Here is a 57,479-nt window from a genome sequence, read left to right as displayed (position 1 = left end):
CCGGCGCCCCCGCGGAGCCCCGCGCCTGGACCGCCGTGCCGGCCTTCGCGTGAACGACGCCCCGACGACCCCCTCGACGCTGCGCGCACGGCGGGTGCTGATCGGTGACACCGTCCGGCCGGCCACCGTGCGCATCGCCGCTGGCCGGATCGCGGCGATCGAGCCCTACGACGGCGACCTCCCCCCGGACGTGCCGGACACCGCCTACCTGCTGCCCGGCGCGGTAGACACGCACGTGCACGTCAACGAGCCGGGCCGGACGCACTGGGAGGGGTTCGCCACCGCCACGCTGGCCGCCGCGCTCGGTGGCGTCACGACGCTGGTCGACATGCCGCTGAACTCGATCCCGCCGACGACCACCGTCGAGCACCTCCGGCGCAAGCAGGACGCGGCGCGCAGCCGCCTCGCGATCGACGTGGCGTTCTGGGGCGGCGCGGTGCCGGGCAACGAGCGCGACCTCGAACCGCTCTGGGACGCGGGCGTGGTCGGCTTCAAGTGCTTCCTCTCCCCCAGCGGCGTCGACGAGTTCCCGCCACTGGGCCCCGCCGGCTTCCGCCGCGCGCTGCGGACCGTCGCGGGGTTCGGCGGGCTGGTCGTCGTCCACGCCGAGGACCCCGCCGTCCTGGAAGCCGCCCCTGCCCGCCCGAGCCGGGCGTACGCCGACTTCCTGCTCAGCCGGCCCGACGAGGCGGAGACCGCGGCGATCCGGCAGGTGCTCGACGGCGCCCGGGAGACCGGCGCCCGGGTGCACGTGCTGCACCTCTCCAGTGCCCGGGCGCTCCCCCTGCTGCGGGAGGCCCGCGACGAGGGCCTACCGGTCACCGTCGAGACCTGCCCGCACTACCTCGTCCTCAGCGCCGAGGCGATCCCGGACGCCGCGCCCGAGTTCAAGTGCTGCCCGCCGATCCGCGACGCCGGCAACCGCGAGGAGCTGTGGGCGGCGCTGGCCGAAGGGGTCGTGGACTGCGTCGTCAGCGACCACTCCCCGGCGACGGCCGAGGAGAAGACCCGGGGGGACGGCGACCTCCAGCAGGCATGGGGCGGGGTCTCCGGGCTGCAGGTGGGGTTCACCGCCGTCGCCGCCGAGGCCGCCCGGCGCGGCATCGACGTGGCGACGGTGAGCCGCTGGATGTCCCGGAACACCGCCGACCTCGTCGGGTTCGACACCAAGGGCCGGATCGCGGTCGGGGCCGATGCCGACCTGGTGGTCTACGACACCGCGCAGGAGACCGCCGTCGCCGCCGAGCGGCTGGCGCACCGCAACCCCGTCTCGGCCTACGACGGGCTCACCTTCCCCGGCCGCGTCACCCGCACCCTCGTGCGCGGTTCCGCGCTCGATCCCGACCTGCCCGACCACGGGCGGGGCCAGCAGCTCAGGAGGAGCGCCTGATGGACGCCACCGCCGGTCTCGACGTCCCGCCACGGCTGCTCATGGGCCCGGGGCCGATCACCGTCGACCCCCGGGTCCTGCGCGCGATGTCGGCCCAGCTGGTCGGCCAGTTCGACCCGTTCATGACCGCCACCATGAACGAGACGATGGCGCTCTACCGGCAGGTGTTCCGCACCGCCAACGAGCAGACCTTCCTCGTCGACGGCACCTCCCGCGCCGGGATCGAGGCGGCGCTGGTCTCGCTGCTCGAGCCCGGCGACCGGGTGCTCGTGCCGGTCTTCGGGCGGTTCGGCGCGCTGCTGCGCGAGATCGCCGAGCGCTGCGGCGCCGAGGTGCACGTCGTCGAGGTGCCCTGGGGCCAGGTGGTCCCGCCGGAGGTCGTCGAGGAGGCCGTGCTGCGGCTCCGGCCGAAGCTCGTCGCCGTCGTCCACGGCGACACCTCGACCACGATGTGCCAGCCCCTGGCCGACATCGGGGAGATCTGCCGCCGGCAGGGGGTCCTCCTCTACTGCGACGCCACCGCCTCGCTCGGCGGCAACCCCTTCGAGGCCGACGCCTGGGGGGTGGACGTCGCCACCGCCGGTCTGCAGAAGTGCCTCGGCGGCCCGCCGGGCAGCGCGCCGATCACCCTCTCCCCGCGTGCCGTGGAGCTGATCGAGGCCCGCACGCACGTGGAGGCCGGCATCCGCGACGACGACGACACCGACCGCGGCACCCGCATCGCCAGCAACTACCTCGACCTCGCCCAGGTGATGGCGTACTGGGGGCCGCGCCGGCTCAACCACCACACCGAGGCCAGCTCGATGCTCTACGCCGCGCGCGAGTGCGCCCGGCTGCTGGTCGAGGAGGGTCCCGACGCCGCGATCGCCCGGCACGAGCTGCACGGGCGGGCGATGCTCGCCGGCGTCCGCGGCCTGGGCCTGGAGGTCTTCGGCGACCCGGACCGCAAGATGTCCAACGTCGTCGCGGTGCACGTGCCCGACGGCGTCGCCGCGGACACCGTGCGCGCCGCCCTGCTGGAGGACTTCGGCATCGAGATCGGCACCTCGTTCGGCCCCCTGCACGGCCGGGTCTGGCGCATCGGCACCATGGGGTACAACGCCCGTCGCGATGCCGTCCTCACCACGTTGGCCGCGCTCGAGCAGGTGCTGCGCGGCTGCGGCGCGGCCGTGCCCGCCGGCGGTGGCGTCGGCGCCGCGCGCGAGGTGTACGCCGGATGACCACCGCCGCCGGCGTCCTGGCCCGCTGCGCCGAACTGGACCGCCTCTCCGCCCGCCCCGACCGCCTCGACCGCCTCCACCTCACGCCGCAGCACGCCGCGGCCAACGAGCTGGCCGCCTCGTGGATGGCGACGGCCGGGCTGGCCCCGTGGCAGGACGCGGCGGGCAACCAGTGGGGCCGTCGCGAGGGCCGCGCACCGGGGCTGCCGGCCCTCGTGCTGGGCTCGCACCTGGACACCGTGCCGGACGCCGGCAGCTACGACGGGATGCTGGGCGTGGTGATGGCCGTGGCCGTGGCCGAGCGGCTCCGCGACGCCGACCTCCCGTTCGCCCTGGAGGTGGTGGGCTTCGCGGACGAGGAGGGTGCCCGCTTCGGCACGGCGCTGCTCGGCAGCTGCGCGGTCGCCGGCACCTGGGACCCGGCGTGGTGGGAGCTGCGCGACGCCGAGGGGGTGTCGCTGCACCAGGCCTTCGTCGACTTCGGGCTCGACCCGGCGCGGGTGGGCGAGGCCGCCCGGGCGCCGGAGGAGCTCGTCGGCTACCTGGAGGCGCACATCGAGCAGGGCCCCTGCCTGGAGGCGGCCGACCGGTCGCTCGGCTACGTCACCACGATCGCCGGTGCGCGCCGGTTCCGCCTCTCGGTGCTGGGCGAGGCGCGGCACGCCGGGGGGACCCCGTACGAACGCCGCCGCGACGCGCTGGTCGGCGCCGGTGAGGCCGTCGTCGCCGTCGAGCGGCTGGCGCGTGCCTCCGGCTGCATCGCCACCGTCGGCCAGCTGGAGGTGCAGCCGGGCGCGGTCAACGTCGTCCCCGGCCGGGCCGAGCTCAGCCTCGACCTGCGGGCCGCGACCGACGCCGAGCGCGACGGCATGTGGGACGTGCTGCGCGCTGAGATCGAGGGCATCTGCGCGCGCCGGGGCCTCCGGTTGGAGGTCGTGGAGAACCACCGCGCCCCCGCCGTGCCCTGCGCCCCGTGGCTGCAGCAGGCGGTGGTCGAGGGCATCGGCGCGACCGACGACCGCGGTGCGGACCAGCCGATGGGGCTGTGGAGCCGGGCCGGGCACGACGCGATGGCGATGGCGGCGGTCACCGAGGTCGGCATGCTGTTCCTCCGCTGCGCGGACGGGATCAGCCACGCCCCCGACGAGGACGTCCGTGAGATCGACGTCGCGCGCGGGCTGGACGCGCTCGAGGCGGCGGTGCTCCGGGTGGCCGCCGCGGTCGAGGGGCGGACGTGAACGGGCTCCGGATCGACGAGCGGATCGCTCGCTGCCACCCGGCGCTGACCTTCCAGGAGCGGCGGGCCGCCGAGACCCTCCTGGAGCACCTGGACGACCTGGCCACCTACCGCGCCGCCGAGTTGGCCGCCCTGGCCGGGGTCTCCAAGGCGACGATGAGCCGGCTGTTCCGGTCACTGGGGTTCAGCGACTTCGACGAGGTCCGTGACCACCTCCGGTCGCTGCGCACCGCCGGCGAGCCGCGGCGGGTCGGCGGGCCCCCCGACCTGGCCGCACACGCCTCGTGCGAGGCCACCGCCGTCGCCACCGCGGTGCTGGAGCCGGCGGTGGCCGAGGCCGTGGCGGTGCTCGCCGACGCCCGCCAGGTGCTGGTCGTCGGCTGGCGCAACAGCCACCCGGTCGCCCTGCACCTGCGCGAGCAGCTCGTGCAGGCCCGGCCCCGGGTGCACCTGGCGCCCGTGCCGGGTCAGGTGCTCGGCGAGGAACTGGCCGACCTCGGCCGCGGCGACGCCGTGGTGGCCGTCGGCTTCCGCCGCCGGCCGGCCGGCTTCGCCGGTTTCCTCGCCACGGCCGCGGCGACCGGCGCCGACGTCGTCCTCCTCGGCGATCCGACGGCCGCCGCACACTCCGGTGCCGCGCGGGTGTGGTTGCCCTGCCCGGTGCAGGGGACGCTCGCCTACGACTCCTACGCCGCCGCGATGAGCGTGGTCGCCGTCCTCGCCGACGGCGTCCTGGCCCGCACCGGCCGCGCCGGCCGCGACCGGATCTCGGCGATCAGCGACACCTACTCCCGGCTGGGCGAGGTGGAGTGATGGACCTGACCCGCGTGGACACCTACCGCGTCGCGCACGACCGGGAGGACCTGCGGCTGCGCCCGGGTGAGCGGTTGCTCGCCGGCGGGACGTGGCTGTTCTCCGACCCGCAGCCGGAGGTCACCGGCCTGGTCGACCTCACCGCGATGGGCTGGGAGCCCTGGGAGCGGCTGCCCGACGGCGGGCTGCGGCTCGCCGCCACCTGCACCGTGCAGCAGGCCCGCTCGGCGCCGTGGCCCTTCCCCGCGCTGCCCGAGCGGTGCGCCGACGCGCTGCTCATGTCGTTCAAGGTGCAGTCGGCCGCGACCGTGGGCGGCAACCTGTGCCTCGGCCTGCCGGCCGGCGCCATGATCGCGTTGACCGCCGCGCTGGCCGGCGAGGTCGTCGTGTGGACGCCCCATGGCGGAGAGCGGCGTGCGCCGGTGGCGGAGTTCGTGCGGGACGCCGGCGTCGTCGACCTGCGGCCCGGGGAGGTGCTCCGCTCGGTGGAGCTGCCCGGGCCCGCCCTGCGGCAGGCCACCGCCTTGCGCAGGGCCGCGCTGACCACCTACGGCCGCAGCGCCGCCCTGGTGATCGGACGGCGGAGCGTTGACTCGGTCGTCCTCACCGTGACCGCCTCGGTGCCGCGGCCGGTCGTGCTCGCGGTACCGGCCACCGCCTCCGGGACGGCGGTGGCCCGCGCGGTGGCCGGCGCGTGCGACGCGGTGGGCTGGTTCGCCGATCCGCACGGCGCCGTCGACTGGCGGGCCGCGCAGACCGTGCGGCTCGCGGCCGAGCTGCACGCCGAACTGTCGGAGGGAGCCGCATGATCCTCGACGGCGCCGAGGTGCCCGGCGCGCCGGCGCCCGGGCAGTGCCTGCGCACCTGGATCCGCGCCTGCGGCGGGACGGCGGTGAAGAAGGGCTGCGACTCCGGGGACTGCGGCACGTGCACCGTCCTGCTGGACGGCGTGCCGGTGCACTCCTGCATCACCCCGGCGGCCCGCGCCGCCGGCCGGGCGGTGACGACGGCGGCGGGGCTGGGGACCCCCGACGAGCTCTCGCCGGTGCAGCGCCGCTTCGTCGGGGCCGGCGCGTTCCAGTGCGGCTTCTGCACGCCGGGCTGGGTGGTGACCGCGACCGCGCTGGCCGACGACGACGGCATCGTGCGGGTGGCTGAGCCGGAGCGCGCCTTCAAGGGCAACCTGTGCCGCTGCACCGGCTACCGCTCCATCCGGGACGCGCTCGAGGGGAAGGTCAACGTGACGGCCGGCGGCGGGGTCGGCTGCTCGGTCGCCGCGCCGGCCGGGCCGCGGGTGGTCACCGGCCGCGAGGCATTCACCCTCGACCTGCCGGACGCCGGGGTGCTGCACGTGGCGCTGGTCCGTTCCCCGCACGCGCACGCCCGCGTCGTCTCGGTCGACCGCGGTGCCGCGGAGGCGGTGCCCGGCGTCGTGCTGGTGCTGACGCCGGCCGACTCCCCGGACGTCCTGTACTCGACCGCCCGGCACGAGAGCCGGCTGGACGACCCGGACGACACCCGGTTGCTGGACGACGTCGTGCGGTTCCGCGGGCAACGGGTCGCGGCGGTCGTGGCCGAGTCGGCTGCCGTCGCGGAGCGTGCCGCAGCGCTGGTCGACGTGGTCTACGAGCCGCTGCCGGCGGTGTTCGACCCCGAGGCGGCACGCTCGCCCGGCGCGCCGCTCCTGCACGCCGACAAGGACGCCGTCGTCTCCCGGATCGCCGACCCGGCGCGCAACCTGGTGGCCGCCACGCACGGTGAGGTCGGCGATGTCGCGGCCGGACTCCGCTCCGCCGCGCACACCGTCCGCGGCACCTGGACCAGCGGCCGGGTCGCGCACGCCGCACTGGAGACGCACGGCGCCCGGGCCTGGGTCGACGACGACGGCGCCCTCGTCGTCCGCACCAGCACCCAGGTGCCGTTCCTCGTCCGCGACGAGCTGGCCCGGGTGCTCGGTCGCGCACCGGACCGGGTGCGGGTGGTCGCGGCCCGGGTGGGGGGCGGCTTCGGCGGGAAGCAGGAGCTGCTGGTCGAGGACGTCGTGGCGCTGGCGGCGCTGCGGCTCGCCGAGCGGGGCGACCGGCGGCCGGTGCAGCTGGAGATGACCCGCGAGGAGCAGTTCACCGCGATCCCGCTGCGCCACCCGATGCGGGTGACCGTGGAGCTCGGGGCCGACGCGGAGGGACGGCTCACCGCGATGCGGGTCGAGGTGCTCAGCGACACCGGGGCGTACGGCAACCACGGGCCCGGCGTCATGTTCCACGGCGTGCACGAGTCGGTGGCCGTCTACCGCTGCCCCGCCAAGCGGGTCGACGCCGAGGCCGTCTACACGAACAACCCGCCGAGCGGCGCCTTCCGCGGCTACGGGCTGGGCCAGGTGGTCTTCGCGATCGAGTCGGCGCTGGACGAGCTGGCCCGCGAGGTCGGCACCTCCCCGTTCGACCTGCGCCGCCGCAATGTCGTGGTGCCCGGCGACCCGCTGGTCGTCAACGGTCCGCCCTCGGCCGACCTGGAGTTCGGCAGCTACGGCCTGGACCAGTGCCTGGACCTCGCCGAGGCGGCGCTGGCCGGAACCCGCCCGGCCGGGCCGCCCGCCGAGGGCTGGGCGATCGGCGAGGGGATGGCGCTGGCCATGATCGCCACCATCCCGCCGCGCGGGCACCACTCGCACGCGCGGATCGCCCTCTCCCCCGACGGCACCGCGACCGTCTCGGTCGGCACGGCCGAGTTCGGCAACGGCACGGCGACCGTGCACACCCAGCTGGTCGCCGAGGCCCTGGGGCTGGCCCCCGACCGCGTCCGGCTGATCGCCTCGGACACCGCCGCCTCCGGCTACGACTCCGGCGCCTTCGGGTCCACCGGGTCGGTGGTCGCGGGGCTGGCCGTGCAGCGCGCCGCGGCCGAGGTGCGCCGCCGGCTGGACGCCCTGGGCGGGCTCCCCGCCCTGTGCGGGACGGAGGGCCCGCTGGTGGCCACCGGCACCTGCGACGGCGGCCGGCGGTCGGTGGCCTTCAACGTGCACGCGGTCCGGGTCGCGGTGCACCCGGCCAGCGGCGAGGTGCGCGTCCTGGACTCGGTGCAGGGCGTGGACGCCGGGGTGGTGCTCAACCCCGAGCAGCTGCGCGGCCAGGTGGAGGGCGGGGTGGCACAGGCGGTCGGTTCCGCGCTGCAGGAGGAGGTCGTCGTCGTGGACGGCGAGGTGCGCACCCGCGGTTTCCGCACCTACCGCACCCCGCAGCTGGGCGACGTGCCGATGACGCGGGTCCTGGTCGCGGACACCGTCGACGCCCTGGGCCCGCACGGCGCGAAGTCGATGAGCGAGGCCCCGTACAACCCGGTCGCACCCGCGATCGCCAACGCCGTGCGCGACGCCGTCGGCGTCCGCCCCCACGACCTGCCGATGAGCAGGGACCGGATCTGGCGCCTGACCCGAGGAGGCACCCCATGACGTCCGCTGCCGACGAGACGTGGCTGCAGCAGGCGGTCGACCTCGCCACGGCCAACGTGGCCGTCGGCGGCGGCCCGTTCGGGGCGGTCGTGGTCCGCGGCGACGAGGTCGTCGCGACGGGCGTCAACCGGGTGACCCGCGACCTGGACCCCACCGCGCACGCCGAGGTCAGCGCGATCCGCGCGGCGTGCCGGGAGCTCGGCGTCTTCTCGCTCGCCGGCTGCACGCTCTACACCTCGTGCGAGCCGTGCCCGATGTGCGCCACCTCGGCGCTGTGGGCGCGGCTGGACCGGGTGGTCTTCGCCGCCAACCGCCACGACGCGGCCGACGGCGGCTTCGACGACCGGGCCTTCTACGACCTGCTCGCCGCCGCCCCGCCCTCGTGGCCGACCGCCGTGCACGAGCTGCGGCTGGGCACCGCGGTCACGCCGTTCGCGGCCTGGCGGGACAACCCGCTGCGCGTCGACTACTGAGACCGGCGACGCAACGGGCCCGGCGGCGACGCGGCGAGTGCGCAGGTGCGGTCGGCGACACGCGTCACCACGCCGAGCACCGCGACAGCAACTGCGCTCTCGGCAGCGGGCGTGGCGTGGCAGCCCCCGAGCTGGGCGGCGCAACGGGCGTTCCAGGCTGGGATGGGAGTTTCTTTTACGCCGCCGAAACGCTCGCCCACCTGGGCCGAAACCCGCCGCTCCTAGCGTCCCGCACGGACGACGACGGGGCCGGGGAACCGCTCCGCCGTCGAGGAGAGCCCGCCCCTTCCCGACCAGGAGAAGCCCCATGAACAAGCGCGTCCTGCGCACCGCCGCCGCGCTCACCGGCGCCGTCCTCGCTCTCACTGCGTGCGGCGGCTCGGATGAGACCGACACCGCCGCCGGCGAGGGCGGGGACCTCGGCCCGCTGACCCTGCAGCTGTCCTGGATCAAGAATGCCGAGTTCGCCGGCGAGTACTTCGCCGACACCAACGGCCACTACACCGCGGTCGGCTTCTCCGACGTGACGATGGACCCCGGTCCGGGGCCGATCGAGACCCTCGTGGCCAGCGGGGAGGCCGACTTCGGCCTGAGCAACGCCGTGGCCACCGCCCAGGTGATCGCCGAGGAGGACGCGCCGCTCAAGATCGTCGGCACCAAGTTCCAGAAGAACCCGTTCACCATCCTGTCCCTGGCCGACGGCGGGAACATCGCCACCCCCCAGGACCTCGTGGGCAAGCGGATCGGCGTCCAGGCCGGCGGCAACGAGACGCTGTTCGACGCGCTGCTCGAGGTCAACGGCATCGACCCCGGCTCGGTGGAGAAGGTGCCGGTCGAGTACGACCCGGCGCCGCTGATCGATGGCGAGGTCGACGGCTTCCTGGCCTACCTGACCAACGAGTCGATCACCGTGCAGGCCGCCGGCTACGAGGTGACCAACCTGCCCTTCGCCGACAACGGCCTGCCCTTCGTCGCCGAGAGCATCATCACGACCGACGAGATGATCGCCGAACGCCCCGAGGCCGTGAAGGCGTTCCTCGAGGCCGAGATCCTGGGTTGGCAGGACTACCTGCGCGACCCGGAGGAGGGCGCTCGCCTCGCGGTCGAGGAGTACGGGGCCGACCTGGACCTGGACATGGCCAAGGAGGTCGAGCAGGCGGAGGTGCAGAGCACGCTGATCGTCACGCCCGACGTCGAGTCCAACGGGCTGCTGACCATCTCCGACGAGCTGATCGACCAGAACCTGGCCACCCTGGCCGCCGCCGGCATCGACATCTCCGACGCCGACGACCTCTTCGACCTCTCCCTCCTCGAGGAGTTGCTCGAGGAGAAGCCGGAGCTCGTCGAGGTGCCCAGCGCGGCCTGACCGCCCCGACCCGGACAGGAACCCCCACGTGACCTCGCTCTCCGAGGCCGAGGTCCCCCGGTCGGCCGCCTTGCGGCCGGCCGGGGGCACCGGCATCCACCTCCAGGGCCTGACCAAGACCTTCGGCTCCGGCCGCAAGCAGGTGCAGGCCCTCACGGACGCCACCCTGCACACCGCGCAGGGCAGCTTCTCCTCGTTGCTGGGCCCCTCGGGCTGCGGCAAGTCCACGATCCTGCGGATCCTCGCCGGCCTCGAGCAGCCGACCGGCGGCACCGCGCTGGTCGACGGCACGACCCCGGCCGAGCTGCGCCGGGCGCACGCCCTGGGCATCGCCTTCCAGGACTCCGCGCTGCTGCCCTGGCGCTCGGTGGAGGCCAACGTCCGGCTGCCCTTCGAGGTCGCCGGCACCCGGCCCGACGCCGCGCTGGTCCGCGAGCTGATCGAGCTCGTCGGCCTCACCGGGTTCGAGAAGGCGAAGCCGGCCCAGCTCTCCGGCGGCATGCGGCAGCGCGTGTCCATCGCCCGTGCGCTGGTCGTGAAGCCGTCGGTGCTGCTGCTCGACGAGCCGTTCGGTGCCCTGGACGACATGACCCGGCAGCGGCTGAACGTAGAGCTGCTGCGGATCTGGACCGAGAAGCCGGCGACCACGCTGATGGTCACGCACGGGATCTCGGAGGCGATCTTCCTCTCGGACCAGGTCGCGGTGATGAGCGCGCGGCCGGGCCGGATCGTGGAGGTCATCGACGTGGACCTCCCCCGCCCCCGGCACCCGGAGATCATGCGGACGCCGGAGTTCCACGCCCTGCACGACCACGCCTCCGAGCTGCTGTTCGGCAGCGGGACGGCGGCGGGGTGAGCGGCCTGATGTCCCGGGAGCCGGTGCGCGCGGCCGGCTTCGGGGCGCTGGGTCTGCTGGGCGTGGTGGCCGTGTGGTGGGTGCTGGTGCTCACCGTGCTCGCCGACGCCCGCATCCCCTCCCCGGCCGGGGTCGTGGGCGCGGCGGCCGACCGGGGGTGGGGTTTCTACGCCACCCACTTCGGGATCACGCTGCAGGAGGCCGCGGTCGGCTTCGGCTACGGCACCGTCGCGGCGGTCGCGCTGGCCGCCGTCACGCTGCTGGTGCCGGCGCTGGAGCAGCTCGTCATGCAGATTGCGGTCATCACCTACTGCGTGCCGCTGGTCGCGATCGCACCGGTGCTGTTCATCGTCATCGGCAACCCCGACGAGGGGCAGCGGGCGGGCACCGCGACCGCCCTGGCGGCGCTGTCGGTCTTCTTCACCACCGTCGTCGGCACGGTGCTCGGCCTCCGGTCGGCGGATCCGGCCAGCCTGGAGGTCGTCCGGGTCTTCGGCGGCGGGCCGGTGCGGCAGCTGACCAAGGTGCGGCTGGTGGCCGCGCTCCCCTCCGTGCTGGCCGCGCTCCGCGTGGCCGCGCCGCTCGCCTTCCTCGGGGCCATCCTGGGCGAGTACGTCGGCGGCGTGCAGCGCGGCGTGGCGGTCACGCTCAAGATCGCGCAGCAGAACGTCGACGTCGACGGCGCCTGGGCCATCGGCCTGGGCTGCGCGCTGGTCGCGGGCACCTTCTACGGGTTGTTCGCCCTGCTCGGACGGGTCGTCACCCCGTGGTCTCGGGGTGCCGCGTGAGCGCCGGCCTGGTGGTGCCCCGCCCGATCGGGGGCCCGGGCCGGGGTCGGCACCCGCTGCTGATGGCCACGCTGCGGACCGTCGGCACGATGGCGCTGGTCCTTGCCGTCGTCGTGGCCCTGTGGGTGGGGGGCCTGTGGGCCTTCGACGTCTCCAGCTACGTCGGCAAGGGTCCGCTGGACGTCGTCGACATCCTGTTCGTCGACGAGGACGCCCCCGCGCTGCGGGCCGAGATCGCCGGGCTGCTCGGCCGGACCCTCCTCGACGCGGGCATCGGCTTCACCGCCGGCATGCTCGTCGCGGTGGCACTGGCCGCCGTCGTCGTCCGGTTCCGTGCCGCGGAGAGCGCCGTCATGCCGGTCGCGCTCATCCTGCAGACCGTTCCGCTGATCGCACTGGCGCCGATGCTCATCCTGCTCGTGGGCCGCGGCTACGTGATCGTCGCCGTCATGAGCGCGGTGGTGGTGCTCTTCCCGGCGCTGGTGACCATCGTCGTCGGGCTGCGGTCGGTGAGCCCGCAGATGCGGGACCTGGTGCTGGTCTACGGCGGCACCCCGATGACGGTGCTCCGGAAGGTGGGCTTCCCCTCGGCACTGCCGGCGTTCTTCGCCTCGGTCCGCATCGCCGTGCCGGGGTCGATGACCGGCGCGCTGCTGGCCGAGTGGCTGGCCACCGGCCAGGGCGTCGGCTACGCGGTGGTATCGGCGGCGGCCCGGTCGCAGATCGGCAAGGTGTGGGCGCTCGTCGTCGTCATCACCCTGGTGTCGCTGCTGCTCTACCTCGTCGCCCAGCTGGTCGAGGCGGCGGTGCTCAGCCGCTTCGGGCAGGCGGACCGCGCATGACCGCGCCCGCGCGCCGCCCGCCCGGCTACCCACCGCACTCCCGGCCCGTGCCCACCGACCCGGCCGTCGACGCCATGGTGGCGGCCCTGCCCAAGGTGAGCCTGCACTGCCACCTGATCGGCACGGTGGCGCCCGGGACCGTCGTCGAGCTCGCCGCCAAGCACGGGGTACCGCTCGGGCGCGGCGTCGAGGACCTCTACGACCACGACAGCTACGAGAACCTCGGCGAGTTCCTCCGGGTGCTCGACGTCGTGGGCTCGGTCATCCGCGACGTCGACGACTTCCACCGGGTGACCTACGAGTCGCTGACCGCGGGTGGCGCAGACCACAACGTCCTCTACCGCGAGATCCAGCTCAGCCCGCCGGGCCACCTCGGCGTGCCCTACCCGCGCATCCTCGAGGGCGTCATCGCAGGCCTGCGCGACGCCCGCACCGACACCGGCATCGACGCCCGCCTGGTGGTCGGCATCAACCGCGAGCGCAGCGGCGCCGAGGCGGTCGAGCTGGTCCAGCAGGTGATCGAGCATCGCGTCGACGAGGTGGTCGGCATCGGGCTGGACTACGCCGAGGTCAACGGCCCACCCGGGCGGTTCGTCGGCGCCTACCGGCTGGCCGGCCGGGCGGGCCTGGGACGCACGGCGCACTCGGAGACCGGCCCGCCCCGGCACGTGCTCACCTTGCTGGACGAACTCGGCTGCAGCCGGATCGACCACGGCTACCACGTCATCGACGACCCGGGGATCACCGCGCGCTGCGTCGAGGAGCGGGTCCCGTTCACCTGCACGCCCGTGAGCTCCGACATCGGCCGCTACTCCGGCAGCGGCGACGGCACGCACACCCGGATCCGTCAGATGGTCGACGCCGGGCTGTGCGTGACGATCGACTCCGACGACCCGCCGATGTTCGGCACCGACCCCACCCACGACTTCCGGGTGCTCGCGCACGCCCTCGGCTACCGCCGCGAGCAGCTGGCCGCCTTCACCGCCAACGCCATCGACGCCTGCTGGCTCGACGAGACCGGCAAGGCCGACCTGCGCCACCGCGCCGCGGCGATGGTGGCCGCCACCCCCGACGCCCCTCCCCCAGACCTCTTGCACCCTCTCGAGGAGACCCCGTGAACGAGTTCACCGTGCCCGTCGTCGACATCTCCGCCTACGTCGACCCGGCCGGCACCGCCGAGGCGCGGGCCGCCGTGGCGCGCGCCTTCGACGACGCCGCCCGCACCGTCGGCTTCGTCCAGGTGCTCGGTCACGGCATCCCGACCGCGGTCACCGACGCCTTCGCCACCGCGCTGGACTCCTTCTTCGACATGCCCCTGGAGGCCAAGAAGGCCTACCGGACGCCGCCGGAGATCAACCGCGGGTACAGCGCACCGAAGACCGAGTCGCTGAGCCTCAGCCTGGGGCTGGCCCCCTCCAACCGGATGCACGACTTCTTCGAGGCCTTCAACGTCGGGGCCGCCCGCAGCGACTACCCGGGCGTCGACCTGCCCGCCGTCGACTACGCGGAGAACGTCTGGCCCGAGGAGGCCGAGGGGTTCCGCGAGGCGGTCGCGGCCTACTTCGACGAGGCCGGCCGGGTGGCCCGCACCCTCACCAGGATGTTCGCCGACGCCCTCGCCCTCCCCGCCGGCTTCTTCGAGCAGTTCACCGACCACAGCCTCGACGTGCTGCGGATGAACAACTACGCGCTGCCGCCGGGCGAGGTGACCCTCGACGGCGACCTCACCGGCATGGGCGAACACACCGACTACGGCATCGTCACCGTGCTGTGGGCCGACCAGGTCCGCGGCCTCCAGGTGCTCGGCCGCGACGGCTCCTGGAACGACGTCATGCCCGTCGACGGCGCGCTGCTGATCAACCTCGGCGACCTCATGGCGCGGTGGACGAACGAGCGGTGGATGTCCACCCTGCACCGTGTCAAGCCGCCGATCGTGGACGGCCGGATCGAGCGCCGGCGCTCCGCGGCCTTCTTCCACGACGGCAACATCGATGCCGTCATCGAGACGCTGACCACGTGCCTGGACGCCGGCGGGAAGTCTGCGTACCCGCCGATCACCGTGGGTGAGCACATCCGGGCCAAGCTGGCCGGCTCGCGCGCCGGCGTCGCCAACACGGAGGCGGAGCGGGAAGCGGCACGGGTGCTGGCGGCGCGGTCGGCATGACGGCCGCGGTGGTCGTGGTCTCGTCGGCACGGGGCTAGCGACCGGAGGTGCCCCAGGCCCCCCACCGAGCGTTCCGCCGCTCCCTCGACGAAGCGGAACGGGGCCTGCACCGGGAGGACTGGAGGATGGCCCTGCCCGGCCCGTGCGAGTACTCGTCGGCGGCCGACCCACCAGGCCGCAGGTGGCGCTGACCCCGGGAATGGGCTCGGTGGGGCACCCGGAGCAGGTCCTCCACGCGTGCGGTGGCCGCGCCCGGAACTCCCTGCCGGGCCTCCCCGGGTTCGGTCGGCGCCGTGCGGCGGCGTGCAGATGGTGCACGGTCACCCACCGGCCGAGACCCAGCCCGGTTGGGACGGCGCTCGCGCCGGGTACCCGACGGCAGTGCCCGACACCAGAGACGCCCTGCAGCAGGTTGCCGCCGACACGTTCGGCTGGCCGGAGCTGCACCCCGAGCAGCTCGAGGCGATGGATCAGGTGATGGCCGGCCGGGACGTCCTCGCCGTCCTGCCCACCGGTGCCGGGAAGTCCGCCATCTACCAGGTGCCCGCGCTCCTGAAGGACGGCCCCACGTTGGTCGTGTCACCGCTGCTGGCGCTGCAGCGCGACCAGATGGAGGGCATCGACGACACGGCCGCCCCCGAGGCCGTGGCGGTCAACTCGGCCCAGCGGGCCGGGCAGACCCGGCACGCCTGGGACGCGGTCCGGGAGGGCGACGCCGAGTACCTGTTCCTCTCCCCCGAGCAGCTGGCCAAGGACGACGTCCTCGACGAGCTCGCCGGGCTCGGCATCAGCCTCTTCGTCGTCGACGAGGCGCACTGCGTCTCCGCCTGGGGCCACGACTTCCGCCCCGACTACCTGCGACTGGGGACGGCGATCGAGCGGCTCGGGCACCCGCCGGTGCTGGCGCTGACCGCGACCGCGGCCCTCCCGGTGCGCCGGGACATCGTGGAGCGGCTCGGCCTGCGCGACGCGGCCGAGGTCGTCGCGAGCTTCGACCGGCCCAACCTGCGGCTGGCCGTGGAACGCCAGAGCGACGACCGGCGGAAACGGTCCGCCGTGATCGTGCGGGTCAGCGGGCTGATGTCCGACCCCTCCACCCGTGGCGGGCTGGTCTACGTCGCCAGCCGCAAGGACGCCGGGTACTACGCCGACGAGCTCGCCCAGCTGGGTCACCGCGTCGCGGCCTATCACGCGGGCATGAAGGCGGCCGACCGCGAGCGGGTGCACGAGCAGTTCCTCGACGGCGAGGTGGACGTGGTGGTGGCCACCTCCGCGTTCGGCATGGGCATCGACAAGCCGGACGTCCGCTTCGTCGTACACGCCTCGGCACCGGAGTCACTGGACTCCTACTACCAGCAGATCGGCCGCGCCGGACGCGACGACGAGCCGGCGGAGATCTGTCTCTTCTACCGGGCCGAGGACCTGCACCTGCAGACGTTCCTCACCGCCAGCCACGCCCCGCACGAGGCCCTCGAGGACGTCGCGGAGGCGCTCGAGGAGCACGACGAGCCGGTACGGGCGCGTGAGCTCGCCGAGGAGGTCGACGTGTCGCCCGCCAGGCGCACCCGTGCGGTCAACCTCCTCGAGCAGGCGGGGGCGGGGGGCACCACCGAGGACGGCCGCCTGGAGTTCCTGGACGACGATCAGGCGCCCGCTGAGGCCGTGCACCAGGCGGTCGAGGTCGCCGACACCCACCAGCGGCTAATCCGGTCCCGGATCGAGATGATGCGCGGCTACGCCGAGACCACCGGCTGCCGGCGCCAGTTCCTCCTCGGCTACTTCGGCGAGCAACTCCCGCAGCCCTGCGGGAACTGCGACACCTGCGAGGCCGGCACCGCCCGGGAGCACGCGGTCGGCGACGCCCCGTTCCCGGTCAACAGCGCCGTCCGGCACGCCGAGTGGGGGCACGGTGTGGTCATGTCCGTCGAGCCCGACCGCCTCACGGTCCTCTTCGACCAGGAGGGCTACAAGACGCTCGCCACGGCCGCCGTGGAGTCCCACCACCTGCTCGAAGCAGCTGGGTGAGCATCGTCGTCACGCCGGGCTGCGACGTGGCGGCGGACCGAAGCTGCAGGTCCACGACCTTCCTGGTCGACGCCGCGGAACCGGGCGCGCCTTCGTCGGCTCGGGATCCGTCCGGCACGGGGTGAGGAGCCGGCCACCGCCCAGGAGGTCGCCCGCTGCACGGTGACATCGGCATCCGGCTGTCCGCCATGACGGATCTCGAGGTGGTGCCCGACGCGCTGACCGCCGTCCGCGGGCTGCGCGCGAGAGGATGTCTCCCACCCAGCCGCCGCCTGGCCGGGATCACGCCCCGGTGTTCTCCGACCGGGGCGCTAGGTTCCGACGATGAGCACGAGGCCGCGCGCACCACGCTTCTCCCCCACCGGGGATGTCGCTGGTGGGACGACCCGCGCGTCAGGGTGTCCCACTCCCCCTCGGACTCCGGCTGCGATGTCCCGGGACACCTCCAGCACGATCCGACCGACTGAGCTCGCGACGGGATGAACGCCGTGCCCATGACACCGGGAGCGCAGCGCGCGGCGATCGCGGCGGTCCAGGTGCTCGGCCTGGCCGTGTGGTTCTCCGTCTCCGCGGTCGTTCCCAGCCTGCAGGCGGATTGGCGGATCTCCAGCGCTTCGGCGGTCTGGCTCACCGGGACCGTCCAGCTGGGCTTCGTCACCGGGGCGCTGGTCTCCACGGCGCTCAACCTCGCCGACCGGTTCCCGCCCCAGGTCCTGATGGCCACCAGCGCCGCGCTCGCCGCCCTGGCCACCCTCGGGCTGGCCGTCCTCGCCGACGGACTCCCCCTTGCCTTGGTCCTGCGGTTCCTGACCGGGGTGTTCCTCGCCGGCGTCTACCCGGTGGGCATGAAGCTGATGGCCTCCTGGGCGGCCAGCAGTCACCGCGGTCTCGCCATGGGGTTGCTCATCGGAGCGCTGACTCTCGGCTCGGCGCTTCCGCACCTGATCGGCGGGCTGGTGACGCTGCCCTGGCGTGGGGTGCTGCTGGCCACGGCCGGGACGGGTCTGCTCGGTGCCGGGTTGGCCCTGACCGCGGTCCGCCCGGGACCGCACCTGTCCACCGGCCCCACCAGCCTGCACCCCCGGTACGCACTGCAGATGTTCGCCCGGCCGGGGCCGCGGCTGGTCAATCTCGGCTACTTCGGGCACATGTGGGAGCTGTACGCGCTGTGGACCTGGCTCCCGCTCTTCGTGCTCCACGCTGCGTCGTCGGCCGAGTTCGGCTCGTACTCCCAGATCCTGGTCTTCGTCACCATGGGTCTCTTCGGCCTGGCCGGCTGCCTGCTCGGAGGATGGGCGGCCGACCGGTTCGGGCGCTCCGCGGCGGCCGTGACCGCTCTGACCGTCAGCGGTGCCTGCTGCCTGCTCTCGCCGCTGGCGTTCCTGGCCCCGGCACCCGTGCTGGCCCTGTTCTGCGCGATCTGGGGCGCCTCGGTGATCGCCGACTCCGGCGTGTTCTCCACCGCGCTGTCCGAGGTCGCCGACCGCCGCTTCGTCGGCACCGCCCTCAGCGCGCAGACCGCCATCGGGTTCGCCCTGACCGTGCTCAGCATCCAGCTGGTCCCGCTTCTGGCCGAGAGCGCCGGCTGGCAGTACGCGTTCCTGCTCCTCGCCCCCGGCCCCTTCCTCGGCGCACTCGCCATGCGCCGCGTCAGCACTCTCGCGCCCGCGCGAGGGGTGTGACCGCCGGCCGGCACGTGCACCACCGCTGCCGACGGCGTGCGTCCCGCCTGCCGAGGTGCCACGATCACGGGTCCCCGACCGGCGCGCTGGGCTCCGAGCACCTGCAGGAGGCCGCGTGCACCGCGCCCATCCCCGCGCTGGGGACGCAGGTGGAGCGGCTCCCCCTCGCGGTCCCCGCGCGGCCGCGGAGCTCGGGCCGGCTGCCGAGCGGCTGCGAGCGGTGACCCCAGCGTCGAGGAGCGTCCCGTCCGACACCGACAGCCCGGCCCGGCGAGTCCCGCGCTCAGGCGAGCAGGCGGAGGACGAGCTCCGGTCGCCGATTGGCCTGTGCCAGCATCGCCGCCCCGGCCTGGGCGAGGATCTGGCTGCGGCTGAGCGAGATCGTCTCCACGGCCATGTCCGCGTCCCGGATGCGTGACTCCGCGGCCGCGGCGTTCTCACCCGCCACGCTCAGCGCTCGGACGGTGTGCTCGAGCCGGTTCTCGTAGGCCCCGAGCTCGGCGCGGATCTCGGAGACCCGCCCGATGGCGCCGTCGACGGCTCGGATGACGGCGGCCATCCCGCCGTACACGTAGTACCGGGGGCTGAGCTCCTCCGCGTCGCCGACGGTCGAGCCGGGGCCGGGCGTGGCACCGGTGCTCGTCAGCCCCGTCGGTGTGGCGGTGAAGGCCCCGAAGTCCGGTCCGAGGGCCGCCTGCGCCGCGGCGTTGAGGGCGTCGAGGTACTCCTGCGCCGTCTCCGCACCGGTGTAGTCGACCGAGGAGAGCGAGAACGCCTGCCCGTCGTACCTCACCACGCCGGTCAGCGCGCGGAAGCTGGCCTGGTACTCCCCGGTGGCGTACTCGCCACCGACCAGCGTGAGCCTGCCGGCCGCCGGCGTCCCCTCCTCGTCCGAGACGGCCGGGGTGCCGGTCGACTGGACGCCGACCCAACCGTTCCCCCACTCGCCGGTCTCCGGATGCTGGTAGCGGGTGACGTGGGCCGTCGACAGACCCAGGTCGGTGGCGTCCATCCCTTGGCCCGGGGCCCCGAAGGTGATCCGCAGGGTGTCGCCCGGGGATGCGCCGACCTGCAGAAGGTGGTCGTAGTCGCCGTCGAGCAGCACCGTGCCGTTGAACGCGGTGGTGCGCGCGATGCGGTCGATGCCGGCCTTCAGCTGTTCGAACTCCGCCCCGATCGCCCGCGTCGGGAGCTCGCCCATGACTGCCGTGCTGGCCCCCTGCACCGCCAGGTCGCGCATGCGCTGCAACATCGCCGAGACCTCGGTCAGGGCGCCTTCTGCCGTCCGCACCACGCTGATGCCGTCCTGCGCGTTGCGCACCGCGTGCGCCGTACCGCGGGACTGGGCGCGCAGCCCCTCTGAGATGCCCAAGCCGGCCGCGTCGTCCGCGGCGCTGGTGATGCGCAGTCCGGAGGACAGCCGGCGGAGGCTCGTCGTCACGCCGTCGTCGGCCTGCCGGAGCAACCGGGATGCGTTGAGCGCGGCCACGTTCGTGGAGATCCGCATGGCTGCCCACCCCCTCCCGACGCGTCCCTCCGCGACGACGACGGAGCGGACGCAGTGATCATCGGCGGGGCGCGCGGGGTGTTGATCCGAACCAACGTTCCATCGCGACCACCGACGGGCCCGTAGTGCTCTCGTGCCCGGGTCCGGCTACGCCGCCGCGCGGGCACGCTCGACCGCGGCCCGGCGTCGTCGGGCACGAGGTCAGCGTTGACGTCCCGCGCCCCGTGCCGTGCGCCGGTGCTGGGCAGACGGACGTCGCCGCGACCCCGACGTCCGCCTGCACGGCGACCAGGACGGGGTGCCGCGCCCCGCAGGCACACGGCGATCTGCCGAACGGCACTGTGGCCAGCGCATTCTCCCCTCGCGCACGACGCGGCAACTGGTTGACGGCCCCGGGGCACCCTGCCAAGTTCGGCGCCACTCGCCGGGTCGTACCGGCGGCCGAGCTCCTCGACTCGCTAGGGGAAAAGATGAAACGTCTCGCGTGTGCAGCGGTCACCGCCGGTCTGGCGACCACGACGCTGATGATCAGTCCCGCCGCTGCCGCTCCGCCGGGCACGGCGCCGGTTCCGGTGGCGCGGCACCTGGACAACCCCCGACAGCTGGACATGACGGAGAACGGGATCCTCGTCATCGCGGAGTCCGGAACCGGCGGCGACGACTGTGCCGTCGTGGACGGGGACGAGGTGTGCGTCGGCACCACCGGGGCGGTCAGCATCGTGCGGCACCCGGGCAAGGCCGTCGGGGTCACCGCGGAGCGTGTGGTGACCGGGCTGCTGTCCGAGGCCGGTCCGTCCGGGATCGCCGCGACCGGTAACGACGCGGCGAGCGCGCGCTCCCTCGGCCAGATCTACATCGCCAAGGACGTCGATGTCCCGGACGGCATCACCGGGCTGCCGGAGGAGCAGGAGGGCAAGCTGCTGCGCGCGACGGCGGGCCGGCCGGCCTCGGTCGTCGCCGACATCCGTGCCTTCGAGGCGGCGCACGACCCGGACGGCCAGGGGGTCGAGTCGAACCCGTACGCGGTGCTCGACATCGGCGACCGGGTGCTGGTGGCCGACGCCGCCGGCAACGACATCCTCGCCGTGGACAGGCGCGGCAGGATCAGCGTGTTCGCCGTCCTGCCCAACATCACCGGTGGCGCCTGTGACACCCGGCCCAACCAGGACGGCAGCTTCTCCTGCGACCCGGTTCCGACATCGCTCACCTTCAGCCGGGACGGGGACATCATCGTGGGGGGCCTCGGGTCGCTGGTTCCGGAGGCCGGCCGGGTCTGGGAGCTGGACCGGCGGACCGGGTCGATCCAGCAGACCTGGACCGGCTTCACCGGCGTCACCGGTGCCGCACAGGACCCGGCAGGCAACCTGTACGTCAGCGAGCTGCGCGGCGGCGATGCCGGGACCGGCCAGGTGGTCCTGGTGCCGAGGACCGGCGCACGGGCCACGCTGCCCGCGCCGTCGCCGGCGGGCGTGGTCGCCGACCGGCTCGGGAACGTGTTCGTGGCGGTGAACTCGCTCTCCCCCGGCACGGGAACCGGTGCCCCGGACAGCGACGGGCAGGTCTGGCGGCTGACCAAGCGGTCGTTCTAGCGAACCCGGCCGAAGACGTCGATCCAGGCGTGTGACGGCACGGATCGACTGATCCTGTTCGGCGAGGACCTCCGGACGTGGACCGGAGCCGGCGACGGCATCCACCCACGACCGGAGGTCCTCGTGTCCCACGCCACCGACCGAGACGCGGCTGGGCGCTCGTCGACGTCGTCGGCCCGGACCGGCACGGCCACCTGCTGGCGGCCCTCGAGTCTCGTCGATCGGCCCCCCTCGTCCGCAGGCCGGCACGCCAGCCCACGAGCGAGCCCGGCGGTTGCGCCGGCGACCGCCCTCTCCCCCCGGCCCGGTCCGGCTGCGATGCTGGTGCCGACGGCCCGGCCGGTGTACCTGTCGCCCCGACGGGTAAGCGCGCCGGACGAGGGTGGCGCATGAGGACGGCGGCCGCCCGCCGCACCTCACGAGTGGACCTGATGAACGGCAACGCCACACACCGATTCAGCAACACCGCGATCCTCACCGTGCAGACGGTGGACGCGACCCAGATCGTCACGTCGGCCGAGTTCGACGAACGGCTGGGTGACACCTACCAGCGCGTCGGGCTGCGCCCCGGGCTGCTGCAGCGGCTCGCGGGCATCGAGGAGCGCCGCTGGTGGGCCGACGGGGTGTCGTTCGTCGACGGCGCCGCCACCGCGGGCGCCAAGGCGATCAGCGAGAGCGGGGTCGACCCCGCGCACATCGGCTTGATGGTCAACACGTCGGTCAGCCGCAAGCACCTCGAACCGTCGACGGCCGTCGCCGTGCACGACGCCCTCGGTCTGCCGAGCTCCTGCCAGAACTTCGACGTCACCAACGCCTGCCTGGGCTTCATCAACGGCATGGAGCTGGCCGCGGCGATGATCGACGTCGGGATGGTCGAGTACGCGCTCGTCGTCAACGGCGAGGACGCACGACCCGTGCAGGAGCGCACCATCGATCTGCTCAACCGGCCGGACACCGTGGCCAAGGACGTGATGGGCCACTTCGCGACCCTCACCCTCGGCTCCGGCGCCGTGGCCATGGTGCTCGGCCGGGCCGACCGGCACCCCGAGGGCCACCGGCTCGTCGGCTCGGTGAGCCGGGCCGGGACCGAGCACCACCAGCTGTGCACCGGCGACAACGACGGCATGCAGACCGACCTCAAGGGCCTCCTCGCCGCCGGCCTCGAACTCTCCGGTGAACTGTGGGCGGACGCGGCGGACGAGTTCGACTGGGCCCGGGGCATGGACCGCTACGTCATCCACCAGGTCTCCAAGGTGCACACCGGGGCCCTGTGCGACCGGTTCGGCATCGACCGGGCACGCGTGCCCACGACCTTCCCCACCCGCGGCAACCTGGGCCCCGCGTCGGTGCCGTTCACGCTGGCGGGGCAGTCCGACACCCTGGCCGACGGCGACCGCGTGCTGCTGATGGGGATCGGCTCGGGCCTGAACGCCTGCTGCCTGGAGATCGCCTGGTGACAGCCGGTGCGACGGTCCAGCTGCCGGGCCTGGACCCGTCCTGGTCGCGGTGGGTCGCCGTTCCCGGTGCGGACGGCGAGAAGCACCTGTGGCACGTGCTCGACAACGGTGTGCCCGACCCGGTCGGCACCCTGCTCTGCGTGCACGGCAACCCCACCTGGTCCTACCTCTGGCGCCGGATGGTCGCCGCCGCTCCGCCGGGGTGGCGAGTCGTGGCCCCCGACCAGCTGGGCATGGGCTGGTCCGAGCGGCCGGCCGCGCCGCGGACCCTGACCCAGCGGGTGGCCGATCTCGGGGACCTCACCGCCGCGCTGGGCGTCACCGGCCCGGTCGTCACGGTGGCCCACGACTGGGGCGGCATCATCTCCCTCGGCTGGGCGCTCGAGCACCGGCAGGACGTGCGCGGCGTGGTCCTCACCAACACCGCCGTCGCCATGCCGGAGGGCGACCTGGGGCCCGCGCTGATCCGGCTGGCGCACGCGCCGGGCCTGCGCGCCGCCGTCACCGTCGGCAGCTCGGTGTTCGTCCGCGGGGCGACGGCGCTGTCGTGGCCGCCGCTGCCCCGGGAGATCCGCCGGGCCTACGCGCAGCCCTACCCGACGGCCGCGCGGCGCCGGGCCGTGGGCGAGTTCGTCGCCGACATCCCCTTCCGCACGGGACACCCCTCCCGTGCGGCGCAGGAGGCGATCGCCGAGGGCATCCGGACCCTCGACGTCCCCGCGCTCCTCCTGTGGGGTCCTCGTGACCCGGTCTTCGGCGAGAAGTACCTGGCCGACCTGCGCGAGCGCCTGCCCCGGGCGGCGGTGCACCGCTACGAGGGCGCCTCCCACCTCCTCCCCGAGGACGCGCCCCAGTACGCCCAGGCGGTGGCCACCTGGGTGACCGACACCTTCGCCGCACCGGACACCGCGGCCGTGGGCAGCCGCGGCACGGCGGTGGAGCCGGCCCGGCCCTGGGCGGCCCTGGCCGCCCGCGCCGAGGACGACTCCCCGGCCGTCGTGGAGACCGGCGGGGACTCGGTCACCTGGGCGGAGCTGACCCGCCGGGTCGCCGACCTCGCCGCCGGCCTGGCGGCGGCCGGTGTCCGTCCAGGAGATCGGGTGGCGCTCCTGCTGGAACCGTCGGCGGACCTGACGGCAGCGGTCTACGCCACCTGGCGCGCGGGCGCCGTCATCGTGGTCGCCGACAAGGGACTCGGCTTCCGGGGCATGCGCCGCGCGCTCCGGGGAGCGGCGCCGGACCACGTCCTGGGCGGCCCCGCCGGCCTGGCGGCCGCCAGGGCGATGGGGCTGGCCGGGACGCGCATCGTCGCGGGGCGGACGACGGCCCGGCTGCGCCGGGCCCTCGGCGCCGAGCGCGACCTGGCCTCGCTGGAGGCCCTCGGCCGGTCGTCGGCCGCGCCCGAGGAGGTCCCGGCGGACTCGGACTGCGCAGTCGTCTTCACCTCCGGGGCCACCGGCCCCGCCAAGGGCGTGGTCTACACGCAGCGCCAGGTCGGCGCCCAGCTGGAGCTGGTCAGGACCGCCTACCGCCTCACGCCGGGCGACTCGCTGGTGGCCGCGTTCGCTCCCTTCTCGATCCTCGGACCGGGGCTCGGGATCGCGTCGTCCGTGCCCGACATCGACGTCACGGAGCCCGGCACGCTGACCGCCGCGAAGCTGGCCGACGCGGCGGCCGCCGTGGACGCCACGGTGGTCTTCGCCGCACCGGCCGCCCTGCGCCGCGTCGCCGCCACCACCGAACAGCTCACCGCGGAGCAGCGCTCGGCGCTGAGCCGGGTCCGACTGCTCATGTCGGCCGGCGCGCCCGTGCCCACCCCGCTCCTGCACTCCCTCCGGGAGACGTTCCCGCGGGCCGAGGCGCACACGCCGTACGGCATGACCGAGGCGCTCCCGGTCACCGACGTCTCCCTGGACGACGTCGAGGCCGCCGGGCCGGGGAACGGCGTCTGCGTCGGCCGCCCGGTGCCCGGTGTCGAGATCCGCGTCAGCCCGCTCTCCCCGCTGGGCGCGGCCGACGGCCCGCTCACCGAGGCGCCCCACGTTCCCGGCGAGGTCTGCGTGCGCGCGCCCCACGTGAAGGACCGCTACGACGCGCTGTGGGCCACCGAGCGATCCGCCGCCCGCGATCCGGGATGGCACCGCACCGGGGACGTCGGGCACCTGGACGGCGCGGGACGGCTCTGGATCGAGGGCCGGCTGGCCCACGTGATCAGCACCGCGGAGGGGCCGCTGACCCCGGTCGGCCCGGAGCAGCGGATCGAGCGGCTGGACGCCGTCTCCGCCGCGGCGGTCGTCGGCGTCGGACCGGCAGGCGCGCAGGTGGCCGTCGCCGTCGTCGTGCCCAGCGCCGGCCCCGGGCGACGGCGCTCCCGCCTCCGGGTGGGAGCCGGTGCCGGGCGGCTGACCGTGGCACCGGTCGAGCTCGCCGACCGGGTCCGGGACGCGGCCGGGACGGACCTCGCCGCCGTGCTCGAGACGAAGGCGCTGCCGGTCGACATCCGGCACCAGTCGAAGGTCGACCGGGCGACACTGGCGCGCCGGGCGACCCGGGTCCTCTCCGGCTCGCCGGTGCGATGGGCGACCCGGAGCGGCGGAACCTCGTGAAGGTGCTGGTCACCGGCGCGAGCGGGATGCTCGGCCGGGTCACGGCCCAGCGCCTGATCGCGCGGGGCGACGAGGTGACGGTCTTCCAGCGCCGTCCCTCGGGCCTGCCCTGCGCCGAGGTGCTCGGGGACATCGCCGACCCCTCCGTGGTGGCACGGGCGGCCGCGGGGCAGGACGCCGTCGTCCACCTCGCCGCGAAGGTGGACGTGACCGGGACGTGGGAGGAGTACGCCCGGGCCAACGTCGAGGGCACGCGGAACGTCGTCGCCGCCTGCTCCGCCGCGGGCGTCCAGCGGCTGGTGCACGTCTCCTCCCCCTCGGTCTCGCACGCCGGGGCACCCCTGTTCGGGGCCGGGGCAGGGCCGGCCGACCCGGCCCGGGCGCGTGGCGCCTACTCGAGGTCCAAGGCGCTGGCCGAGCAGGTTGCGCTCGGCGCGGACTCGGCTGCCCTCGCGGTGCTGGTCCTCCGCCCGCACCTGGTGTGGGGCCCGGGCGACGAGCAGCTCGTGGCGCGGATCGTCGCCCGGGCCGGCAGCGGCCGCCTCCCGCTCATCGGTTCCGGCGCGGCCCTGATCGACACCACGTACGTCGACGACGCCGCTGCCGCCCTCGTGGCAGGGGTCGACGCGTGCGGGCCCGTCCACGGGGAGGCGCTGGTGGTCTCCAACGGTGAGCCCCGCACGGTGGCCGAGATCCTGCGACGGCTGTGCTCGGCGGCCGGCGTGCCCGGACCCCGGGGTCGGGTGCCGGCGCACGCCGCCTGGCTGGCCGGCGCCGTGGTGGAGAGGACCTGGTCAGCGCTCGGCCGCCGGTCGACCCCTCCCCTGACCCGGTTCCTCACCGAGCAGCTGACGACGGCGCACTGGTTCGACCAGCGGCGGACCCGGACCGCGCTCGGCTGGCGGCCGGAGGTCGGCCTCGACGAGGGCTTCGCCCGGCTGGCCGCCTGGTACGGCGATCGGCACACGGCTCCGGACGACGCGGCCCTCCCCGCCTGACGCCGGACGCTCCGGCCGTCAACCGTCCGGGGAACGCGCCTCCTCCTGGGCCGGGGTCCGCCGTCCGAACCACAGGATGCCCGTCCCCAGCGACAGGACCAGCAGGACCGACATGGCGATCAGCAGCGGCACCGGCCCGAACTGGGCGATCAGCGGGAGCGACGCCGCGGTGACCAGTCCGCCGCCGAAGAAGGGCTCGAAGGCCAGCTGCTTGTAACCGAAGGCCTCCATCGCCGGGGTGGCGGCGTTGGGGTCGGCGACCCGGATCAGGATCAGGCCGGTGGCCGTGACGCCGAGGGACTGCCCCAGGTCGCCGATACCGCGCTCGAACCAGAAGCGCGGGATCATCCGGCGCGCCAGGAAGACGAAGGCGCCCACGTTCCACGAGAGGCCGGCGACGGCGAGGAGCAGGAACGTCACCCAGTTCTCCGCGATCGCCTGGATGGACAGCGTGGCGAGGGCGCTGATGATCAGCAGGTCGAGGGCGATCCCCTGGATGCGCAGCATCATCCGCCGGTCGACGATGCCGGTCCGGTCGAACCGGTCGACGAACTTCTGCACCAGCACCCCGCCGATCATCGCCAGCGGGAACAGCGGCACGAACTCGAAGAGCTCGACGGTGTCGGCCCACAGCGCCGCCTCGAGGGCCTGGAGCGCCTCGAGCAGGCCGAGGCCGATGAGGATCGCCACGGCGACGATCGCGAAGTGGATGGCCAGCGGCTCGACCGAGGCGGTGCGCACCGTCATCAGCGCGGCGGGCGGCTGCTCCTCCCGCTCGTAGAGCCCGCGCTGCTCGGCCAGCGACGTCTTCGCGTCGTCCTCCAGCACCTGGGCGCGGCCGGTGTGCACCCCCCAGTTGATCAGTGCGATGCCGACGACGACGCCGGAGACGACGCCCACCGTGGCCAGGCCCAGCGCCAGGTCCTGCGCCTCCGGGAAGCCCAGGTCGGCGAAGGTGGTGCCCAGGCCTGCGGCCGTGCCGTGGCCGCCCTCGAACCCCACCTCGATGAGCGCGCCGACCATGGGGTCCTGGCCGAGGAACGGCACGAGCAGCAGGACGGCCAGCAGCAACCCGATCACGTACTGGCCCGACGCCATGGTGACGCCGAGGGCCAGCTGCGGCCCGGCGAGCTCGGCGGCCTCCTTCACCTTGGGGATCCGCTCGCCGAGGAACAGGGTCGCGAAGACGACCGAGATCAGCAGGCCCGGCAGCGACGCCCAGACCTCGAGGAACTCGGCCGGCCACAGTCCGCCGCTCAGCGGCGCGTCCTCCCCGCCGATCGCCTCGGCCACCGAGCCGACCACCTCGGGGCCGATGAGCAGGGCGAGGAACCCGCCGATGATCGAGCTGGGGAGGAAGAGCTTCTGGGCGATGCGTGACCGGATCCGGACGAGTTTGGCGACCAGGAGCAGGACGCCCAGCACCAGCAGGCTGAGTCCGATGACGTCAGGGGACACGCTGCCTCCGTCAGGTCAGGCCGTCCCGGGGACCGGTCGCGCCGGCCGGTCCCCGCCGGGTGCCGTCCACCATGGCGGCTCCGGGATCCGGCGACAACCGGTTCCGGCGCACCGGCTGCGGCCTGTGCCCGGGCGTCGTCGAGGACCAGGTCGACGTCGATCGCCGCGGCGGCGGCCGTCCGCTGGGCCGCCGCGGCCACGACCGGCGCCGTGACGTGGGCAGTCGGTCACGAGGCGGTTCGGCCACCGCGCGACCCATGCCCTCAGGGTGGTGGGACGTCTCCCTGTTCGCGGGCCGCAGGCAGCTCCGCCACGACGCGGAGACCGCCGGCCGGGCGCGCGACGATGGTCAGCGTTCCGCCGTGCGCGCGCACGATGCCCTGGACGATCGCCAGGCCGAGACCCACGCCCGCGTGGTCGGAGCGAATGCGCTCGGTGCCGCGCCGGAACGGCTCGGAGAGCGTCGAGACCAGCTCCGGATCGATCTCCTCGCCGGTGTTCTCCACGGTGAGCACCGCCGTCCCGGAGCGGGCGCCGGTGGTGATCCGCACCGTGCCCCGCTCGGGGAGGTTGTGGACCACGGCGTTGTGCAGGAGGTTCGTCGCCATCTGCAGCAGGAGCGACGGTGATCCGACCGTGGTGGCGGCATCCGCGGAGGTCTCGATCGTGACGCCGTGCTTGTCCGCGAGCGGCAGGAGCGTCTCGGTGGCTTCCTCGGCCACGAGCGAGAGGTCGACGCGTTCCCGGGGGAAGGATCCCCCCTCGGTGCGGCTGAGCAGCAGGAGTGCGTCCGTGAGGTCGATCGCCCGGGCGTTGACGTCGTGGAGGCGGTCGACGAGCTCGGCCGGGTCGCGGTCCGGGTCCTTGCGGGCCACCTCCAGCAGGGTCTGCGTGATGGCCAGCGGGGTGCGCAGCTCGTGAGAGGCGTTGGCCGCGAACCTCTGCTGTTCGGCGACGTGCGCCTCGAGCCGCGCGAGCATCCCGTCGAAGGCGTCGGCGAGCTCCCGGAACTCGTCCTGACGGCCCGGCAGCCGGATGCGGTGGGAGAGCGACCCGGTCGCCGCCATGCGGGTGGCCTCCGTGATGCGGCGCAGCGGGGCGAGCATCCGGCCGGCGAGGAACCACCCTCCCGCGAGACCCAGCACGAGCAGGAACGCCAGCGCAGCGGCCGCGCGCGGGACGAAAGCGCGCACGAGGTCCGACCGGTTCGGGACGAAGAGCCCCGGTTGGCGTCCCGGCCGGCCGGAGGTGACGAGCACGCCGTCGGGCACGTAGCGCAGCAGGAACACCCACACGACCGCCAGGAGCAGCGCCCCCGCGAGCACGAGGAAGCCGGCATAGCTGAGAGTGAGCTTGAGGCGGGCACTCGGACCGGGGGCCCTAGCCATGGTCCCCTCCCCCGGGTGCCGTGCCCGGTGCTGTGTCGATCCGGTACCCGACGCCCGGAACGGTGGCGATGAGCCACGGTTCGCCGAGGCGCTTGCGCAACGCCGAGACGGTGATCCGGACAGCGTTGGTGAAGGGGTCCGCGTTCTCGTCCCACGCGCGCTCCAGCAGCTCCTCGGCGCTGACGACGCCCCCTTCGGCGGCGACGAGGACCTCGAGCACGGCGAACTGCTTCCTGGTCAGCGCGACGTACCGGCCGTCCCGGTAGACCTCGCGCCGGAACGGGTCCAGCCGCAGACCCGCGATCTCCCGCACGGGCGGCCGGTTGTGCGCTCGCCGGCGGTCGAGCGCTCGGAGCCGCAGGACCAGCTCCCTGAGCTGGAACGGCTTGGTGAGGTAGTCGTCGGCGCCGAGCTCGAACCCGGACGCCTTGTCGTCGAGCCGGTCGGCAGCGGTGAGCATCAGGATCGGCATGCCGCTGCCCGACGCGACGATGTGCGCGGCGATCTCGTCACCGGACGGCCCGGGGATGTCGCGGTCGAGGACCGCGATGTCGTAGGCGTTCACGCCCAGCAGTTCGAGCGCGGTCTCGCCGTCCCCGGCGACGTCGGACGCGATCGCTTCCAGACGCAGCCCATCGCGGATGGCTCCTGCCAGCAACGGTTCGTCCTCGACGATCAGCACGCGCACGCTGCCGAGGCTAGAGAACGAGCACGTATCGCCGGCATATCGAGAAACGCGTACGTGGTGGCAACGGAACCCTGCCTTGACTGCAGGCATGTCCCACAGCGACCACGCACGAACGAGAGCCGGCCGGGCCCGATCGACCATCGCAGTCGTCCTGGTACTGCCCATCGCCGCGATCGTCGGAGGGATCCTCGGGTACCAGGGGGTGGCAGCCCCGTCCTCGTCGGCAGCACCCGTCGTCCGGACGGACGGGGAGGAGCGAGCAGTCCCCGACGACGACGTCCGGAGCGGTTCGCCGTCCCCCGACCTGCGTCACAACCCGGATGCGCCCGACCGTCCCCGGCCGCTCGGCGTGACGGTCGACGACGGCGTCGTGCCCGACGGTGTGACGGTCTTCGACGGCGAGTTCCCGGCCGTGGCCAACCTCGATGCCGATCTCCTCGGCGCCCTCCGCAGGGCAGCGGCGGCTGCCGCGGGTGACGGGGTCGGGTTCACCGTCACCAGCGGCTGGCGTTCCCCTGCGTACCAGGAGCAGCTGCTCCGCGAGGCCGTCACCGAGTACGGCTCGGAGGAGGAGGCTGCCCGATGGGTGGCCACGGCGGAGACCTCCGCCCACGTGTCCGGGGACGCGGTCGACGTCGGCCCCTCCGAGGCACGGGCGTGGCTGGCCGAGCACGGGGCGCGGTACGGGCTGTGCCAGACCTACCGCAACGAGCCCTGGCACTACGAGCTGCGCCCCCGGGCCGTCGACGACGGCTGCCCCAGGCCGTACGCCGACCCCACCCACGATCCGCGGATGCAGCAGTGACCGGGGCTCCGCCCGGCTCGGTGACGAGCGCCGACGTCGAGCCGCGGTCGCCGCGCCGGCGGGAAGTCGTCCCTGCCGCTGGTGCTGTCGGCAGCTGCGCCCAACTGCGTTGTTGCGGCCGCTCGCGCGCGAGAGGATGGCCGGGTGAACACGCGGTCCACCTCATCCCGAGCCCTTGCCGCCCTGGTCGGCGGGGCGGCAACCGCCCTGTACTACGCCACGCCGGACTTCGTCCCCTCGCGCACGACCCGCGGCTGGGCGAAGGCCGGGCTCACGGCCGTCGCCTTCGCGGCGTCGGTCCCCGACCTGCGGGCGACGCGGCGCACCGCCCCCGCTGGGCAGGAGCCCGACGGCGCGGTCGCCCCGACGCAGGCACTCCGTTCGCTGCCCGCCCGCAGCAAGGCCGTCATCGCCGGGTCCGTGGCGGCCGCACTCGCCGCGGGGGTCGGCGCGCAGCTGACCGCGGAGCGGTGGATCTTCCGCCGCGGCGAGGCACGGGCGGCGGCCGGGAAGCGACTGCCGCACACCGGCCCGGCCGTGGTGTACGGGGCGCTGTCGAGCGTGCTCTGGTTGTTCCCGTCGCCACCGGACACGCCCTGACGGACGAGCCGTCGTCGACGGGACGACCCCGCGAGCGACGCGCTGCCGGCCCGGGATCCACCCTCACGTGGAACGGACGTACGGCGCCACCGCTCCGGCCGGTCGCAGGGCCTGCGCGCGGTCGGCGAGCAGCTGACGGACCTCCTCGACGGTCCCCACCTCGAGGCACTCCTTCGCCAGCTCGTCGCACGCGCGCAGGGCCAGTGCCCGCACCGCCGCCTTCACGCGCGGCACGGCGGCGCCCGCGACGCTGAGTTCCGTCACACCCAGGCCGAGCAGCAGGGGGACGGCCAGCGGATCAGCTGCCATCTCGCCGCACACAGCGACGGGAGCCCGACCGGCCGCCCGGCTGCCCACCTCGCCGATGAGGCGCAGAACGGCCGGGTGGAGCGGATCGGCCAGCGGCGCCACGGCCGGGTTCCCGCGTTCGACGGCGAGCGCGTACTGCGTGAGGTCGTTCGTCCCGATGCTGACGAAGTCCAGGTACGGCAGGAACGCCTCGACGGTCAGCGCCGCCGCCGGCACCTCCACCATGATCCCGATCCGCAGGGAGCTCGGCAGCCCCTCCGGGCCGGCCGCCCGGTCGAGCAGCTGCCGTGCCGCTATCAGCTCGTCGACGGCCGTCACCATGGGGAACAGGACGTTGACCGGCGCATGGCGCGCGACCTCGCAGATCGCGGTCAACTGCTCGACGAACAGCTCCGGCCGCGCGAGCGAGAGGCGCAGGCCCCGCAGGCCGAGATAGGGGTTCGCCTCGGAGGGCTGCCGGAGGTAGCGCAGCGGCTTGTCGCCGCCGACGTCGAGGGTCCGGATCGTGATGGGATGGCCGTCGAACGCCTCCGCCATCGCGCGGTACTCCCGCTCCTGCTCCGCCACGGACGGCGGGCGGTCCCGATCGACGAAGACCAGCTCGGTCCGGACCAGGCCGGCGCCGTCGGCTCCGGTCGCCGCCGCGGCACGGGCGTCGGCGACGGACGCGAGGTTGGCCGCCACCTCCACCCGGACCCCGTCCGCGGTGATCGCCGGACGGGTCGCCTCGGCCGCCGAACGCTCCGCCTGCTCGGCGAGATGGGCCGCCTCGCGCCGGTACTCCTCGAGGGCCTCGGGGGCCGGATCCACGACCACCCGCCCGGCCGCACCGTCGACGACGACCACCGTGCCCTCGGCCACGTCGAGGACCGCCCGCCCGGCGGCGACGACCGCGGGGATGCCCAACGAGCGCAGCAGGATGCTCGCGTGCGAGGTGGCGCTCCCACCGGCGAGGACGACGCCGCGCACGGTGCGCGGGTCGAGCGCCGCCGCCTGCGCCGGGGTCAGGTCCCGGTCGAGCAGGACGCCGTCCACCGCGACCGGCACCGCCGCGGTGGCACCGCCCAGCGTGCGCAGCACCTGCTCCCCCACCGCCCGGACGTCCGCTGCGCGACCACGCAGGTAGGGGTCGGGCAGCGCGAGCCAGCTCCGCTCCACCGTCTCGACCGCCGCCTCCCAGGCGGCCGGCGCGGAGGTGCCGGCGTCGATCCGCGACCGCGCCTCCCCCAGCAGCTCCGCGTCGTCGAGCAGCAGCAGGTGGGCCTCGAAGATCCCGGCCGCCGCCGCTCCGGCGCCCTGCAGCGCGCCGTCGCGGAGCCGCTCGACCTCCCGGCGGACGTCGGCCACGGCCTCGGTCAGCCGTCGCCACTCGGCGGCGGGGGGACCGGCTGGTCGGTCGGTGGGCGGCGGCGACCACGTGGGCAGCCGGCGGGCGGGGCCGATCCCGATCCCCGGGCCCGCGGGCAACGGTGTTCCCGGCGCGGGCGGCGCGTCACCGGACGGGGCGGCCTCGCCTGCGTCGTCCACCTCGTCGAAGCGGCGTGCGGCCAGCGCCAGCAGGCGGTCCACCGCGGCGCGCGCCTGCCGTCCGGTCGCCGCCACCTCGACGACGTGCCCCTGGAGCGCACCCAGCGTCGCCACCCGGCTGAGGCTGGCCGCCGGGACCACCGCTCCGCCCGCCGTGAGGTTGCGCAGCGTCACCGCGGCGTCCAGCCGGCGCACCTCCGCGACCAGCCGGGCCGCGGGCCGGGCGTGGAGCCCGTGAAGGTTCTCGACGGTGAAGGTGGCGGTGACACCGGTCCCGTCCTCCCCGCGGGCCGGGCCTCCGGGTTCGTCGTCGGCACCCAGGTGCCCGGTCTTCGCCAGGAGCGCCGCCCGGGCCTCGGCGGCGACCTCCTGCCGGGATGCGCCACCGGCAGCCGCGACCGCCGCGACCACGAGCCCCTCGACCAGCGGTGCCGGGCAGAGCGTCGCGCGGTCGCGGACGACGTCGTCGTCCAGCAGCTCCAGCGCCATCTCCGCGCTGAGCACCGCGCTGCCGAGGTCCATGAGGACCACCACGCCGGCGTCGCCGTCGACGCGCTGGATGGCTGCGGCGATCTGGACGGCGTCCGTGCCGAAGGTCGTGTCGCCGAGCCCGGCCGCGACCGCGATGCGGGGCTCGGCGCCGTGCACCATCTCCGTCGCCAGCGCGACGGCGGCCGTGGCCAGGGCCCGGCTGTGCGAGACGACCACGATCCCGACGCCCTGCGCTCCGCCACCGCTGGACGCCGTCATCCGGAGGGCGTCCCGTCGGCCGGCCCGGCCGCCACCGGGTTCTGGACGCCACCCAGGGCCGTCGCCGCCGCGGCGACGAGCAGCGCCGCACTGGTCGCGCCGGGGTCCTGGTGCCCGGCGCTCCGCTCGCCGAGATAGCTGGCCCGGCCCTTGCGGGCCGGCATCGGGATCGTCGCGTCCCGCCCCGCGGCCGCAGCCGCCGACGCCCGCTGCAACGCGGTGCCCCACGGCTGGCCGTCGGCCAGCGCCGCCTCCAGTGCGTCGACCGCCGGGGCCAGGGCGTCGTACATGGTCTTGTCCTGCGCCTCCGCCTTGCCACGGGCCACCACCCCCTCGAGCCCCGCGCGCAGCCCGGCGGCGAAACCGTCGGGGTCCACCGGTTCGGCGTCGCCGACGGCTCCGCCGAACCGGAGGAAGAAGGTTCCGTACAGCGGGCCGCTCGCCCCGCCGACGGTCGACACCAACGTCATGCCGACCTTCTTGAACAAGGCGCCCGGCGTGGTGGCCGCGCCCTCGTCGAGCGCGGTCACCACCGCGGTCATCCCGCGGTGCATGTTGGCGCCGTGGTCGGCGTCGCCGATCGCCGCGTCGAGCTCCGTGAGCAGGTCCTTGTTCTCGTCGACGAGCCGGGCGAAGGCCCGGACCCAGTCCGCCAGGTCGCCCGTCGTCATGCCGTCAGCCATCGGTCAGACCCCCCACCGCAGCGCCGGCGTCCGCACGGGCGCGTCCCACAGCGAGAGCAGGTCGTCGTCGACGCGCAGCAACGTGACCGACGTGCCGGCCATGTCGAGGGAGGTGATGAAGTTGCCGACCAGCGAGCGGGCGATCTGCACGCCGCGCCCGGAGAGGATCCGGTTCACCTCGTTGACCATGACGTAGAGCTCGATCAGCGGCGTCCCACCGAGGCCGTTGACGAAGCAGAGGACGCCGTCGCCGGAGCGGAACGGCAGGTCGTCGAGGACCGGCTCGACCAGCATGGCGGCGATCTCCCGTGCCGACGCCAGCAGGATGCGCTCGCGGCCCGGCTCGCCGTGGATGCCCACGCCGAGCTCCATCTCGTCGGGCCCCAGGTCGAACGACGGGTGCCCGACCGCCGGCAACGTGCAGCTGGTGAGCGCGAGGCCCATGCTGCGGCCGTTGGCGTTCACCGTCCGGGCCACGTCGGCGACCTCGTCCAGCGAGCGGCCCTGCTCGGCGGCGGCACCCGCGATCTTCTCCAGCAGGACGGTGACGCCGACCCCCCGCCGCCCCGCCGTCCACGTGCTGTCCTGGACGGCGACGTCGTCGTCGGTGACCACCGGGACCACCCGCGCCCCGGTCTCGGCCTCGGCCAGCTCCGCGGCCATCTCGAAGTTCATGACGTCGCCGGTGTAGTTCTTGACGACGTGCAGGACTCCTGCGCCGCCGTCGACCAGCTTCGTGGCCGCGAGCACCTGGTCGGGCACCGGAGACGTGAAGATCTCGCCGGCGCAGGCGGCGTCGAGCATGCCCAGCCCCACGAATCCGCCGTGCAGCGGCTCGTGGCCGGAGCCGCCGCCGGAGACGATGCCGACCTTGCCCGGCTTCGGCAGGTCGCCGCGGTGGATCACCTTGTTCGCGTGGTCGACCCGCAGGTCGGGGTGTGCGGCCTCGAAGCCCCGCAGGGCTTCCGAGACGACGTCCGCTGGGTCGTTGACGAGCTTCTTCATGACCTCGGTTCTCCTGGTGGCGTAGGGATCAGGAGGCCGTCGCGGGTGCGCGGGCCTCGTCGGGGGCGCCCACGTCGACGCCGGGCACGGCGGCGCGCCACGGCGGGCGTCCGCGCGATGACGGTGCAGGCGAGTGCGGGGCCCACCACGCCGTCGACCGTCGCCGCCGTGCGGTGGTCCGCACGGACCACGGTGGCCTCGCCGGAGAACCCGACGACCGGACGCCGGGGCAGGGCCGTCTCGTCGAGCACGGGGCCTCCGCTTCACCGAAGACCATTCGACATCGTCGAATGTGTGACGTAGATTACTAGAGCACGCCGGTGCTCGACAAGGCACGGCCGCGCACCGGGACGAGCGGGAGGGGCGGGCCGGTGATTCAGTCCGTCGACCGGGCGGTCCGGGTGCTGACGGCCCTGCAGGGCTCCCGCCGGATGGCCCTGTCCGAGCTGGCCGCCAGGCTCGAGCTGCCCCCGTCGACCGTGCACGGGCTGGTGCGCACCCTCGTCTCCCACGGGCTGGTGGTGCAGGAACGCGGGTCGGGCCGCTACCAGCTGGGCCCCGCCGTCCTGCGCCTGGGCAACGTCTACCTCGACACCATCGAGCTGCGCTCCCGCGCGATCCCGTGGGCCGAGGAGGTGGCCCGCCGGACCGGGTTCGCGGTGCGGACCGCCGTCCTGCTGCTCGACGACGTCGTGATCATCCACCACGAGCCGCGCCCCGACGGCAGCCGGCAGATGCCGGAGGTGGGGATCGTCATCCCCGCCCACGCCTGCGCCCTGGGCAAGGCGATCCTCGCCTTCTCCGGAGCGGCCGGACGGGGTGTGCTCCAGGAGCCGCTGAAGAGCATGACGGGCGAGACCCTCACCTCCGTGACGGAGCTCCGGGCCGAGCTGGAGGAGGCGCGCTCCACCGCTGTCGCCCTGGAGCAGGAGGAGGCTCTCCTCGGCGAGTGCGGGCTCGCCGCGCCGGTCTTCGATGCGCACGCCGATGTCGCCGGCGCCATCGGCGTCGTCGTCCCGTCGGCCGCCTGGCCGGTGGACGACTCCGTCCTAGGGGCGGTCCGGGAGGCGGCGCGGGCCGTCTCCCGGGAACTCGGCGCGCCGGGGTGGCCCGTGCACGGCGTCTAGCTCCTCACCGGTCCACCGGGCGCCTCACGAACGTGAGGTCAGGCCCTGCCGCAGCTCGCCCAGCGCCTGCGCGAGGCTGACGCGGGGCTGCCAGCCCCACCCGCGCGCGCGGTCGGTGCGCAGCCGGCCGGTCCAGACCGGCTCGTCGGTCCACTCGGGCTCGACGCCCAGCGCATCGGTCACCGTGCCGAGGTAATCCCGCCAGGTCGCGGGCTCGCCCGCGACGATGACCGGGGTCGTACCGCCGGCGACCGGGCCCCGTTCCGCGTCGTCGGCGGTCGCGACGGCGCCCGTGGCGACGTCCGCGATCAGGGCCGCCAGGTCCTCGACGTGCACCCAGGCCCAGGTCTGCGCCGGGTTCGCCCGGCGGCTCCCGTCGCGGATCGCCCGCGGCCGCAGCGTGTTCCACACCGACGTCTCGCCGGCCCCCAGGATGGCCGGCGGGCGGACCAGCACGGTGGTGAGCCCGCTGATCTGCGCAAGCGCGGCGTCGGCGGCGTTCTTGGTGTCGGGGTAGTCGCCGCTCCCCTCGGGCAGGAGGGCGCCGTCCTCGGCCACGTCCCCGACGCCGGCCGAGCGGTCGTAGACCCCGGCCGTGGACACGTGGACGAGCCGGGCGACGCCGGCATCGCGGGCGGCCCGGGCGAAGGCCGACGTGCCCTCGACGCCCACCCGGTGCTGCACCTCCCGGGGCGAACCCATCGGGTGGACGGTCGTGACCACCGCGTCGACGCCCCGGGTCACCGTGCCGGCGAAGCCCTCGTCGGCGAAGTCACCGACGTGCTCGACGACCCCGTCGAGCGCGGGCGCACTGCCGGCGCGCCGGACGACGGCGCGCACCTGCGCCGAGCGCTCGACCAGCGCGCGGCACACCGCGGTGCCCACCAACCCGTTCGCACCGGTCACCACGACGGCGGGAGAGGTATCGGCCATGCCGTCCACCCTGCCAGCGACCCGACCTCGGCGCCTGCCGCGCGGGGCGGGGGTGTCGGCAGCCGGCCGACGGGTAACGAGGGTCGATGCCCCCCTCCCCCTCGTCGCCCTCCGCTGCCGACGGGACCAGCGACCTGGCGGCGGTGCTCGCCGAGGTCGCGGACCGGTCCCAGCATCGCGCCGAGGAGGGCGAGGTCGAGGAGCAGCCCGAGGAGCTGACCTCGGCCGAGCCCGCCCGCTTCGCCCTGGCGCTCGCCGAGCTCGACGGGACCGAGCACGTCACCGGGGACGCCGACGTCGGCTTCGCGGTCCAGAGCGTCGTGAAGGTCTTCGCGCTCACGGCTGCCCTGCAGCGGGTGGGTGAGGAGCTGTTCGAGCGGCTGGGCCGCGAGCCGTCCGGGGACCCGTTCAACTCGCTGATCCAGCTCGAGCACGAGAAGGGCGTGCCGCGGAACCCGTTCATCAACGCCGGGGCCCTCGTGGTGAGCGACGTGCTGATCGACGTGGCGGACGATCCCGTCGGCTCGGTGGCCGGCCTCCTGGGCGAGCTGGTCGGCGACGAGCTGGTGGTCGACGAGACCGCACTCGACGCCGAGCGGGAGGGCAGCCACCTCAACCGCGCCATCGCCCACCTCATGCGGTCGTTCGGGAACCTGCACCACGAGGTCGACGAGGTCATCGAGCTCTACGCCCGCCTGTGCTCCCTCACGGTCACCACGCGGACGCTGGCCCGAGCCGCTCGTTTCCTGGCCAACGACGGCGTCGAGCCACGCACGGGAGCCACGGTGCTCTCCGAGCCCCTCGCGCGCCGGGTCAACGCGCTGATGCTGACGTGCGGCACGTACGACGCGGCCGGCCAGTTCGCCTACGACCTGGGATTCCCGTGCAAGAGCGGCGTCGCCGGCGCGGTCATGGGCGACGTGCCGGGCCGGTTCGGTGTGTGCGCGTGGTCGCCGCCGCTGGACGAGAAGGGCAACTCACGAGCGGGACGGGCCGCCCTGCACCTGCTGTCGGAACGGCTCGACCTGTCCCTGTTGTGACCTGCCCCGGCCGCACCGGTACGGGGTGGGCGACCCTCCGCTCCGGCCAGGCGGACCCGGCCGTCCGGACGAGGTCCCGGCGCGATGGGCCGGCACCCGCATCCGGCCACGGCGCTCCGGCTCGGGGTCGCGGTGCCCGGAAGGGCTCCACCGACGGAGTGGCGGCGGCCCCGGGCCGCCGCGTGGCGGTCGGGTCCGAGGGAGCTGTCCCGGACCCGACCGCCGTGCGGGTCAGCGGCTGCCGCCCCCGATCATGGGGTCGTCGTCGGAATCCCTGGTTCCCCGCTCCACGCCCTCGGTGGAGGTGCCAGCGGTGAAGCCGGCGGGGTCGGACTCGTCCACGACGACCTCGTCGCGCACCGCCTCCCTCGGCGGCTGCGGAACGACCGCGACGTCCTCCTGCGGGGGCTGTGCCTTCTCCTGGCCGCCGCCCTGACTGCTCCCGGACGCGGCGGCGGCAGCACCCGCGGCCGCCACGCCGGCCACCGCGGCCGCCCCCGCGGCGACGGCCTTGCCGGACACCCCCGCCTTCCCGCTGTCGCCGCGGGAGGTGAAGGCCGCGTTCACCCCGGGGGTGCCGACGTCCTCTCCGGGGTTGATCGTGCCGCGCCATCCGCCGGTGGCGTAGCCCTCGCTCTCCACGAGGGACTTGAAGCGCTGGAGGTCGGACTCCACCTGCCGCTCCACGACGCCGAGCTTGTCGCCGACCTTCTCCACGAGCCCTTCGGGCTCGTACTCCAGCGACAGGTGGACGAGGGTGGACCCTGCGCCGACCGGCTCGAACCGCACGGCGCCGGCGTTCGTCGCGCCCTCCTGCGCGGCCCAGGCGATCTTCTGGTCCGGCACCTGCTCGATGATGACTGCTTCCCACTCGCGCCGGACGCCCGCGATCTCCGCCACCCAGTGCAGGCGCTTGTCGCTGTGCTGGTGCACCTCCTTGACCCCGCCCATGAAGTACGGGAAGTCCTCGAACTGGGTCCACTGGTTGTAGGCCGTGGACACCGGTACGTCGACCTGGATCGACTTCTCGGCCTTGGTGGTCATCGCTGACTCCTTGTCACTGGTCGTCCGCTGTCGTAACTGCGCCACTCGGCTACCCCCGCCACGGACGGTCGATGCAGCGCCTCGCGGTCCGCGTCGACGTGCCATGGGTGCCTCGCGCCGGACCGGGCGGCCGAGCCGGCCCGGGAACCACCGGCCGGGTGGAGGACGTTGTCCCTGGCGCCCCCACCGCCTGAGACGAGGAGCCCGATGACCACCCCGCTGCCGACCGGCACCGCCGGCGCCCTGGACGTGCGGGCCGACGAGGAGCTGTCCTTCCTGCTCTCGCTGGACCCCGCGGTGGTCGCCGTCCTCGGTGGCGTGCTCCTCGTGCTCCTGCTGGTCGCCGCTCTCGCCGGATGGCTGGTGCTCAGGCGCTTCCGGCGCAGCCCGCTCGCGGCCCGTGGCCGGGAGCTCGCCGCCCGCGGCCGGGTGCTCGGTGTGCAGGGGGCCACCGCCGTCGCCGCGCGCCGTCTGCCGCCGGGCCAGCGGCGCTCGGCCGCGGAGCTCCAGCTCGACGTCGCCCGAGCCCGGGACGGGCTGCGCCGCCAGGTCGTCGCGGCCCAGGCCGCCGGTGCGCATCTCGGCGACGTCCCCGAGCTGCTGCCGTCGCTGGAGGCCGAGGGCAGCCGCCTCGAGCAGCGCCTGCGGCAACGGGCGCTGTTCCCGAACCCGACGGAGCAGGCCGACCCGGAGCCGGAGGCCCGGGCGTACCTCGAGATGGTCGCCGACGTCTGCGACGCGGTGCGGCAGGCGGAGGACGTCGCGTCGGCGGCCGGGAGGCCGGCCACCGACGTCGCCGACGCGGTCGCGGCGCTCCGCGCGCACACCACCGCCTACCAGGAGCTCACCGCCCAGCCGGTGGCGCCGCCGCTGCCCCGGGTCCCGTCCCCGTCGCCGGAACCCCCGGTCCGGGAGCCCACGCAGCGGTGAACGGATGGGCCCGGGGTACGTGCCCGGCGGCAGCGCGACCTGGACGGATCAGGGCACCGGGATGCCGCGACGCCACCGGGTGGACCATCGCCATGACGCGCGTCACACTCCTGTCGTCGAGGCGTCCACCGAACAGGAGCACCGGGCCATGCGCCGCTGCTTGATCGTCGCCAACCAGACCCTCTCCGCCGACGCGCTCCGGCGGGCCGTCCAGGACCGGATCACCGCCGAACCGCACGCGTTCCACCTCGTCGCGCCCGCCACCCCGGCAGAGGACGAGGTGGAAGGCCCCAGCGCCTACGCCGGCCTGGGGCCCTCCGTGACCGACCGCGCGTACGCGCTCGCCCGCCAGCGCCTCGACCGGGCGCTGGAGGACCTCCGCGCCCTGGGCGCCCAGGTCGACGGCGAGGTCGGCGACCCCGACGCGCTCCAGGCCGTGCGGGCCACCCTCGGCCACTTCCCGGCGGACGAGATCGTCGTCTCCACGCTGCCGCACACGCTCTCCCACTGGCTCCGCCGTGATCTACCGGCGCGGCTGCGCAAGAGCTGCGGCGTCCCGGTCACCCACCTCAGCGCCGACGCCGCCACGAGTACGAGCGCGTGAGGGCGCACGGCAGGCGGGTCGCAGTCGTCGCCTGAGCCGCCCGATCGAGGCGGAGGTGAAGGCGACACCCCCAAGGCCACCGGACGGCCGCTCCAGATCGAGGAGCTGACCGCGCAGCAGATCATCGACTCCGCCGCTCCGGAGGAGCGCCCGATCCTGGAGGCGTCCCTGGCGCACTGGGCCACGCTGGTCGGCGATCCCGAGAACTCCACGGACGACGTCCTCGCGGTCACCGATCGCCCGGCCCTGAGTTTCGCGCAGTGGGCCGAGGAGCACGCCGCGCAGTTCGGCCTGGTCAGGGCGTAGCTCCGGCGTCACCCCTCGGGACCGCCCTCGCACAGGAGGAGGCGGCCCCGGACGTCCGGGACCGCCTCCTCGGGAGGGCGCGCTGCGCCCTCGGTCAGCGGGTCGAGCAGGTGAGGTAGGCGAAGCCCTCCCGCGCCGCCTCGAAGGGGTCGAACGTGGGGTCGCCGAAGCGCGGGTCGTGCTCGACGACGAAGTACCGGGTGCTGCCGCCGGCCACCCGGAAGATCGGCGCGAAGTCGATGTCCCCGCGTCCGACGATCTCGATCCGCCGGTCGAGCTCCTCGTTCAGGTCCTTGACGTGGAACAGCCGGACCCGGTTGCCGTACTCCTCGATGATCTCGATCGGATCGGCGCCGGCGAAGACCGCCCAGTACAGGTCGAGCTGCGACACGACGTGCCGCCGCTCGGTGTGCTCCATGAGGATGTCGAAGGCGCTGCGGTCGCCGAAGGTGGTCTCGAACTCCCAGTTGTGGTTGTGGACCATGAGCCACTGCCCGGCCTGGCGGGCCTGCGCACCGACCGCGTCCAGGTACTCGGCGTAGGCGATCCACTCGGCCTCGGTCGTGAGCTGCGGGGTGCCACCGGAGCCGAAGTAGCGGACGCCCAGGACCCGGTTCTCCTCGAGGATCTGCGCGATGTCCGCCGGCTCGGCGTGCGTGCCGACGCCGACGTGCCGCCCGGAGGCCTTGAGCCGGTACTCCCGGAGCAGGTCGGCGTACTGCTCCGCGGTCATCCCGCTCAGGGTGAACGGCTCGACGTTGCGGTAGCCCATCTCGCTGAGCCGGCGGAGGACCTCCTCGTGACGGGCCTGCGTGGCGGCGTCGGTGCCGAAGCCGATGTACTCGGCGAACGTCCACAGCTGGACGGAGACCTTGCTCGCCGGCACGGGCCGCTCGGCGCAGTCGGAGGTCCCGGACGCCCCGGGCGCGGGCGGTGCCGCACTCGCCGTGCCGACGAGTCCCAGGAACAGCAGTGCGGACAGCGCAGCGAACAGCGCGGCCCGCAGCGTGTGGCGCAGTCTCTTCATCACCTTCACGGATTCCCCTCGAGTGGCTGTGACGGCGCGCGTCACCGAGCGCAGGGAGCGCCCGTTCGGCGTGCCGTTCGTGACGAGATCTCAGGGGGGCCACGCCGGACGACGACCCCTGAGCCCCCGGGTGTGTGCTGCGTCACGAAGCTAGCAAGGCTTCTGCTCTGCCGGTAGCAGAAGTTCGTCAACGACGGGCGCATGTGCTCGCCCGGGCATCTACGGGGAGATGGCGTCGGGTCCGCCCGACGTTCCCCGCCCGCGCGAGCCGGGAACAGTGGCCCCGACCGGGACGACTGCGGCCCGGTGCAGCAGCGAGGGGGGACGCGTGTCGGTGGGCAAGCGCTTCGAGGAGCTCGCCTGGAGCCCCACGCCGATCGGCGAGCTCAGCCTCCGCCGGCGCCGGGACCCGGTGACCGGGGCCGACGTGTTCGAGGTCAAGCTGGGCGACGAATTCCTGATGTCCTCCCTGTTCACGGTCGCCGAGGTGGAGGTCGCCCGGCTGGCCCTGGCGCGATCGGACGGCGACCGGCTGGACGTGGCGGTCGGGGGCCTGGGGCTCGGCTACACCGCCCAGGCGGTGCTCGCCGACCCCCGGGTCGCCGAGCTCGTGGTGGTCGATCTGCTGGAGCCGGTCATCGAGTGGCACGAGCAGGGGCTGCTGCCGCTCGGGCGCGCCGTCGCCGCGGACCCGCGGTGTCGGCTGGTGCACGGCGACTTCTTCGCGATGGTCGCGGGAGACGGGTTGGACCCGGCGGCCCCCGGCCGGGTCTTCGACGCCGTCGTCGTGGACATCGACCACTCCCCCGGGCACCTGCTGGACGAGGGCAACGCACCCTTCTACCGCCCCTCGGGCATGCGACGGCTGGCCGCCCTCCTCCGGCCCGGCGGTGTCTTCTCGCTGTGGTCGAACGAGCCACCCGACGAGGAGTACCTGGCCGCGCTGTCGGCGGTCTTCGTCGACGTCGACGCGCAGGTGGTCAGCTTCCCCAACCCCCTGCAGGGCCGCCCCGCCACCAACACGGTCTACCTGGCCACCGCCCGGGGCTGAGCGCGGCCTCCTCCTCCCCGCACCCCCGCCGCCGGCCTTCGCCGCCGGGACGTCGGGCGGCGCCGCCGGAACGTCCCGCCTGCCCGACGGGGTCCACCGGAGTGGCTCTCCGCGCGAGACCGCGCCACGATGGGCCCCCGCCGAACCTGGAGCCCGGTCTCCCGACCGGCAGACGGCCGGTCAGCGAGAAGGATCGACCATGGTCATGCCCGCCACCGTCGCGCGGTCGAACCCGGGGAGCAGCGCAGCCGCCTCGTCCAGTCCGATCGTGCGTTCCACCAGCCGCTCGGGGTCGAGCGCACCCTGCTCGATGAGGGCCAGCATCCCCGGGTAGTCGGCCGCCGCCATCCCGTGGCTCCCGAGCAGATCGAGTTCCCAGCCGATCACCCGCTCCATCGGGACCCGGGGGTGCCCGCCGACGGGTGGCAGCAGCCCGACCTGGACGTGCCGGCCCCGACGGCGCAGGGCGAGGATGGCGTCGGCACAGGTCTGCTCGCTGCCCACGGCGTCGACTGCGACGTGGCTGCCGCCACCGGTCAGGTCGCCGACCACGGCGGGGACGTCGATGCCGTGCGCCCGCAGGGTGTGCTCCGCGCCCAGCGCGGCGGCGACGTCGAGCGCCTCGGGATTGCGGTCCACCGCGACGACCCGGCCGCCCAGCGCGCGGGCGATCATGACCGCGCTGAGGCCCAGCCCGCCGGCGCCGAGCACGGTCACCCACTCCCCCTCTCGGACCCGGGCACGGCCCACCAGGGCGCGGTACGCCGTGGCGAACCGGCAGCCGAGGCCCGCCGCGGCCGCGAACCCGACGTGGTCGGGGATGCCCACGAGGTTGGTGTCCGCGGCGTGCAGGGCCACGTACTCGGCGAACGATCCCCAGTGGGTGAAGCCGGGCTGCTGCTGATCGGGGCAGACCTGGGCCTCCCCGGCCCGGCACCACGCGCACCGGCCGCAGCCGCAGACGAACGGCACGGTGACGCGGTCACCGATCCGCCAGCGACGGACACCGGCACCGAGCTCCACCACCACACCGGCGAGCTCGTGCCCCGGTACGTGCGGGAAGGCGATGTCGTCGTGGCCTGCCCAGGCGTGCCAGTCACTGCGGCACATCCCGGTGGCCATCACCCGCACGACCACCCCGTTCGCCGGCGCGGCGGGCACCGCCACCTCCCGCACGAGGGGCTGTGCCCGGACAGCGTCGACGACCATGGCGCGCACCCCGCCATGCTGCCAGCCCGCGGGAACCGGCCGGGAACGCCTCGCCCAGAGCGGCGGCGTGGCCGGCCGCTGCCGCACGGGTGCGACGGTCAGGCGCCTCCGGTGGTGCGCCTCGTCGCCGCACCGGACCGCCCGCGGGGCGTCGGCTCCTGCGCAGCTTCCCGGCGGCGGGTCTCGTCGATCCACGCGTCGATGCCCTCCCACCAGTGGTAGAGCCAGTCGACCTGCTCGGTCGCCTCGCGCGGCACGTCGGCCGCCGGGACGAACCACCAGCGCAGGTGCAGCGTCTTGTCCATGGGCAGGCCCCGCCACAGGTCCCGCACGGTGTTGAGGTGCTCCAGCCCGGTGTGCGCGACGAACACGACGTCCGCGTGCGGGGCCGCCTGGAGCGCCGCGGCGACGCCGGCCGGCCGCGGCGGCAGCACGTGCTGCATCGCCTCGGCCCGGCGGACCGCGGCGAGCAGCCCCCGGGAGCGCAGCCGCTCGATGGCCCGGAAGCGACGCTGCGGGGTGAAGTTCGCCCCCTCGGGGAAGACCAGGAGGGCGTCCTCCTCGCCGAGCTCTCGGGCCAGGTCGGCGATCGCCCGTACGGAGGCCTCGGAAGCCCCCGGCCCGGCCGCGACGAAGTGGTTGGGCAGCCGGTTGAGGTAGAGGTCGATCAAGGGGTCGAGCTGGAGGAAGTCCTTGAGCACGATCCGCGGCCGGCGGAGGTGGTCGCGGTTCATCAGGGTGTGCACGAGCAGGAGCGAGTCCCCCGGCCCCGCATGGCGGGAGAGCACGATCATGGCGTTCGTCGAGCCGGGCTGGCCGTCGTCGAGCGGTGACCAGGACGCGCCGTCGGTGACCAGCCGCAGGGCGAAGATCCGCTGCGCCACCCGCATGAGCACGTCGAGGAGCACGCGCAGGACGGTGTAGTGCGCCCTCCGGTAGGCCGACCGGGTCAGCAGGCCCGCCCGCCGCAGCGTCCACAGCACCGCGCCGGCCGCCTGGCCGGCGACCTGCAGCGCCACGTACACCAGCACGAAGAGCAGCAGTCGCAGCGCCCGCCAGCGGCCGGGGAGCCACACCGAGACGATCGCCGCCACGAGTACCAGCACGGGCAGCAGCACGATCCCGGCCACGAGGGCACCCAGCAGGAGGGGGCCGGCGAGGCGGCGCACGGGGCGCGGTGGGAGCACGTCAGACCGTCCGGTCGTCGGACGGGTGGGTCCGCGCCAGGTGCTCCAGGGCGGCGTCCCGGGCCCGGTCGATCCGGCTCCGCACACCGGAGAAGTCGCGGTAGCGCAGGTTCCGCAGGTCACCGGCCGAGGGCTCGGCCTGCTCCCCCGAGGGCAGGACGTGCAGCGCCACCCCCGGGGGCAGCGCCGCGAGGTCGGCGGCGAACCGGTGCCGCCGGGCGATCTCGAACGCCACCGTCGCGACCTCCCAGGGCCGGGCCGGTGGGCGCAGCGGCCGGTCGATCCGCCCGACGTGGAGCACGTAGATGGTGTCGGCGCCCAGCGCCACCGCCCGCCCCACCGGGATGCTGTGCACCAGCCCGCCGTCCAGGTAGTGCTCGCCGTCGAGCTCGACCGGCGGGAGCAGGCCGGGCACCGCGCAGGACGCGAGCACCGCGGGGACGAGCGGCCCGTCGGAGAACCAGTGCTCGGCGGCCCGCTCGATGCTGGCGGCGACGCACTGGAACGGGACCTGCAGCTCGCCGAAGGTCTCCACCGGCAGGTGCCGGGCGAGCAGGTCGCGCAGCGGCTCCCGCGGGTGCAGGTGGGTGCGCGTGCGCACCAGCGTCCCGACCCGCGCGAGCACGGAGCCGGCCAGGACCCCCTCGGATGCCAGCTCCTCCCAGACGGCGCGCATCCGGTCCACCGCGGCCGGCGTGGGGTCGGCCGCGACGAGCGCGCCGTTGATGGCGCCCACCGACGTGCCCACGATCAGGTCCGGGCGGATTCCGTGCTCGAAGAGGGCCTCGAGCATCCCGACCTCGGCCGCTCCGAGCACTCCCCCGCCGCCGAGGACGAAGGCCGTGCCTCCTCCACCGGCCGGCACCTGCGTCGAAGCCATGGCCGCATCCTGCCAACTCCCCGCCCGGCCGGCCGGACGTGCGGGACCCGGCACCGCTCCGGTACCGACGACGCGGCGGGGAACCCCGCCGTCCAGCGGATCGGGTCACGTGAGCGCGGCGAGCACCTTCGTGACGCGGCGGGCGCTCGTCTCCGGAGTGCGGGCACCGGCCACCGACTCCGCGTGCGCCCGCTGCTTGCTGTACGAGAGGACCGCCCAGGCGTCGGCCGCGGCGGGGTGGGCGGCGAAGGCCTCGGCGAGCGCGGGCGGGAGGTCCACCGTGCGCGGCGCGTCGTCGACCTCGAGCCGCACCTCGACCTCGTCCCCCGCCCCACGGCCGGTGGCCGCGCGGGTCGCGGCGTTGAAGGTCACGAGGAACCGGCCGCCCATCGAGGCGGTGGTCGTGCGGTAGGTGTGGCCGCCGTCGACGGTGACGACCACGGGCACCCGCGCACCGCGGCCGAAGCTCCGCAGCACGTCGTCGGGAACGACGATGCCGACGTTGTTCCCGCCGCTCGCCCAGAGGGTGGTGCGAAAGGTGGCCGAGGTGGTGGGGGTGCTGGTCATGAGGGCTCCTGCCGTTCCGCGTCGCTGACGAGCGGTAGACCCCCGCCGCCACCCGTTCTCATCGGTCCGGTCGGCCGACCGCGAGCGGGCGGGATCGACGCACGCCCCCTCGTGCGCGGCGCGGTGCGTCTCCGGTCGCCGACCTGCGACGGAGGGAGGAACGTAGGGCAGGTCGTCGCCGCATGGAGTTCCAGCCCGGACGGAGGTCGCGTGGCACGTGTCCACCTGCTCGCCACAGGCGGCACCATCGCCAGCCGGCAGGGGCCCGAGGGGCTCGCGGCCGTCACCCCCGCAGCCGAACTGCTCGAGGCGGCCGGTCCCCTGGCTGGTCTGAGCGTGACGACGAGCGACCTCGGCACCGTCGGCAGCTTCGCGCTCACGACGTCCGACCTGCGGGAGCTGGTGGCCGAGGCGCGACGCTGCCTGGCCGGCGGGGTGGACGGCGTCGTCGTCACCCAGGGCACCGACACCATGGAGGAGTCCGCGTACCTCGCCGACCTCGTCCACGACGACCCGCGCCCGATCGTCTTCACCGGGGCGCAACGCCCGTTCGACAGCCCGGCTCCCGACGGTCCCGCCAACCTCGCCGATGCGCTGCGGGTCGCCGCCTCCCCCGCCGCGCGGGACCTCGGCGCCCTGCTCTGCTTCGACGGCCTGGCCTTCGCCGCCCGCGGGGTGCGCAAGGTCGACACCCTGCGCAGCGGTGCGTTCGGCGCTCCCGGGCGTGGGCCGGTGATCCGGCTGGCCGGCGAGTCGGTGCTGCCGCTGGCCACGCCCGCGCGCCGCTCACCCCTCCCGCTCGACCTGCGGTCGGAGCTGCCCCGCGTCGACGTCGTGGCCTGCTACCTGGGCGCGGACGCGTCGCTGCTGCACGCGGCGGTGGCCGCCGGCGCCGCGGGCGTCGTCGTGCAGGCCTTCGGCGCCGGCAACGTCCCCCCGGCGATCGCCGAGGCCGCCGAGGAGCTCGTGGCCCGCGGGATCCCCGTCCTGGTGTGCTCCCGGGTGGCATCGGGCCCCGTGGCACCGCTCTACGCCGCCGGCGGAGCCCGCCTGGCGCGCGGCGGGGCCGTGTTCGCCGGTGATCTGAGCCCGTGGCAGGGGCGGCTGCTGCTGGCGGCGGCGCTCGCCCTCGCCCCCGACGATCCGCAGCGGGTCCTGGCCCAGCACCTCACCGGCTGAACCCCCGCCCCGGCCCGGGGCGGCCTACGCGAAGGAGCGCGACGACGATGAGCAAGGAGATCTTCGTGGCCTTCGGTGTCGACATCGACGCCGTGGGCGGCTGGCTTGGCTCGTACGGCGGGGAGGACTCCCCGGACGACATCTCGCGGGGTGTGTTCGCCGGCGAGGTCGGCGTCCCGCGCATCCTCGAGCTCTTCCGGCGCAACGAGCTCACCCAGACGTTCTTCTGGCCGGGGCACTCGATCGAGACGTTCCCGGAGCAGTTCGACGCCTGTGTCGCGGCCGGGCACGAGATCGGCGTCCACGGCTACAGCCACGAGAACCCGATCGCGATGAGCCGGGAACAGGAGCAGGCGGTGCTCGACCGCTGCATCGGACTGATCGAGCAGAGGGCCGGGCGCCGCCCGACGGGGTACGTCGCGCCGTGGTGGGAGTTCAGCGGCGTCACGAACGAGCTGCTGCTCGAGCGCGGGATCACGTACGACCACTCGTTGATGCACCGCGACTTCGAGCCCTACTACGTCCGGGTCGGCGACTCGTGGACGAAGATCGACTACTCGGCGCCCGCGGAGAGCTGGATGGAGCCGCTCGTCCGCGGGGAGGAGACCGATCTGGTCGAGATCCCCGCCAACTGGTACCTCGACGACCTGCCGCCGATGATGTTCATCAAGTCCAGCCCCAACAGCCACGGCTTCGTCAACCCGCGGGACATCGAGCAGATGTGGCGCGACCAGTTCGACTGGGTGCACCGGGAGATGGACTACGCGGCCTTCACCATGACCATCCACCCGGACGTCGCCGGGCGACCGCAGGTGCTGCTCATGCTGGAACGCCTGATCGAGCACATCAACGGGCACGACGGCGTCCGCTGGGCGACGTTCGACCAGATCGCCGACGACTTCCTGCGCCGCTCCCCGCGCACGGCTGGCCGGTCCTAGGTCCGGGCGCGGCCGGGCGTCCCCGCACCGCCGGCCAGGGCGGTGCGGGGACGCCGGGGAACCGGCCCCGATCAGGCGGCCGTGCCCACCATGCCGTGCGGATCGAGCACGTACTTGCGGGGCGCGCCCTGGTCGAACTCGGTGTAGCCGCGCGGTGCGTCCTCCAGCGGGATGACCGTGGCGTTGACCGCCTTCGCGATCTGCACCTTGTCGTGCAGGATCGCCATCATCAGCTGGCGGTTGTACCGCATGACCGGGCACTGGCCGGTGGTGAAGACGTGCGACTTCGCCCAGCCCAACCCCAGCCGGATGGAGAGCGACCCGGTCTTCGCCGCCTCGTCGGCCGCGCCCGGGTCCCCGGTGACGTAGAGCCCGGGGATGCCGAGGGCACCGCCGGCCCGGGTGATCTCCATCAGCGAGTTCAGCACGGTCGCGGGCGCCTCCTGCTGGGCCCCCTCGCCGTGCCCCCGGGCCTCGAAGCCCACGGCGTCCACGCCGCAGTCGACCTCGGGCTCGCCCAGGATCTGGGCGATCTGGTCCTTCGGGTCGCCCTTGGAGACGTCGATCGTCTCGCAGCCGAAGCTGCGGGCCTGGGCCAGCCGGTCCTCGATCAGGTCGCCCACGATCACGACCGCGGCCCCGAGCAGGTGCGCCGACACGGCCGCTGCCAGTCCCACGGGACCGGCGCCGGCGATGTACACCGTCGACCCGGTGGTCACCCCGGCCGTGTAGCAGCCGTGGTAGCCGGTCGGGAAGATGTCGGACAGCATCGTGAGGTCCTGGATCTTCTCCAGCGCCTGGTCGCGGTCGGGGAAGCGCAGGCAGTTGAAGTCCGCGTACGGAACCATGACGTACTCGGCCTGACCACCGGTCCATCCGCCCATGTCGACGTACCCGTACGCCGAGCCCGGACGGTCCGGGTTCACCGTGAGGCAGAGGCCGGTTCGGCCCTCCTTGCAGTTGCGGCAGCGGCCGCAGGCGATGTTGAACGGCACGCTGACGATGTCGCCGACGTCCAGGAACTCGACGTCGGGCCCCTTCTCCACGACCTCCCCGGTGATCTCGTGCCCGAGGACCAACCCCTCGGGAGCGGTCGTGCGCCCGCGCACCATGTGCTGGTCGCTGCCGCAGATGTTGCTGGTGACCGTCTTGAGGATGACCCCGTGCGGCGTCTTGCGGCCGACGTTGGACGGGTGCACCCCCGGGCCGCTCGACAGCTCCAGCTTGGGGTAGTCCAGGTCCGCGACCTCCACCTTGCCCGGTCCCATGTACCGGACGGCCTTGTTCCCTGCCACCGCGCTCCTCCTCTGGTCCTGGACGGCCCGCGTCGTGCGCGTCCCCTCCGTGGTTCCCCGCGCCGATCGGCGCGGACGTCTCTGCCGTCCGGTCGGGCGGCGCCGCGTCACCCACCGCTCCGGTCGCGGGGCGCGGTCTGGCGTGGCGGGGCGAGCCGTGCTGAGGGTCGGCGGCGAGGGCGCCCCACCAGGCTGACCGGCATCGGGACCTCCGCAGCGGTGCGACCAACGCGTGATCCAGCTCACATGCCGGTCCCTCCCGTCCGCAATCGGGCACGGCACCGGTCCGCGCGGCGGCTACCCGATCGGCGGCTACCTACGACGCGGTGTGAGGGCGTCGACCCCGAGACGTCACCTCGCTCGTCGGGTGCAGGAGCGGCGCCCCGACCCCGCACCGCGGTCAGGTGCGACCGACGCTGAGCACGGTCAGGTAGGCGGCCAGCCCCAGGGCGAGGCAGCCGGCGATCACCGGGGCGTAGGACCCGGAGGCATCGACGGTCGCACCGGCGAGCGGCGCTCCCACGGCCGAGCCGAGGCCGGCGCTGGTGTACAGCACCCCCAGCAGGCCGCCCAGGCGGGTGGTGCCGAAGCGCTCGGCGACGACCGCGGGACCGATCGCGACGAACCCTCCGTAGCCCACCCCGAGCACCACGGCGAAGGCGGCCAGCACGCCGTACCCGCCACCGACCCCCCACAGCGCGAAGCTCACGGCCATCGTCAGGAAGCACCCCTGGAAGGCGCGCAACGTCCCGGTCCGCGCGGCAACCAGTCCGAGCAGCAGCCGGCCGGCGGTGCTCGCCGCGCCGATCACCCCGACCAGCGCGGCCGCCGCGACCCGGTCGATCCCGGCCTCCTCGGCGTACCCGGGCAGGTGCACGAAGGGCACGAACAGCGCGACGGCCATGAGGCCCGACGCCAGGTACAGCCGCCGGTAGTCCCGGTTCCGGACGGCCTCGCGCAGCGTCAGCGCCGCCGGGCCGGTCTGCACCGGCGGGCGCTGCACGACCGCGGCGCACACCAGCAGGACGACCGCGCCGGCCAGTCCGAGCACGAGGTGCGTGTTCCGCCAGCCCAGCTCGCCGATCAGGGCAGCCGCCAGGGGCGCGACGGTGAGCGTGCCCAGGCCGATCCCCGTCACCGCCACCCCGACGGCGATGGTCCGCCGTCCCTCGAACCACCCGCTGACGACGGCGACCATCGGGACGTACGCGCAGGCCACCCCGATGCCCACCCCCAGGCCGTAGGTGAGCAGTCCGATCCACAGCTCGCCGGCCTGCGAGGTCGCGGTCAGCCCGGCCCCGAGCGCGACGCCGCCGACCAACAGCACCCGCCGGGGGCCGTAGCGGTCCACCGCGACGCCGCTGAGCGCGCCGAGGCCGAAGTAGGTGAGCGAGGTCAGCGCGAAGAAGGCCGACGTGGCACCCCGGCCGGAGCCGAACTCCGCCGCCATGGGCTCGAGGAACGCGCCGAAGGAGTAGGCGATCCCGAACGAGACGAACATGCCCGCGAACGCCGCGGCGACCATGACCCAGCCACGGCCCGTGTCGACGGCTGCCGAGGGGCGCATGGCGGAGGACGATACGAGATCGCCGCAGGTGCGCCCGGGAGGCCGGGCGTCCGGGGTCAGGGCTGCCAGCGTCCGCGGACGTCCTCGGCGAAGGCCGCGTACTCCCGGATCGGGAGCACCTCCTCCAGGGTCAGGTGGTGACTCATCGGTAGGGCGCCCATCACGACCTGGTCGAGCTGGTCGTGCGACTCGACGTCGACGACCCCGATGACCCGGCGTTGCCCGGCGACCTTGTACAGGTTCTTGACGAGTCCCGCCTCCATCGCGCCGAGCGCCGCCTCCGTCTCCCGCTCCCACTCGTCCCAGAAGGCGTCCCGGTCCAGCCGGGTGTGGTCGACGCGGAGGCTGACGTAGAACAGCATCGGGGCGCTCCTGGGATCCGCACGGCGTCCGGCCGACGCCGGTTCTGTCGGGACGGCCGCAGTGTGTCCGCCCCCGCCCCCGCGGGACAAGAGGCCGGCCCCGCGCCCGGGCACGGAGGGTCCGACGGCGCTCCGGGCCGGGGTGGCCAGGGTGGGACGTCGACGCGCGAGCGCCCGGGCGTCTCAGGCGCCTCGGGCCCGCTCCCCGCGCCTCAGCCGCGGTCGACCGGGCGGCGGAACAGCTCCCCGACCCGCGAGGGCGGTTGCTCCGCGGGCGGCCGGGGGCGCTGCCGCGCGCCCACGGCGTGCGCGCCGGCCGGTCGGGGCCGGGCGGCGGCCCGGGTGAGCCGCTCGTGGGCGAGGTAGTGCTGCACGACGTCCGGGGCCGCTCGGTGACCGCGGGCGGCGACGTCTGCCGCGCCTCCCACTCGCAGATGCGCTTCTCGAACTCCGTCATCTGCAGCGGATCGGGAGCCCGGCGCTCGCGTCCGCCTCCCGGTGCTCCCTGTGCGTTCTCCCTGGTGGTCATCCCGCCTCCTCGAGGCCGCTGGTGAGGACCACGGTGCTCCTCCCGGCGCCGCGGGGGCAGGGCGGGAGGTCCCTGCCCGCTCGCGCGGTGCCGTCCCACGCACGCCTGCCGGAACGGGCCACTCCGCCGAGCGCACCGTGGCGCGTGTCACCATCGCCCAGGCAGTAGGACCGCTCGCAGTACCGGCCCCGACGCTCCGAGCAGGCGGGCCCGGGCTCCGGACGCGCAGGACACCCAGTGGAGGGCGTGTGATGACGCAGGACCAGGGCCGCACGATCTACGTCGACGGGCAGTGGTGCCCGGCCGACGGAGGTGCCTCCTTCGACGTCACGGACCCGGCCACGGGGCAGGTCATCGGGCAGGCCGCGGACGGTGGCCGGGCGGAGACCGAAGCGGCGATCGCCGCCGCGGAGCGCGCGCTGCCGGCGTGGTCCGGGGCGACGGCCTACCAGCGCGCGGCCGTGCTGGCGAAGGCCGACGGCCTGATGCGCGAGCGCCGCAGGGAGCTGGCCGCGCTGATGACCCGGGAGCAGGGCAAGCCGCTCAAGGCCGCCATGAACGAGGTGGCGTACGCCGCGGACTTCCTGGCCTGGTTCGCCGAGGAGGCCAAGCGCATCGGCGGCGTGACGATCCCCTCGGCGCGGGCCGACCAGCGGTTCCTGACCATGCGCCAGGCGGTCGGTGTGGTCGCGGCCATCACCCCGTGGAACTACCCGATCTCGATGCTCACCCGCAAGCTCGCGCCGGCCATCGCGGCCGGGTGCACCTCGGTGCTCAAGCCGGCGGACCAGACGCCGCTCTGCGCGGTCGCGACGGTGCAGCTGCTCGCCGACGCCGGCGTTCCCGCCGGCGTGGTCAACATGGTCACGACCACCCGGGCGGCGGAGGTCGGCGACACGCTGCTGGCGTCACCGGTGGTCCGGAAGCTCACCTTCACCGGCTCCACTGCGGTGGGGAAGATGCTCGCCGCGAAGGCCGCGGCCACGCTGAAGCGGGTGTCGGTGGAGCTGGGCGGGCACGCACCGTTCCTCGTGTTCCCCGACGCCGACCCCGTCCGCGCGGCCAAGGGCGCGGCGCTGGTGAAGTTCCTCAACACCGGGCAGGCGTGCATCAGCCCGAACCGCATCTACGTGCACCGCTCCCTCTACGACACCTTCCTCACGACGCTCGAGCAGCGGATCGCGGCGCTCCGCATCGGCCAGGGCGACCAGGACGGGGTCACCATCGGCCCGCTCGTGGACGAGCGCGCCGTGGCGAAGATGGAGGCCCAGGTGCTCGACGCGCGCACCCGGGGCGCCCGGGTCGTCGTCGGTGGCGAGCGGGTCCAGGTCGACGGGCTCGACGGGACGACCTTTTTCGCCCCCACGCTGCTGGCCGACGTGACGCCGGACATGCTCGTCTCCCGCGAGGAGACCTTCGGCCCGATCGCCGCGGTCACCCCGTTCGACGACGAGGACGAGGTCATCGCCCGGGCGAACGACACCGAGTACGGCCTCGCCGCGTACGTCTACACCAACGACCTGTCGACGGCGATCCGGGTGACCGAGCAGCTGCGTTTCGGGATGGTCGGGATCAACGACATCAATCCCACGTCCGCCGCGGCGCCCTTCGGCGGGGTGAAGGCGAGCGGCCTCGGCCGCGAGGGCGGGTACGAGGGCATCGACGAGTACCTCGACACCAAGCTCGTCGGCATCTCCGTCTGACGCCCCGCCGCCCGGGTGGCGGGGCGCGGCGGGGCCTGCGGCACCCGCTCCGCCGGGAGCGGGTGCCGGGCGGCGGTCACCTGAGGTGGTGCACCTCCTGGAGGCGGTGGACGGGGGTCGGGATCCGCTCGTAGCGCGCCTTCAGCTGCAGCGCGAGGTACAGCGAGTAGTGCCGCGACTGGTGCAGGTTCCCGCCGTGGAACCACAGCGCCTCCTGCTGGGTGGGCTTCCACATGTTGCGCTGCTCGCCCTCCCAGGGCCCGGGGTCCTTGGTGGTGTCCGAGCCGAGGCCCCACACCTTGCCGACCCTGTCGGCCACCTCCTGGCTGATCAGGTCGGCCGCCCAGCCGTTCATCGACCCGTACCCGGTGGCGTAGACGACGAGGTCGGCCGGCAGCTCGGTGCCGTCCTCCAGGACGACGGCGTCCTCGGTGAGGTGGTCGACGATCCCGTGGGCCAGCTTCACCTCGCCGTTCGCGACCAGCTCGGCAGCCCCCACGTCGATGTAGTAGCCGGAGCCGCGGCGCAGGTACTTCATGAACAGGCCGGAGCCGTCCTCGCCGAAGTCGAGCCAGAACCCGGCCTTCTCGAGCCGGTCGTAGAAGTCGGCGTCGCGCTCCTTCATCTGGTCGTACAGCGGGATCTGGAACTCGTGCATGATCCGGTACGGCAGCGAGGCGAAGATCAGGTCCGCCTTCTCCGTCGTGACGCCGGCGGCCAGCGCCTGCTCGGAGTAGAGCGCGCCGAGCCCGATCTCCATGAGGGTGTCGCTCTTGACGATGTGCGTCGAGGAACGCTGCACCATGGTGACGTCGGCGTCGTTCTCCCAGAGGGCCCCGCAGATGTCGAAGGCGGAGTTGTTGCTGCCGATGACGACCGCCTTTTTCCCGGCGTAGGCGTCGGGGCCCGGGTGCGCCGACGAGTGGTGCTGGTCGCCGCGGAAGACGTCCTGGCCGGGGATGACCGGGACGTTCGGCTTGCCGGACATCCCGGTGGCCAGCACGACGTGCGCCGGGCGCAGGGTGAGTGGCTTGCCGTGCCGCTCGACCTGGACGGTCCACTCCCCCTTCTCGGGCGAGTAGGCGGCCGTCGTGGCCACCGTGCTGCCCCAGTACGGGACCTCCATGACCGTGACGTAGGACTCGAGCCAGTCGCCGATCTTGTCCTTGGGTGAGAACACCGGCCAGTTGTCCGGGAACTTCAGGTACGGCAGGTGGTCGTACCAGACCGGGTCGTGCAGGCACAGCGACTTGTACCGGCCGCGCCACTGGTCCCCCGGCCGGTCGTGCTTGTCGACGACGAGAGCCGGCACGCCGAGCTGCCGCAGCCGGGCGCCCAGGGCGATGCCGCCCTGGCCGCCGCCGACGACGAGCACGTAGGGCTGGACGCTCACCCCCAGCTCGGCCTCCTCCTTCTCCCGCCGCTCCAGCCAGGTGAGGCGGTGCTTGTTCGCCCCGTGCTCGGCGCCCATCGGCCGAGCGGCGCCACGTGGCTCCTCGTGGCCCTTGAGCTCGTGCATCGTGGTGAGGAACGTCCACGCCTTCGGCGCACCGTCCTCCTCGACCAGGCGCACCAGCCCGGTGCCGCGGCCCACGGCTGTCTCGAAGGTGAACCACGCGGTGGTGACGCCGTCGGCCTCCTCGGGCGGCTCCGCCACGGTGAACGACGACGGGTCGGTGCGCTCCAGCGTCTGGGTCAGCAGGTCGCTCACGCCGGCCGGGTTCTCGACGGTGGTGATGTTCCAGCTGAAGGCGATCAGGTCGCGCCAGAAGCTGGTGGCGGCGAACATGCCGGCCGCACGCGCGACGTCGCGGGCGCGCAGCGCGTCGGCGAAGTCGGCGAGCCAGCGCTCGGCCCGCTGCGCCGGGGCCTGCGTGGTCGTGTCGAGGGTCTGCGTCATGGCTACCTCCCGCGGGCACGGGTCGACGTGGTGTGATGTGCAGCACAGCGCCCGGGGGTCGGCGGCGGAAGCGTTGCAGCGTGTTGCACGCGGCCGGGGCGAGGTGGAGGTGCGGCGTGACCGGCTACTCGGCGATCGCTCCCGGTACCGACCTGTCGCAGCACGCCCGCGTGCTGGTGCGCGTGCACGACGCGGTGATCGGGGGCAGCCGGCCGCCCGTCCGCCCCCGCGGGGTCGTCGCGCGCTCGTGGTCACGGGTCCTGGGCCTCGGGCTCGACCCGTCGCGCACCAACGCCCGCGAACCGCTGTGCCCCGCCGAGGTCGAGCGCCGACGCCGGTGCTCGCCCCTGCTGCCGGTGATCGGTGAGCTGCGGCAGGTCCTCGGTAGCGTGGCGGACGCGTCGGCCTTCCTCATGGTCGTCACCGA

General features: G+C 74.4%; 50 protein-coding genes (2 of these 50 cut by a window edge). 31 read left to right on the top strand and 19 right to left on the bottom strand.

Annotated elements, in window-relative coordinates; translation table 11 throughout:
- The 16 genes from pucL to ACI799_RS00975 all read left to right on the top strand — a co-directional run.
- A protein-coding gene (gene pucL, locus ACI799_RS01050; protein WP_456612152.1) for a factor-independent urate hydroxylase crosses the window boundary here: on the top strand, positions 1–53 show its final stretch. The gene continues 844 nt to the left of window position 1, outside the view; only the last 53 of its 897 coding nucleotides appear in the window; its start codon lies off the left edge, out of view; its stop codon occupies positions 51–53.
- Positions 50–1,390, top strand: coding sequence for an allantoinase AllB (gene allB / locus ACI799_RS01045; protein WP_456612151.1), 1,341 nt, complete (start codon positions 50–52; stop codon positions 1,388–1,390). Before pucL ends, allB begins: the two co-directional genes overlap by 4 nt.
- Positions 1,390–2,610 (top strand): pyridoxal-phosphate-dependent aminotransferase family protein, encoded by a 1,221-nt coding sequence (locus ACI799_RS01040; protein WP_456612150.1) that lies wholly within the window; start codon positions 1,390–1,392, stop codon positions 2,608–2,610. Before allB ends, ACI799_RS01040 begins: the two co-directional genes overlap by 1 nt.
- Entirely contained in the window at positions 2,607–3,848 is a 1,242-nt protein-coding gene (locus ACI799_RS01035; RefSeq protein ID WP_456612149.1) for an allantoate amidohydrolase, read from the top strand. Before ACI799_RS01040 ends, ACI799_RS01035 begins: the two co-directional genes overlap by 4 nt.
- The gene (locus ACI799_RS01030; protein WP_456612148.1) at positions 3,845–4,660 is read left to right on the top strand and encodes a MurR/RpiR family transcriptional regulator; all 816 of its coding nucleotides are present in this window, start codon (positions 3,845–3,847) and stop codon (positions 4,658–4,660) included. The genes ACI799_RS01035 and ACI799_RS01030 overlap by 4 nt, the downstream gene beginning before the upstream one ends.
- A complete protein-coding gene (locus ACI799_RS01025; RefSeq protein WP_456612147.1) occupies positions 4,660–5,469 on the top strand; it encodes an FAD binding domain-containing protein in 810 nt (269 codons plus the stop codon). Before ACI799_RS01030 ends, ACI799_RS01025 begins: the two co-directional genes overlap by 1 nt.
- Positions 5,466–8,108, top strand: a complete 2,643-nt coding sequence (locus ACI799_RS01020; protein WP_456612146.1) for a molybdopterin-dependent oxidoreductase — start codon at positions 5,466–5,468, stop codon at positions 8,106–8,108. Before ACI799_RS01025 ends, ACI799_RS01020 begins: the two co-directional genes overlap by 4 nt.
- Positions 8,105–8,581: a nucleoside deaminase gene (locus ACI799_RS01015; RefSeq protein ID WP_456612145.1), complete on the top strand. Its 477-nt coding sequence runs from the start codon at positions 8,105–8,107 to the stop codon at positions 8,579–8,581. The genes ACI799_RS01020 and ACI799_RS01015 overlap by 4 nt, the downstream gene beginning before the upstream one ends.
- 307 nt (positions 8,582–8,888) lie before the next feature.
- Positions 8,889–9,947, top strand: a complete 1,059-nt coding sequence (locus ACI799_RS01010) for an ABC transporter substrate-binding protein (protein ID WP_456612144.1) — start codon at positions 8,889–8,891, stop codon at positions 9,945–9,947.
- A 28-nt stretch (positions 9,948–9,975) separates the two neighbouring features.
- Positions 9,976–10,803, top strand: coding sequence for an ABC transporter ATP-binding protein (locus ACI799_RS01005; RefSeq protein WP_456612143.1), 828 nt, complete (start codon positions 9,976–9,978; stop codon positions 10,801–10,803).
- On the top strand, positions 10,800–11,591 hold the full coding sequence (locus ACI799_RS01000) for an ABC transporter permease (RefSeq protein ID WP_456612142.1): 792 nt from the start codon (positions 10,800–10,802) through the stop codon (positions 11,589–11,591). The genes ACI799_RS01005 and ACI799_RS01000 overlap by 4 nt, the downstream gene beginning before the upstream one ends.
- The gene (locus ACI799_RS00995; RefSeq protein WP_456612141.1) at positions 11,588–12,433 is read left to right on the top strand and encodes an ABC transporter permease; all 846 of its coding nucleotides are present in this window, start codon (positions 11,588–11,590) and stop codon (positions 12,431–12,433) included. The genes ACI799_RS01000 and ACI799_RS00995 overlap by 4 nt, the downstream gene beginning before the upstream one ends.
- Positions 12,430–13,551: an adenosine deaminase gene (add, locus tag ACI799_RS00990; RefSeq protein WP_456612140.1), complete on the top strand. Its 1,122-nt coding sequence runs from the start codon at positions 12,430–12,432 to the stop codon at positions 13,549–13,551. The genes ACI799_RS00995 and add overlap by 4 nt, the downstream gene beginning before the upstream one ends.
- Positions 13,548–14,597 carry an isopenicillin N synthase family dioxygenase gene (locus tag ACI799_RS00985; RefSeq protein ID WP_456612139.1) on the top strand — a complete coding sequence of 350 codons (1,050 nt, stop codon included), beginning with the start codon at positions 13,548–13,550 and terminating at the stop codon, positions 14,595–14,597. Before add ends, ACI799_RS00985 begins: the two co-directional genes overlap by 4 nt.
- Positions 14,598–14,978: 381 nt before the next feature.
- Entirely contained in the window at positions 14,979–16,622 is a 1,644-nt protein-coding gene (locus ACI799_RS00980; protein ID WP_456612138.1) for a RecQ family ATP-dependent DNA helicase, read from the top strand.
- A gap of 494 nt (positions 16,623–17,116) precedes the next feature.
- On the top strand, positions 17,117–18,304 hold the full coding sequence (locus tag ACI799_RS00975) for an MFS transporter (RefSeq protein ID WP_456612280.1): 1,188 nt from the start codon (positions 17,117–17,119) through the stop codon (positions 18,302–18,304).
- 283 nt (positions 18,305–18,587) lie between these two features.
- On the opposite strand, the gene ACI799_RS00970 is transcribed toward ACI799_RS00975, so the two are convergent.
- Positions 18,588–19,811, bottom strand: a complete 1,224-nt coding sequence (locus ACI799_RS00970) for a flagellin N-terminal helical domain-containing protein (RefSeq protein ID WP_456612137.1) — start codon at positions 19,809–19,811, stop codon at positions 18,588–18,590.
- Between the two features lie 470 nt (positions 19,812–20,281).
- Here ACI799_RS00970 and ACI799_RS00965 point away from each other — a divergent pair, with 470 nt between their 5' ends.
- The 4 genes from ACI799_RS00965 to ACI799_RS00950 all read left to right on the top strand — a co-directional run bounded on the left by ACI799_RS00965 (position 20,282) and on the right by ACI799_RS00950 (position 26,461).
- Positions 20,282–21,400, top strand: coding sequence for a ScyD/ScyE family protein (locus ACI799_RS00965; protein ID WP_456612136.1), 1,119 nt, complete (start codon positions 20,282–20,284; stop codon positions 21,398–21,400).
- 389 nt (positions 21,401–21,789) lie between these two features.
- Entirely contained in the window at positions 21,790–22,857 is a 1,068-nt protein-coding gene (locus tag ACI799_RS00960; RefSeq protein WP_456587926.1) for a 3-oxoacyl-ACP synthase III, read from the top strand.
- Positions 22,854–25,463, top strand: coding sequence for an alpha/beta fold hydrolase (locus ACI799_RS00955; protein ID WP_456612135.1), 2,610 nt, complete (start codon positions 22,854–22,856; stop codon positions 25,461–25,463). Before ACI799_RS00960 ends, ACI799_RS00955 begins: the two co-directional genes overlap by 4 nt.
- A complete protein-coding gene (locus ACI799_RS00950; RefSeq protein WP_456612134.1) occupies positions 25,433–26,461 on the top strand; it encodes an NAD-dependent epimerase/dehydratase family protein in 1,029 nt (342 codons plus the stop codon). Before ACI799_RS00955 ends, ACI799_RS00950 begins: the two co-directional genes overlap by 31 nt.
- An 18-nt stretch (positions 26,462–26,479) precedes the next feature.
- Here ACI799_RS00950 and ACI799_RS00945 read toward each other — a convergent pair whose 3' ends face one another.
- The 3 genes from ACI799_RS00945 to ACI799_RS00935 all read right to left on the bottom strand — a co-directional run bounded on the left by ACI799_RS00945 (position 26,480) and on the right by ACI799_RS00935 (position 29,995).
- Complete coding sequence (locus ACI799_RS00945) at positions 26,480–27,919, bottom strand: sodium/glutamate symporter (protein ID WP_456612133.1); 1,440 nt, start codon at positions 27,917–27,919, stop codon at positions 26,480–26,482.
- Positions 27,920–28,182: 263 nt separating this feature from the next.
- Complete coding sequence (locus tag ACI799_RS00940) at positions 28,183–29,307, bottom strand: sensor histidine kinase (RefSeq protein WP_456612132.1); 1,125 nt, start codon at positions 29,305–29,307, stop codon at positions 28,183–28,185.
- On the bottom strand, positions 29,300–29,995 hold the full coding sequence (locus ACI799_RS00935) for a response regulator transcription factor (protein WP_456595579.1): 696 nt from the start codon (positions 29,993–29,995) through the stop codon (positions 29,300–29,302). The genes ACI799_RS00940 and ACI799_RS00935 overlap by 8 nt, the downstream gene beginning before the upstream one ends.
- Positions 29,996–30,083: 88 nt before the next feature.
- On the opposite strand from ACI799_RS00935, the gene ACI799_RS00930 reads away from it, so the two are divergent.
- Both ACI799_RS00930 and ACI799_RS00925 read left to right on the top strand, forming a co-directional pair.
- On the top strand, positions 30,084–30,800 hold the full coding sequence (locus ACI799_RS00930) for a M15 family metallopeptidase (RefSeq protein ID WP_456599281.1): 717 nt from the start codon (positions 30,084–30,086) through the stop codon (positions 30,798–30,800).
- Between the two features lie 144 nt (positions 30,801–30,944).
- Positions 30,945–31,400 (top strand): hypothetical protein, encoded by a 456-nt coding sequence (locus ACI799_RS00925; protein WP_456612131.1) that lies wholly within the window; start codon positions 30,945–30,947, stop codon positions 31,398–31,400.
- Positions 31,401–31,463: 63 nt separating this feature from the next.
- Here ACI799_RS00925 and ptsP read toward each other — a convergent pair whose 3' ends face one another.
- From ptsP to dhaK, 3 genes are read right to left on the bottom strand one after another with little or no spacing between them, the layout of a single operon-like run.
- Positions 31,464–33,986, bottom strand: a complete 2,523-nt coding sequence (gene ptsP, locus ACI799_RS00920) for a phosphoenolpyruvate--protein phosphotransferase (RefSeq protein WP_456612130.1) — start codon at positions 33,984–33,986, stop codon at positions 31,464–31,466.
- Positions 33,983–34,669 carry a dihydroxyacetone kinase subunit DhaL gene (dhaL, locus tag ACI799_RS00915; protein WP_456612129.1) on the bottom strand — a complete coding sequence of 229 codons (687 nt, stop codon included), beginning with the start codon at positions 34,667–34,669 and terminating at the stop codon, positions 33,983–33,985. Before dhaL ends, ptsP begins: the two co-directional genes overlap by 4 nt.
- A gap of 3 nt (positions 34,670–34,672) precedes the next feature.
- Complete coding sequence (dhaK, locus tag ACI799_RS00910) at positions 34,673–35,674, bottom strand: dihydroxyacetone kinase subunit DhaK (protein ID WP_456612128.1); 1,002 nt, start codon at positions 35,672–35,674, stop codon at positions 34,673–34,675.
- 371 nt (positions 35,675–36,045) lie between these two features.
- Between dhaK and ACI799_RS00905 the strand changes: the two genes are divergently transcribed.
- Entirely contained in the window at positions 36,046–36,801 is a 756-nt protein-coding gene (locus ACI799_RS00905; RefSeq protein ID WP_456587937.1) for an IclR family transcriptional regulator, read from the top strand.
- A gap of 24 nt (positions 36,802–36,825) precedes the next feature.
- On the opposite strand, the gene ACI799_RS00900 is transcribed toward ACI799_RS00905, so the two are convergent.
- Positions 36,826–37,734 (bottom strand): NAD-dependent epimerase/dehydratase family protein, encoded by a 909-nt coding sequence (locus ACI799_RS00900; protein ID WP_456612127.1) that lies wholly within the window; start codon positions 37,732–37,734, stop codon positions 36,826–36,828.
- A gap of 86 nt (positions 37,735–37,820) precedes the next feature.
- Between ACI799_RS00900 and glsA the strand changes: the two genes are divergently transcribed.
- Positions 37,821–38,774: a glutaminase A gene (glsA, locus tag ACI799_RS00895; protein WP_456612126.1), complete on the top strand. Its 954-nt coding sequence runs from the start codon at positions 37,821–37,823 to the stop codon at positions 38,772–38,774.
- Between the two features lie 231 nt (positions 38,775–39,005).
- Here glsA and ACI799_RS00890 read toward each other — a convergent pair whose 3' ends face one another.
- Positions 39,006–39,818, bottom strand: coding sequence for an SRPBCC family protein (locus tag ACI799_RS00890; RefSeq protein ID WP_456612125.1), 813 nt, complete (start codon positions 39,816–39,818; stop codon positions 39,006–39,008).
- 207 nt (positions 39,819–40,025) lie between these two features.
- Here ACI799_RS00890 and ACI799_RS00885 point away from each other — a divergent pair, with 207 nt between their 5' ends.
- Complete coding sequence (locus tag ACI799_RS00885) at positions 40,026–40,748, top strand: hypothetical protein (RefSeq protein ID WP_456587942.1); 723 nt, start codon at positions 40,026–40,028, stop codon at positions 40,746–40,748.
- Positions 40,749–40,896: 148 nt separating this feature from the next.
- Positions 40,897–41,352 carry a hypothetical protein gene (locus tag ACI799_RS00880; protein ID WP_456587943.1) on the top strand — a complete coding sequence of 152 codons (456 nt, stop codon included), beginning with the start codon at positions 40,897–40,899 and terminating at the stop codon, positions 41,350–41,352.
- Between the two features lie 400 nt (positions 41,353–41,752).
- Here the strand turns inward: ACI799_RS00880 and ACI799_RS00875 are convergent, their stop codons facing one another.
- Positions 41,753–42,685, bottom strand: coding sequence for a sugar phosphate isomerase/epimerase family protein (locus ACI799_RS00875; protein ID WP_456587944.1), 933 nt, complete (start codon positions 42,683–42,685; stop codon positions 41,753–41,755).
- A gap of 328 nt (positions 42,686–43,013) precedes the next feature.
- On the opposite strand from ACI799_RS00875, the gene ACI799_RS00870 reads away from it, so the two are divergent.
- Complete coding sequence (locus ACI799_RS00870; protein WP_456612124.1) at positions 43,014–43,736, top strand: spermidine synthase; 723 nt, start codon at positions 43,014–43,016, stop codon at positions 43,734–43,736.
- A gap of 180 nt (positions 43,737–43,916) precedes the next feature.
- Here ACI799_RS00870 and ACI799_RS00865 read toward each other — a convergent pair whose 3' ends face one another.
- From ACI799_RS00865 to ACI799_RS00850, 4 genes are all read right to left on the bottom strand, one after another.
- Positions 43,917–44,945, bottom strand: coding sequence for a zinc-dependent alcohol dehydrogenase family protein (locus ACI799_RS00865; RefSeq protein ID WP_456612123.1), 1,029 nt, complete (start codon positions 44,943–44,945; stop codon positions 43,917–43,919).
- 98 nt (positions 44,946–45,043) lie between these two features.
- Positions 45,044–46,075 (bottom strand): 1-acyl-sn-glycerol-3-phosphate acyltransferase, encoded by a 1,032-nt coding sequence (locus ACI799_RS00860; RefSeq protein WP_456612122.1) that lies wholly within the window; start codon positions 46,073–46,075, stop codon positions 45,044–45,046.
- 58 nt (positions 46,076–46,133) lie between these two features.
- Positions 46,134–47,012, bottom strand: coding sequence for a patatin-like phospholipase family protein (locus ACI799_RS00855; RefSeq protein ID WP_456612121.1), 879 nt, complete (start codon positions 47,010–47,012; stop codon positions 46,134–46,136).
- Between the two features lie 105 nt (positions 47,013–47,117).
- Entirely contained in the window at positions 47,118–47,579 is a 462-nt protein-coding gene (locus ACI799_RS00850) for a DUF1905 domain-containing protein (protein WP_456587958.1), read from the bottom strand.
- Between the two features lie 210 nt (positions 47,580–47,789).
- Here ACI799_RS00850 and ACI799_RS00845 point away from each other — a divergent pair, with 210 nt between their 5' ends.
- Entirely contained in the window at positions 47,790–48,758 is a 969-nt protein-coding gene (locus ACI799_RS00845) for an asparaginase (protein WP_456612120.1), read from the top strand.
- A 47-nt stretch (positions 48,759–48,805) separates the two neighbouring features.
- Complete coding sequence (locus ACI799_RS00840) at positions 48,806–49,696, top strand: polysaccharide deacetylase family protein (protein ID WP_456595556.1); 891 nt, start codon at positions 48,806–48,808, stop codon at positions 49,694–49,696.
- 71 nt (positions 49,697–49,767) lie between these two features.
- Here ACI799_RS00840 and fdhA read toward each other — a convergent pair whose 3' ends face one another.
- The 4 genes from fdhA to ACI799_RS00820 form a co-directional block, all read right to left on the bottom strand.
- Complete coding sequence (fdhA, locus tag ACI799_RS00835; RefSeq protein WP_456587961.1) at positions 49,768–50,991, bottom strand: formaldehyde dehydrogenase, glutathione-independent; 1,224 nt, start codon at positions 50,989–50,991, stop codon at positions 49,768–49,770.
- 400 nt (positions 50,992–51,391) lie between these two features.
- On the bottom strand, positions 51,392–52,558 hold the full coding sequence (locus tag ACI799_RS00830) for an MFS transporter (RefSeq protein ID WP_456612119.1): 1,167 nt from the start codon (positions 52,556–52,558) through the stop codon (positions 51,392–51,394).
- Positions 52,559–52,614: 56 nt separating this feature from the next.
- A complete protein-coding gene (locus ACI799_RS00825) occupies positions 52,615–52,920 on the bottom strand; it encodes a muconolactone Delta-isomerase family protein (RefSeq protein ID WP_456587963.1) in 306 nt (101 codons plus the stop codon).
- A 212-nt stretch (positions 52,921–53,132) separates the two neighbouring features.
- Positions 53,133–53,348: a hypothetical protein gene (locus ACI799_RS00820; RefSeq protein ID WP_456612118.1), complete on the bottom strand. Its 216-nt coding sequence runs from the start codon at positions 53,346–53,348 to the stop codon at positions 53,133–53,135.
- 352 nt (positions 53,349–53,700) lie between these two features.
- On the opposite strand from ACI799_RS00820, the gene ACI799_RS00815 reads away from it, so the two are divergent.
- On the top strand, positions 53,701–55,152 hold the full coding sequence (locus tag ACI799_RS00815) for an NAD-dependent succinate-semialdehyde dehydrogenase (RefSeq protein ID WP_456587965.1): 1,452 nt from the start codon (positions 53,701–53,703) through the stop codon (positions 55,150–55,152).
- A 76-nt stretch (positions 55,153–55,228) separates the two neighbouring features.
- Here the strand turns inward: ACI799_RS00815 and ACI799_RS00810 are convergent, their stop codons facing one another.
- A complete protein-coding gene (locus tag ACI799_RS00810) occupies positions 55,229–57,052 on the bottom strand; it encodes an NAD(P)-binding domain-containing protein (protein ID WP_456587966.1) in 1,824 nt (607 codons plus the stop codon).
- 116 nt (positions 57,053–57,168) lie between these two features.
- On the opposite strand from ACI799_RS00810, the gene ACI799_RS00805 reads away from it, so the two are divergent.
- Positions 57,169–57,479, top strand: the 5' portion of a protein-coding gene (locus ACI799_RS00805; RefSeq protein WP_456587967.1) for a GAF domain-containing protein. The gene runs 886 nt beyond the window's last position; the window shows 311 of its 1,197 coding nt (coding positions 1–311); the start codon lies at positions 57,169–57,171; its stop codon lies off the right edge, out of view.

It is taken from the genome of Blastococcus sp. SYSU DS0753, assembly GCF_054051175.1.
Note: the sequence above shows the minus strand (reverse complement) of the source record. Positions and strands in the feature narration are given on the sequence as shown.

What these genes read in the sequence shown, in the direction of transcription:
- ACI799_RS01040 (WP_456612150.1), top strand. Translation starts at nt 1,390, where the DNA reads ATGGACGCCACCGCCGGTCTCGACGTCCCGCCACGGCTGCTCATGGGC.
- ACI799_RS01035 (WP_456612149.1), top strand. Translation starts at nt 2,607, where the DNA reads ATGACCACCGCCGCCGGCGTCCTGGCCCGCTGCGCCGAACTGGACCGC.
- ACI799_RS01025 (WP_456612147.1), top strand. Translation starts at nt 4,660, where the DNA reads ATGGACCTGACCCGCGTGGACACCTACCGCGTCGCGCACGACCGGGAG.
- ACI799_RS01020 (WP_456612146.1), top strand. Translation starts at nt 5,466, where the DNA reads ATGATCCTCGACGGCGCCGAGGTGCCCGGCGCGCCGGCGCCCGGGCAG.
- ACI799_RS01015 (WP_456612145.1), top strand. Translation starts at nt 8,105, where the DNA reads ATGACGTCCGCTGCCGACGAGACGTGGCTGCAGCAGGCGGTCGACCTC.
- ACI799_RS01010 (WP_456612144.1), top strand. Translation starts at nt 8,889, where the DNA reads ATGAACAAGCGCGTCCTGCGCACCGCCGCCGCGCTCACCGGCGCCGTC.
- add (WP_456612140.1), top strand. Translation starts at nt 12,430, where the DNA reads ATGACCGCGCCCGCGCGCCGCCCGCCCGGCTACCCACCGCACTCCCGG.
- ACI799_RS00975 (WP_456612280.1), top strand. Translation starts at nt 17,117, where the DNA reads ATGACACCGGGAGCGCAGCGCGCGGCGATCGCGGCGGTCCAGGTGCTC.
- ACI799_RS00970 (WP_456612137.1), bottom strand. Translation starts at nt 19,811, where the DNA reads ATGCGGATCTCCACGAACGTGGCCGCGCTCAACGCATCCCGGTTGCTC.
- ACI799_RS00965 (WP_456612136.1), top strand. Translation starts at nt 20,282, where the DNA reads ATGAAACGTCTCGCGTGTGCAGCGGTCACCGCCGGTCTGGCGACCACG.
- ACI799_RS00960 (WP_456587926.1), top strand. Translation starts at nt 21,790, where the DNA reads ATGAGGACGGCGGCCGCCCGCCGCACCTCACGAGTGGACCTGATGAAC.
- ACI799_RS00950 (WP_456612134.1), top strand. Translation starts at nt 25,433, where the DNA reads ATGGGCGACCCGGAGCGGCGGAACCTCGTGAAGGTGCTGGTCACCGGC.
- ACI799_RS00940 (WP_456612132.1), bottom strand. Translation starts at nt 29,307, where the DNA reads ATGGCTAGGGCCCCCGGTCCGAGTGCCCGCCTCAAGCTCACTCTCAGC.
- ACI799_RS00930 (WP_456599281.1), top strand. Translation starts at nt 30,084, where the DNA reads ATGTCCCACAGCGACCACGCACGAACGAGAGCCGGCCGGGCCCGATCG.
- ptsP (WP_456612130.1), bottom strand. Translation starts at nt 33,986, where the DNA reads ATGACGGCGTCCAGCGGTGGCGGAGCGCAGGGCGTCGGGATCGTGGTC.
- dhaL (WP_456612129.1), bottom strand. Translation starts at nt 34,669, where the DNA reads ATGGCTGACGGCATGACGACGGGCGACCTGGCGGACTGGGTCCGGGCC.
- dhaK (WP_456612128.1), bottom strand. Translation starts at nt 35,674, where the DNA reads ATGAAGAAGCTCGTCAACGACCCAGCGGACGTCGTCTCGGAAGCCCTG.
- ACI799_RS00900 (WP_456612127.1), bottom strand. Translation starts at nt 37,734, where the DNA reads ATGGCCGATACCTCTCCCGCCGTCGTGGTGACCGGTGCGAACGGGTTG.
- glsA (WP_456612126.1), top strand. Translation starts at nt 37,821, where the DNA reads ATGCCCCCCTCCCCCTCGTCGCCCTCCGCTGCCGACGGGACCAGCGAC.
- ACI799_RS00890 (WP_456612125.1), bottom strand. Translation starts at nt 39,818, where the DNA reads ATGACCACCAAGGCCGAGAAGTCGATCCAGGTCGACGTACCGGTGTCC.
- ACI799_RS00885 (WP_456587942.1), top strand. Translation starts at nt 40,026, where the DNA reads ATGACCACCCCGCTGCCGACCGGCACCGCCGGCGCCCTGGACGTGCGG.
- ACI799_RS00880 (WP_456587943.1), top strand. Translation starts at nt 40,897, where the DNA reads ATGCGCCGCTGCTTGATCGTCGCCAACCAGACCCTCTCCGCCGACGCG.
- ACI799_RS00875 (WP_456587944.1), bottom strand. Translation starts at nt 42,685, where the DNA reads ATGAAGAGACTGCGCCACACGCTGCGGGCCGCGCTGTTCGCTGCGCTG.
- ACI799_RS00865 (WP_456612123.1), bottom strand. Translation starts at nt 44,945, where the DNA reads ATGGTCGTCGACGCTGTCCGGGCACAGCCCCTCGTGCGGGAGGTGGCG.
- ACI799_RS00855 (WP_456612121.1), bottom strand. Translation starts at nt 47,012, where the DNA reads ATGGCTTCGACGCAGGTGCCGGCCGGTGGAGGAGGCACGGCCTTCGTC.
- ACI799_RS00850 (WP_456587958.1), bottom strand. Translation starts at nt 47,579, where the DNA reads ATGACCAGCACCCCCACCACCTCGGCCACCTTTCGCACCACCCTCTGG.
- ACI799_RS00840 (WP_456595556.1), top strand. Translation starts at nt 48,806, where the DNA reads ATGAGCAAGGAGATCTTCGTGGCCTTCGGTGTCGACATCGACGCCGTG.
- ACI799_RS00830 (WP_456612119.1), bottom strand. Translation starts at nt 52,558, where the DNA reads ATGCGCCCCTCGGCAGCCGTCGACACGGGCCGTGGCTGGGTCATGGTC.
- ACI799_RS00825 (WP_456587963.1), bottom strand. Translation starts at nt 52,920, where the DNA reads ATGCTGTTCTACGTCAGCCTCCGCGTCGACCACACCCGGCTGGACCGG.
- ACI799_RS00815 (WP_456587965.1), top strand. Translation starts at nt 53,701, where the DNA reads ATGACGCAGGACCAGGGCCGCACGATCTACGTCGACGGGCAGTGGTGC.
- ACI799_RS00810 (WP_456587966.1), bottom strand. Translation starts at nt 57,052, where the DNA reads ATGACGCAGACCCTCGACACGACCACGCAGGCCCCGGCGCAGCGGGCC.